Raw genomic sequence first — 57,671 nt, 5'->3', positions numbered from 1 at the left:
AGTTTGAGGGCGGTCGTCACGAGCGTCGCGTTAACCTCCTCAACGAGATCGATCACACGCGCGCCCTTAAGATCGTCGACGAAGCCTAAACTATTCAGTGCCACAAGCTAACAGCAGGGGCCCGCTCGGAACACATGTCCGAGCGGGCCCCTGCATAGATTTTGGAATAAAAGGGCGCCGCGGATGGAGTTCCGCGGCGCCCAAGCCACACGCTAACAGCTTTAAGGAGTCAAAGCTGGTTTAGCCAAAGAAGCGCTTGATCTCAATCTCGGCGTTCTCCAGGCAGTCGGAGCCGTGGATCACGTTGGCGTTGACATCGACGGCAAAGTCGCCGCGGATGGTACCAGGAGCAGCCTCAAGCGGGTTGGTAGCGCCCATGAGGGTGCGCATCTTAGCAACAGCGGAGAGACCGGAAACGACCATCTTGACGACCGGACCGCTCGTCATAAAGTCGCAGAGACCGCCAAAGAAGGGCTTGTCGGCCAGATGGGCGTAGTGCTCCTCGACGGTAGCGCGCTCGAGCGTGGTCATCTCCATGCGCTCGATGACAAGGCCGCTGCGCTCAATGCGAGCAACGATCTCGCCGATCTTGCGGTCGCGCACGGCGTCGGGCTTAATCATGATGAAGGTCTTCTCGATAGCCATAAAAGTAGCCTTTCAAGTAGGTTCGCGCGTGCCCAAGTCCCATTCCGGCACCCGCCTGGACTGCATCGTAACAGAGTTTTAGCTGCAGTTAAACAAAAAGCTGTTTATTGAAACGTTGCAATTTATTAAAGCGCTCCATATGTGTCACTTCTGTTTCGAAGCCCGATTAGAGTACCATCCGACCGCCCATCAACCGCGCCGAACAGAGCAGGCGGTCGGTTGCCGCCCGCGAACGTATCCCCTTCACAACCTGCCCAAAGGTCCTACAGAAGTTCTCGACAAGCCCCTCCCCCATAGCAACAAAATACGGGCTCCCACATCAGCAGGCGCCCGTAAAGCGAAAACGATTTATCAATACATGGCCAAAACGGCTTCAGCCAAACCTCTACTTTGCCCCGTGACCCATCTCGACGACCTTGGTCAGCGATCCAAACACGCCCTCGTCAGCCACGAGCTGTGCCTCGGCACGCTGCAACTGCACGGCAACGGCAGCAGGAGCGGTGCCGCCCTCGGTCGTGCGCGCGGCGACAATCGACGGGATATCGAGCGCCTCGGTAATGTCGCGCTCAAAGAGCGAGCTTGCCTCCTGGAACACCTCAAACGGCAGGTCCTCAAGATTGCAGCCGCGCTTCTCACACATCAGGACCAGATGGCCCACCACGGCATGTGCCTCGCGGAACGGCAGACCACGCTTAGCCAGGTAATCGGCAACATCGGTGGCGGCAAGGTGCCCCACGCCGCACTCGCGCGCCATGGCATCCTCGTTGACGGTCCAAGTCGAAATCATACCGGCCATAACCGACAAGCACTGCATGAGCGTATGGGCGGTATCGAGCGCGCCCTCCTTGTCCTCCTGCAAGTCCTTGTTATAAGCAAGCGGCAGGCCCTTCATGGTCACGAGCAGCTGCACCAGGTTGCCATACACACGGCCGCTCTTGCCGCGGATAAGCTCGGCAAAGTCGGGATTCTTCTTCTGCGGCATGATGGACGAGCCGGTGGAGTACGAGTCGGAAAGCGTGATAAAGCCAAATTCGGAGCTCGACCACAGCACGATCTCCTCGGAAAGACGCGACAGGTGCATGGTCATGACGGAGCCGGCGTAATGCAGATCGAGCAGGAAATCACGGTCGGAAACCGCATCGAGCGAGTTGGGAATCACACCCGCAAAGCCAAGTTCGGCAGCCGTCATCTGACGATCGAGCGGATAGCTCGTACCGGCAAGCGCGGCAGCACCCAGCGGGCAGTTGTCGGCGGCATCAAAGGCGGCCTTCAAACGCGTAAAGTCGCGCGCGAACATCCAGGAATACGCCAGCAGATGATGTGACAGCAGCACGGGCTGAGCATGCTGCATGTGCGTGTAGCCCGGCAGAATCACCTTGTCGTACTTCTTGGCCGCATCCACCAGCACATGACGCAGCTCAAGATTGGCCTCCATGAGCTCCTTGGCCAGCGCCTTGACGCCCAGGCGCGTATCGGTCGCCACCTGGTCGTTACGCGAACGCCCGGTATGCAGGCGTTTACCGGCCTCGCCGATGCGACGCGTCAGCTCGCTTTCGATGGACATATGAATGTCCTCGTCGTTGATGTCGAAGGTGAAGTTGCCGGCATCGATATCCTGTTCGATACCGGTCAGACCCTCGACAATCGCCTGCTCGTCCTCGGCGCTGATAATGCCCTGGGCCGCCAGCATCTTGGCATGCGCCTTAGAGCCGGCGATATCCTGCTTATAGAGATGTTTGTCGACCGGCAACGACGCGCCAAACTCCTGCGTGACCTCGGCCACGCCCGCCTCAAAACGACCGCCCCAAAGAGCCATGGAACCGTCCCCTTTCTCCAAATACCAAAACAAGCGCCCAAAGTAATGCGCCATGTCGCTAAAGCGATTTTTCAACCGCTAGTTTTGCATATTCCCCACCGTGCGCGGAGCTATGTAGCTAATTAGCAAAGAAGTGACGCACCAGGCACTTGGCGCCCAACGTCTCCCTCCGGATGTTGCCCTGCGAACCATCGATCCAGGCCTTCAGGCTCATAGGGACGTCCTCGACCCTTGCAGCATCGAACTCGGGCGCGAGGGCAAGTAAAGCATGCGCGATAGCATTGAACATAATGGATACTCCTCATATATATAGGCGCAGAGCCGACAAATTGATAGAAGGAGCCCCGCCGGACAACCCCGGCGGGGCTCGGACCCAGCCGCAGACGCGGCATCATATATGCGGGCGGAACGTAGGGGCCACCGATGTTAAGAAGTGTCAGCAAGCATAACGAAAGGTAGGGACCCCGTGCGCCCGTTATGTATCACGCGGATGGGCCGCGCGGATACCAAGGGAAGGAGGCGCTAGGCCTGGACGGCAGCAGAGCTGGGGCCCTGGACCTTTGCCCACGTCTTGAGCGACAGCGTATCGATCTCGATAAAGCCGGCGCTGGCCTTCTCGTCAAACGTGGTGTCGCGGTCGTAGGTAGCCAGACCGTAGTCGTAGAGGCTGAAGGGGCTCTTGCGGCCGACGACATGGCAGTTGCCCTTAAAGAACTTCAGACGGACAGTGCCGGTCACGAACTTCTGGGTATCGGCCATAAAGGCATCGAGCGCGTTTTTGAGCGGGCTGTACCACTGGCCGTTGTACACGGCGGTGGCCCAATCCTGCTCGAGCTTGATCTTGGTCTTGAGCAGGTCGCCCTCGACGCAGATGTCCTCGAGCGCCTTGTGGGCGGTGATGAGCGTCAGGGCGCCGGGAACCTCGTAGCACTCGCGGCTCTTAAGACCCACCAGGCGATCCTCGACCAGATCGAGACGGCCAAAGCCATTGTCGCCGGAGATCTTGTTGAGGGCGATGACGATCTCGGAGAGCTTCATCTTCTTGCCGTCTACGGCGACGGGCTTGCCGGCCTCAAACTCAATCTCGGTGTAAGTCGGGGTGTCAGGCGTGTCCTCGGGGTTCTTGGTCATAACCCAAGCGTCATCGAGCGGCTCATTCCAAGGGTCCTCCAGGTGACCGCACTCGATGGCGCGACCCCACAGGTTGTCGTCGATGGAATAGGGGTTATCGTTGGCACCCTCGGGAACCGGCACGTTGTGGGCGTGGGCATAGGCGACCTCGTCGGGACGGCACTTCAGGTCCCACTCGCGAACCGGGGCGATAACCTTGAGCTCGGGGTCGAGGGCCTTGACGGCGGCCTCAAAACGGACCTGGTCGTTACCCTTGCCGGTGCAGCCGTGGGCGACGTAGGTCGCGCCAAACTCGTGGGCGACCTCAACCAGCTTCTTGGCAAGCAGCGGGCGAGACAGGGCGGAGAGCAGCGGATACTTGTTCTCATACATGGAGTTTGCGGCGATGGCTTTGGTCAGGAACTCATCGGAGAACTCGTCGCGCAGGTCGAGCACCTGGCAATCGAGAACGCCCAGGTCGAGCGCCTTCTGCTTCTTGGCATCCAGTCCGGTCTCTTCCTGGCCCACATTGCCGCAGACACAAACGACATCGAGATTCTTCTCGTCCTGGAGCCACTTGACACATACGGATGTATCAAGACCACCGGAATATGCGAGAACGACTTTTTCCTTGCTCATGGCTGTTTCCTTTCGCCCTTGGTAGCTAGTTAGAACATCGGTCAGTTGCAAGTCACCTTGAGGTCAAAAACCGTGCAATATCAGGTTATTCAGCAGAATGCATCACAGGCATGCCCTAGAAACATGCGGCTATGTCGTGCTAAAACCCGACGACCTCAAAATGACTCTGTTGAGGCAATTCGCCCCATGCGGACAGAGACGATTGTTATCGTCGTCGGGAAATTGCGCGCTGGCGTCGGATGGCATTGTCTGCAGTGGTGATGATTTTTACGAACTGCATCTGCCTCTCCTTTCACCTATCGCCGGGCGCAATTCTAATATCGTAAACGGTACCTTTTCCTCGGTAAGCGGTTGTTTTTCCGTCTCCGTTTTCGATGGTCGCTATATTACGCTAAAGTGCCTGCTGTACAAGCGACAAATTCAAATTTCTGAAAAGTTTTTTCATTACTTTGTGAATGATGATGCAAATATGCGCCAATCCTGCGAAAATACGCCCGACTACCAAGTAGAGGGTCATTACGCCCGAAACATTCTGGAAACCGAAAGGCGCGTTTTATGCAGACTTACGAATCAGACGCCAATATCGGCAACATTAAGATTCTCGCCGTCGATATGGACAAGACGTTACTGACTGACGAGCGCGTACTGCCTCAGGGCCTCGACGAGCGCCTGGACAAGCTCGCCAAGGCTGGCATCGTGTTCTGCCCCGCCAGCGGACGCCCCGCCCCCAAACTCGAAGAAATGTTTGAGGACATCAAGAGCCGCATCGCTTTTTGCCCCGATAACGGAGCCTGCGTTATCTATCGCGGCAACTATATCTATAAGAGCACTATCGACGTGGCGCTGTATCAGCAGGTCTTGAGCCGCGCCTCGGAGGATCCGCGCGCCGTCCCCGTCCTGTGCTGCTTCGACGAGTTCTACGTACTTGCCCGCGACCATCAATACCACGACGAGATCAGCGTCTACTACAACACGATCAACTACGTCGATAGCTTTGAGGGCATTGACATCGAATCCAACAAGATTTCGATCTTCTTCCCCGCCTACGATGCCGAGCCAGCGTTTCGCGAGGACTACAGCCCGGCGTTCTCGGACCGACTCTATGTCACCAATGCTGGCCGCGAGTGGATCGACTTTATGAACCTGGGCGTCGACAAGGGGTCGGGCGTCGCGCACCTGTGCGATCACCTGGGCATCGATATCGCCGACGCGGCCGCCGTGGGCGACACCTACAACGATATCCCCATGCTGGAGCGCGTCGGGCACAGCTTTATCGTGGACAATGCCGAGGAGCACATGAACGCACATGCCAAGTGGCGCATTCCGAGCAACAACGACGGGGGCGTACTGACGCTCATCGACGCCATCTTGGCGGCTCGTTAACGTTGCTCGTCGGACCTGGCCGGGCGAGGCGGGTAAGTTTTTCGCTCGGTCAGGTCCTGGGCTCGCTCGGAAAGCACATTAAGTGCTTTCCGGCTCGTGCGGAATCTACGAAAAACTTACCCGCCTCGCCCGGCCAGGTCCTGCGGTGACTTGCTTGCCGTCTGGATGGCGTCTTGGCGCCTAGATACTTTGGCTGATGTTTATTGAACGAAGGACGCTCCTTGTTGATGAGGGGCGTCCTTCTGGTTTTGTATTACTTTGGAATTGTGGTCATGCCCTTACTTGGCGTCTGCCCAGGTCACTCCAGTCGAAGCTTCGGCGATTAGGGGGACGTGGAGGTCTACTACGTGTTCCATGACGTCGCGGACCATGGTGGTTAGGCGCTCGACTTCGTCGATGGGGCACTCAAAGTCCAGTTCGTCGTGCACTTGCAGAATCATGTGGGCGGCAAAGCCCTCTTCTTCCAGGCGGCGGCTTACGCGGGCCATGGCAATCTTGATGATGTCCGCCGCGGTACCCTGCATGGGATGGTTCATAGCCGTGCGCTCGCCAAAGCCGCGGAGCTGCGGGTTTTTGGCCTTGAGCTCCGGAATATGACGACGGCGTCCGTACATGGTCTCGGCATAGCCCGTCTGCTTGGCGCGCGCCACCACGTTGTCGAGGAACGTGCGCACGCCCGGGTAGGCCTCGTAGTAGCGGTCGATCATGTCGCGCGCCTCGGCCATCGAGATGTGCAGCGACTGCGACAGGCCGTACGCCTGCTGACCGTACACGATGCCAAAGTTCACGGCCTTGGCGCGGCTGCGCAGGTCGAGCGTTACCTCGGACACGGGAACGCCAAACACGCGTGCGGCCGTCTCGGCATGGAAGTCCTCACCCTCGTTAAAGGCACGTACCAGATGTTCATCACCCGAAAGATGCGCGAGTAGGCGCAACTCGATCTGCGAGTAGTCCACCGCCAAAAAGACGCTGCCCTCGCCCGCCGAAAACGCCGTCTTGACGGTACGACCAAGCTCAGAGCGCGTCGGGATGTTCTGTAGGTTCGGGTCGCTCGAGGACAGGCGGCCCGTCGCCGTGATGGTCTGGTTGTAGGTGGTGTGCACGCGGCCATCGCCACGACGCAGCGGGCCCAGCGTATCCAGGTAAGTGGACTTGATCTTGGACTTCTCACGCCAATCCAAGATCAGACGCACGATCTCGTGGTCACGGGCAAGGTCGCTCAGCACCTTGGCGTTGGTCGAATAGTAGCCGCGCTTGGTCTTCTTGAGGCCCTTGGTCGGAAGCCCCATAACGTCAAACAGCACATGCGAGAGCTGCATGGGGCTGCCGATGTTAAAGGTCTCGTCACCCGCCAGGTCTCGAATGTTTCGCTCGACCTCGGCAATCTGGGTAGCAAGCCCCTCGGACAGACTATGCAGACGGTCGGGGTCCACGAGCATGCCCGCGCGCTCCATCTTGGCAAGCACCGGCACGAGTGGCATCTCGATGCCATCGAACACGTTGGCGGCGTTCTCGCGGGCCATGCGGTCGCGCAACGGTGCGACCAGCGCCAGCGTCAGAGCCGCAGTACGGGCGGCAGGCGCCGGAGCGTCCTCGCCGGCATCCTCTGCACCGCGCGCCGCAGGCAGCGCCATCTGCAGATAGGTATCGGCCAGATACGCCTCATCGAACTCGGAGCGGTCGGAATCCAGCAGGTAGGCAGCAACCACGGTGTCGAAGATGCGCGTGGAATCGACTGTCAGCGGATCCATGAGCTCGGACTCGGAAGAATCGATGGGCGAAAGCTCGTGCAGCAGCGTCTTCATGTCCGGGCTCGCCACGCGGCCCTCCATAAACAGACGCGCAAGCACGCCGGCGATCACACCGTGAGCGAAGTTGAAGCCATCGACTACGGCAGTGGAGGCGCCGTCGCCCTCCTCGAGCGCAAAGAGCCCCTTGGACGTCGCCAGCCACAGCGTACGCGTCAAGCCAAAGAGCGCACCCTCCTCCTTGTCATCGTCCACCACGGCGGCGATCCACTCGCCCGCCGCGATCGCACGGACAACCTCGGCCGCCACGGCGGCAAGTGCCTCGGCGTCGCCAGCGGCGGCACGCGAAACCGTGGGTATCTCAAACGTGCTGGCAGTGGCCGCAGCCCCGCCCTCGCCGCCGATCAGCGCCAAGAAACGGTTCTGCATGGCGGTGATACCAAGCGTGCCCAGCGCCGCGGACACTTCATCGGCAGAAAACGCCGGGAAGGACGTCGCCTCAAAGTCGAGCTCGACGGGCGCATCGGTGCGAATTGTCGCAACCTTGCGGCTCAGTAGTGCGTCGTCGATGTGTGCACGCAGGTTCTCGCCCATCTTGCCCTTGACCTCGTCGGCATGCGCGATGACCTCGTCCAAGCTGCCGTACTGTGCGATGAGCGCGCTCGCCTTTTTGGGGCCGATGCCCGGCACGCCGGGGATGTTATCGGACGTGTCGCCCTTTAGACCGTAAAAATCGGGCACGAGCGCCGGCGTAATGCCGTGATACAGGTCGTCCACGCTCTCGGGCGTCATGATCGCCACGTCGGACAGGCCCTTGCGGGTCGAGACCACGTTGACGTGCTCGGTCACGAGCTGATACATATCGCGATCGCCGGTCACCAGCAGCATGTCACAGCCGGCCTGCTCGCCCAGGCGCGCCATAGTGCCCAGGATGTCATCGCCTTCCCAGCCCTCGGACTGCAAAATCGGCACGTTGAGCGCGGTAAGCAGCTCCTTAATCATGGGAAACTGTGCGTGCAGATCGGGGTCCATGGGCGGGCGCTGAGCCTTGTACTGCGGCAGCATCTCCATGCGCACGCGCGGCTTGCCCTTGTCAAACGCCACGACCACACCGTCGGGGTTAAAGGCGTCGATCATCTTGAGAAACATGTTCAGAAAGCCAAAGATCGCGTTGGTGGGGCGACCGTCCGGCGCGTTCATGGTCGGCGGCACGGCGTGGAAGGCGCGGTGCATGAGCGAGTTGCCGTCGATAACGGCAAAAGTGCGGCGCTTGTCAGACATATTGAATACCTCGCTTTGGGCTGGGCACGGTTTGCTCACTCCAGTTTACACGCTCCCCGCCCCGCGGCCACCGCACATCAAGCTTCCCTGCCGCCGCGGGCCCGCGCGTGATACGATTGCTCACGGTACATCAACCAGTACGATCGATTCGAAAGGAGCCTGCGTCATGGAGCGTCCCTGCGCATGGAAAAAGTACACGCCACAGCAGATCGAGGAGCTCGAGGAGCTTTGCCGCGGCTATAAGCAGTTTTTGAGTGAGAACAAGACCGAGCGTCTATGCGTCAAGACCGGTATCAAGATGGCCGAGGAGGCGGGCTACGTCGACCTGGAGACCGTGATCGCCGAGGGCCGCGAGCTCAAGGCAGGCGACAAGGTGTACGCCGCCAACCACGGCAAGGACCTTATGCTCGTCAACCTGGGCACCGCCCCGCTCGAGCAGGGCTTCAACATCCTGGGCGCCCACGTGGACTCGCCGCGCCTGGACCTCAAGCAAAACCCCACCTTCGAGGCCGGCGACATGGCCTACCTCGACACGCACTACTACGGCGGCGTCAAGAGCTACCACTGGGTGGCCTCCCCGCTTGCACTCGTGGGCGTCATCTGCAAAAAGGACGGCACCACCGTCGACATCAACATCGGCGACAAGGCAGACGATCCGGTCTTTACCATCTCCGACCTGCTGATCCATCTCTCGAGCGAGCAGATGGCCAAGCCCGCCAAGGACGCCGTCGACGCCGAGATCCTCGACGTGATCGTGGGCGGCCGCCCCGTCAAGTTCGATGAGGACGACAAGGACGCCCCCAAGGAGCCCGTCAAACAGATGTTCCTGGACATCCTCAAGGAGCAGTACGACGTCGAGGAGGAGGACTTCCTCTCCGCCGAGATCGAGGTCGTGCCCGCCGGCCCCGCCCGCGACATGGGTCTCGACCGCTCCATGATTTTGGGCTATGGCCACGACGACCGCGTCTGCGCTTACCCCTCCATGCTTGCCCAGATCGACGTCGCCAACGTGGAGCGCACGAGCATAACGCTCATCGTCGACAAGGAGGAGATCGGCTCCGTGGGCGCCACCGGCATGACGAGCCGCTTCTTCGAGAACACCGTCGCCGAGATCATGACGCTCGCCGGCGAGGATAGCCCGCTGGCCCTGCGCCGCGCGCTCGCCCGCAGCCGCATGCTTTCCTCCGACGTGTCTGCCGGCTTCGACCCGGGCTATGCCGGCAAGTTCGAGACCAAGAACGCTGCCTTTATGGGTCGTGGCCTGTGCTTTAACAAGTACACGGGCAGCCGCGGCAAGGGCGGCTCCAACGACGCCGACGCCGAGTACGTGGCCCTCGTCCGCGACATCATGGACGAGGCGGGCGTTGACTTCCAGACCTGCGAGCTCGGCCGCGTCAACGCAGGTGGCGGCGGCACCATCGCCTACATCATGGCCAAGTACGGCATGAACGTCATCGACTCTGGCGTTGCCGTCCTGTCCATGCACGCCCTGTGGGAGGTCGCTAACAAGGCCGATATCTACGAGGCCTATCGCGGCTACAAGGCCTTCCTCGAGCGCGCCTAACCAACCCTTCATCAGTTGCGGTGAAATACGGACTAAACTGGCCCATAAACGACCAAAACAGACCGTATTCCACCGCAACTTCCTTTTTGGCATAGGAGAGTTCATGCTCCAGGTCATCGTTTCACCCGCCAAGCAAATGCGCTCGGCCCAAGATGCTTTTGAAGTCCTGGGCATTCCACCTTTTGTGCACGAGACGGCTCGCATCCACCGCGCGCTGCAAGATATCGAGCGGAATGAAGGCAGCGGCGGTCTGCAGGCGCTATGGAACGTGAGTGACAAACTGCTGGGGCCTTGCCTCAACACCCTGCATGAGTTCGGGCCCATCTTGGGAAACGGCGATCTCGACAATCCCGCACTCGCCCGTCACCTCTCCCCTGCCGTCATGTCCTATCACGGAATTCAATACCAGAGCATGGCACCCGAGGTGATGGATTCCGCGCAGCTCGCCTGGCTGCAAGACCATCTGTGGATCCTCTCCGGCCTCTACGGGTGTGTTCGTCCCTTTCATGCCGTCGAACCGTATCGGCTGGAGATGGGCGCGAAGCTCGCCGTTGACGATGCCCGAGACCTCTATGCGTTTTGGAGCGACAAGCTCGCGCGGGCTATCGCCCCGGCAGGCTCAAACACCACGATCGTCAACCTCGCCAGCGTAGAGTACGCCAAAGCCGTTCTGCCCCATCTCGCGGGCGACGCCACGGTCGTCACGTGCCTCTTTGGCGAAGGCATCCGCAACGGCAAGCCCATCCAGCGCTCGACCGCCAGCAAAAAGGCACGTGGTTCCATGGTGCGCTGGATGGCAGAAAACAAGCTCGAGGATGTAAGCGGGCTCACCGCGTTTGACGTTGGTTATCGTCACTTTCCCGAGCTTTCAAATAAGAACACTTTGGTCTTCCTGAACGAACAGACCTTGTAGGACCACCGCTACTTTTGAATGTGCTGCCTAGGCACGGGGTCTATTCCGCCAAGCCGTCGGCTTTGCCAACTTCGTTTGTCGAGCCATCTTGGTAGGTAATCTTAACGTGCTCTACCTCGGACACCGCAACACCCGATGGGGGCTCCAAGCGCCATTCCGTCAGCGCGATATCCATAGTCGTAGGCACGTCGCCCTGATTCTTGAGCTTCACCGTCAGCGTTTTGAGCGCCGCATCATACGTCACGCGTTCGATTTCTTCGCCCGGAATAGACCCACCGCTCAACTGCAGCTGCACAAACTCGTCGCGCGGATACCAATAGTCGCCCGGCGCGGCAACGGTATTGCCGCCCGTAACCTTCACTGTCATGATCGGCAGGGCATCGTCGGCCTCGAACTCCCATGCAGCGCCGCCGTGACCGCCAAACGTCCAGATACAAAAGGCAATCACCAGCACGGCAAGCACCGCAAAACCAATCGCGACAAGGCCATGGTGCGCACGGCTTTCCTCGGCCGATACATCCCATTGCGTCTCTCGATATAGATGCTTGTCTTCCATGTTCGCCTCCCCACAGGCACGCTCGTTAGGCCAATCGTACCCATTCGAGCTATACTTGAGCCCATTACATAAACGGGGAGCTTGCAGGACAAGACGGCAGGCTGAGACTGGGCGCGCCCGCCCTGACCCGCAAACCTGATATGGGTAATGCCAACGAAGGGAGCCGTGCCAATGAGCACACAGACCGAGCCCAAGCTCGTCACGCAAATCGACTTCGCCCGCGCCGGGCAGATCACGCCGCAGATGAAGGAAGTCGCCGAGCGCGAGCATCGCGACCCCGAGTACATCCGCGAGCGCGTGGCCGACGGCCGCATCGCCATTCCCGCCAACATCGTGCACATCAAAAAAGGCATGCGCGCCTTTGGTGTCGGCGAGGGCCTGTCTACTAAGGTCAACGTCAACCTGGGCATCTCGGGCGATAAAGCCGATGCCGCCGAGGAATGGAAGAAGGTCAAGATCGCCGAGGACTTTGGCGCCGACGCCATCATGGACCTTTCCAACTCGGGCAAGACGCGCCAGTTCCGCCAGCAGCTCATCGACGAGACGCCGCTCATGGTGGGCACCGTCCCCATGTACGACGCCATCGGCTACATGGAAAAGCCGCTGGTCAAGCTGACCAAGGATGACCTGTTCGAGGTCGTGCGCGCGCACGCCGAGGACGGTGTGGACTTTATGACCATCCACTGCGGCATCAACAAGTCGGTCACCAAGACCTTTAAGGAGACCGGCCGCCTGATGAACATCGTCAGTCGCGGCGGCTCGCTGCTGTTTGGCTGGATGGAGGTCACCGGCAACGAAAACCCCTTCTACGAGTACTTTGACGAGCTGCTCGAGATCTGCCACGAGTACGACGTGACGATTTCGCTCGGCGACTCCTGCCGTCCGGGCTGCCTCTACGACTCCAACGATGCCACCGAGACCGCTGAGATGATCGAGCTGGGCAAGCTGTGCAAGCGCGCTTGGGCCGCCGGCGTCCAGGTCATGGTCGAGGGCCCGGGTCACATGGCGCTCGACGAGATCGCCGCCAACATGAAACTGCAGAAGCGCCTGTGCCACAATGCCCCGTTCTATGTGCTCGGGCCGCTGGTGACCGATATCGGCGTGGGTTACGACCACATCACCGCTGCCATCGGCGGCGCCATCTCCGCCAGCTCCGGTGCCGACTTCCTGTGCTACGTGACGCCGGCCGAGCACCTGTGCCTGCCCAACGCCCAGGACGTGCTCGATGGCCTCATGGCCACTAAGATTGCCGCGCACGCCGCCGATATCGCCAAGAAGGTGCCGCACGCCCGCGACATGGACGACAAGATGGGCCAGGCACGCCGCAAGCTCGACTGGGATGCCATGTGGAAGTGCGCGCTCGACCCGGTCACCGGCAAGAAGCGCTACGAGGAGTCCCCCGCCGCCACCGAGGGCACCTGCACCATGTGTGGCAAGATGTGCGCCGTCCGCACCGTCAACAAGGTGTTCGAGGGTACGACGATCGATCTCGGCATGGAGGACTAACTCGTCACCGGAGCCACAATCGGTAACATGGTGTTCGTCAATTGTTGACGTGTGAACATTTGCTTACATTTGCGTAAAGATTGCATCGCCCGCCCGGGTTCGACATAGAGTCGGCCCGGGCATCTTTATAATGCTGGCTTAAAGACCCATTTGATTCCGACCGAACAAGGGAGCAAACATGGATCGCAGTAAGGTACCTGCCGTCCTGTCCATCGCAGGATCCGATTCCAGCGGTGGCGCCGGCATTCAGGCCGACATCAAGACCATCACGGCGCACCGCCTGTATGCCGAGACGGCCATCACCGCCATCACCGCACAAAACACGCTCGGTGTCACCGCCGTGCAGAATATCTCCCCTGATATCGTCGCTGCGCAGATCGACGCCGTATTTGACGATATCCGCCCCAGCGCCGTCAAGATCGGCATGGTTTCCTCTGCCGAGATTATCGAGGTTATCGCCGACCGCCTGAGCGCCTGGAACGCGACAAACGTGGTCGTCGACCCCGTCATGGTAGCCACCTCGGGCGCACGGCTGATTGCCGAAGATGCCGCCGAGGCGCTCACCCGCCGCCTGTTCCCACTAGCAACCGTCATCACGCCCAATATTCCCGAGGCCATGGCCCTGCTTGACTACGAGGTCGACTCCGAGCGCACACAGCAAAATGCTGCCATGCTCCTCACCCGCCGCTTTGGTTGCGCATCCCTCGTTAAGGGTGGGCATCTTGTCAACGAGGCCAACGATGTATTGGCCGAACCCGCGCCGCTCGATGACGAGGGCAACCATCTGGGCGATCCGCTCACCACGTGGTTCCGCCACAAGCGCATCGAGACCGACAACACACACGGCACCGGCTGCACGCTTTCGTCCGCCATCGCCTGCGCGCTGGCCCAGGGCATGGATCTTGCCGATGCCGTCAATGCGGGCAAGGCATACCTGACAGGCGCTCTGGCCGCCGGCCTGAACATGGGCAAAGGCTCCGGCCCTGTCAACCACATGTGGCAATACTAAATAGCCAGTAACCTGCCAAAAAGAGACAGGCTACCTTGCACCAAAAACCGTCGCAACATTCGATGAAAATCGTGCAAACGCGAAAAATCATTAAATGTTGCGACGGTTTGATTTTAGATAGCGGTCGAGCAAAGGACCAGAGCGCCTATTCGTCGGCGAGTTGAATTCCCAACAAACCCGAGAGTGCCAGCGCCTGCTCGGCATTGACCGTCAAGCCACGCAACTCATGGTAATCGCCCGAAACAACGGGCGCTGCAAATGTACAGCGCGACACATCAACGCCGGAAAGCGACGTCTTGAACACATCAACACGCGTCAGGTCACAGCCATCCAGGCGTATCTGACCCAGCTTGGCACCCTGAAACGCAGCCTCTCTCAGACGTGTATCGCATGCTGTCATAGGGCCAATGCGTCCCTCCGAAAGGTTCGCATAGCTCAAATCGCACGATCCAAACGACACGCTCGACAGGCGCGCCTTGAGCAAGTTGAGTCCCGGTGCCGAGCAGTCAACGAAGTCGCAGCGGCTGAGCCAGCAGCCTTCCATGTTGCAGCGGATAAAGCGGCAACCGCGAAACACCACGTCGCGAAACGTCGAGCCGCTCCAGTCAACGCTATCGAACTCGCAAGATCGGAACACAACGCCATCGAAGGTCGCGCCGTTCGCCACGTCGTAGGCAAGATCCAAATCCTCAAAAGCGGTATTGGAGACGAGCTCATCGCCCTCGGCAAAGAGGTCGATGAGCTCGTCCATGCCCATATGGCAGCCAATCCGTTCGTTTACCCGGGCAAAACCACCGCAAAGGTGCCTGTCCCCTTTGCGGTGGCTTGGGGTCGCGCTACTCACCGAGCATCTCTTGGAGCTTGGCTGCCACGGCATGTCCCAAGCTCTCGTGGCTTTCGGGCATCATATGCAGATAATCGATATCGCCCGGCTCGGCAAAGTCGGCGGCATTCAAAAAGTCGCAGCCAAACTGCTCAGCCACATGCGCGTAGTACTCACCAAAATGCTCAGATGCCTCAACGGAATGCTCGTCAAAGTCGGTCATATACACATCGGCGATCTGCAGCTTAATCTTGATAGGCGCCATCAGCAAAATGCGCGGGCAGGGCGCGGCATCGGTCCAGGGAAACGCGCGGACGGCGCGAATCAGTGCCATGGCGCCACGGGCGATATCGGAAGCCGTCACGTTAAAGACTGTCTTACAGTCGTTGGTGCCCAGCATAATCACAATGGCGTCCAGCGGCTTATGAGCCTCGAGCAGCATCGGAAGCGCACGAATACCGTTGAGGTTGGTGTCCAGGTGGCACATATCGTCGCGCACCGTCGTGCGGCCGTTGAGCCCCTCCTCAATCACATGCCAGCCCTCGCCCAGATCACGCTGCGCCACGCCACACCAGCGCACATCCCGCGCATAGCGCACCGCGGTGCCGTCGCGCATACCAGCCGGATCGTAACCATAGGTGTTGCTGTCGCCAAAGCATAGAACGTTTTTCATCGTAAGCTCCCCACTCAATAAAAAGCCGACGGGAGCAGCCCCCGTCGGCTCGGCATGTCGCATCACGCGCACAGTTTACAAGTATTTGCGCCAGTCGTCGTCATCCTCATCGTCCTCGGCAGCGGCCTGAGCCTGCTCGGCGGCACGGGCGGCCGCAGCGCGGGCGGCAACCTGGGCATAGGACTCCTCGTTGCACTCGGGGAAGCTTGCCAACACGTGCTCGAACTTGGCGAAGTCCTCGTCCCAGCGCGTAGAGGGCACAGCAAAGAAGACCTGCTTGACCTTAAAGTCGCCCGATGCGAGCTCCTTTCGGAAGAGCTCGGCCACGGCCTCGGCATCAAAACCGTTGTTGTCGCAACCCCATGCGCCCAGCACGAGCTTCTCGCGACCTAGCTCGTCGCAGATGGCGAACACAAAGCGGATACGGTCGCGCAGAGCGTCCAGCAGCGCATCGTCGCTCACGCGGTACTCCTGGCGTGCGCGCTTGGCATTGGGCGCGGCGGCCACGATCACATCGGCATACGCGTGCACATGATTGCGGTCGAAACGCACCGCAGGCACCACCAGCGCACGGTTGCGGTAGAGCTCGCAGTTGATATTGCGGCGGCGGTTCTCGCCGTACCATTTGCGCTGCTTATCGAGCACGTTGTACAGATACGAATCGGCACAGAGCGTGGCCTCCTGGCCCAGATAGCCCTGGATATAGCCGCCACCCGGGTTGGTGAACGAGGCGAAGGCGAGCACCGCCATGTCGCAGAACTGCGCATAGCCACGGCCGTTGTCCAGAATGGCCTGCGTGGCGGAGGCATCAAGCACGGTGACCTCGGGCAGGGTCGGAGCGGGCTCCTCGGCAGGCGCGGACTCGGTCTCTGCGGGTTCCTCGGCAGGCGCAGACTCGTCCGTGACCTCGGTCTCGACGGACGCAACCTCAGCGGCCTCGACCTCGGCGGACTCAGACTCCTCGGCAACCGCCTCCTCGGCAGCCGCTGCCTTCTGGGCCTTGGCCTTCATCGCCGCGACAAAACCGGCAGGCATACCGTCGAATTCGCGAACGCCGGCAAGCGAGCGCTCGATATCCTTGGCACACGCCTCGGACACAGTTGCCACGTGACGCTCGGCGGCCTTGGCGCGAGCCTCGCGCTTGGGGTTGGGCTGCCCTGCGCGGCCGGTCCTGCGGTTACGGTTCCTGTTGTCGACGTCTGCCATAAGTGGTCACCTTTCCTATCGCTGCCGCTATCGGCTTTTTCCCATCCATGATACCCCGCCGCGTACAAAAAAGACGGCCCCGAAGGACCGCCTTTCGCATCGATTTACACGCACAGCAAGCATCGCGGCAATTCGCCGCTAGTCGCGACGACCAAGGATATTCAGGATACGCAGGAACACGTTGATGATGTCCACGAACAGGTTGGATGCCATGAGCACGGCGTTGGGCAGCGTGGGCGGCACCGTCGTGGCCACATAGGTGTCGTAGCCGATGAAGCCGGCGAACACCACGATCACGATCAGGTCGGTGATGGACTGCGAAACGCCCATGAACATCAGCACGATCTCGACCAGAATCGTGGCAAGCAGGATGCCAAAACCAATGCCATACACACGCTGGAAGAACTTGGGGAAGGTCACGCCCAGCGCACCAAAGACAAAGGTGATGGCGGCCGTGGCGATAAAGGCGGTGTTAATGGTAGGCAGGTCGTAGTTGGCAAGACCAAACGACGCCGTCAGGCCAAAGGTGCTCGCAAAGACCACGTAGCCCACGAGTGACAGGCCCACGGACTGTTTGCTGGCAGCAGCCGACATCATGACCATGCCGACGATGGTCAAAATAAATGAGCCAAAGACCAGCGGCAAAGCGGCGCCGCTCATCATCATGCGCGCAAACGACATGGTGCTCGTAAAGTAAGCACCGGCGCCCATGGCGCAAAAGCCCAAAAAGATCAGAGCAGACATGACAAGGTTGTACGCGCGCGGCGACATCTCCTTGGCACGGCTTGCGCCGGTCTCGATGGGGCCATTCTGATAGCCCTGGATATCGTTCATAATTTCGTCCTTTCAAAAAGCACCGCGACGGCGCCGTAGCTGACAAGTTTCCTGCCATTGTACCCGAACGCCACGCGTTCTTACCTGCGGCGCTCGCTCTCGAGTGTTCGGTCGAACGCCCACACCCACCAACGCATCAGATGAGTCTGCGAGCCATCCGGTCGCTCGCGTGCCTGTTCTTCCAGATACAGTTCGGTCGCATGTCCGCCAAAACGAACCTTATAAGTCGCCGTACGAATGCCGTGAACCGTCAGGCCAAAACCGGTGGACGAGACAATCTCGTCAATCGTAAAGCAGCGACCGTCAACCCAGCAGACGGTAACCGGCACAACCTGTCCGCCCGCGAGAATGCGAGCCACGACGTCCACATACTGCTTGTGCACGCGCCGAGTTTTGCCGTCTGTCTGTCGATATTCCATGCCTCCTATTATCGAACGCATGTTTGCATATTGTAAAGCGAACAGACTGTGGTTTTGGGGTGTTGGGGCGCGCACACGTGTCCTCATGGTGTGTTAGCAAAAAGAACACCCACGGTCAACAGGGCTAATATTCATTTTTAGTGCCAAAAAATTCACTGCTCCCATCAGAACTCGGTAAAGAAACCCGCAGGAGGTGATACGATTTATCATGTTTCTGTAACGTGCCTGCAAACTTCGAGAAAGCCCATATATGGACGTAACGTTCTCAACCTTCCTCGGCCAACTTGTGTCGAACCCAGTCCTTGCCGTCACCGTGATCCTCGCGCTCGGCGCCATCTTCGTCAATGGATGGACCGACGCACCCAACGCCATCGCGACCTGCGTCACTACGCGTTGCATGCCCGCCCGCGCCGCTATTCTCATGAGTGCCGCATTCAACTTCCTTGGCGTGCTCATCATGACGCACTTTAACGCGAGCGTCGCCAACACCATCTCCCATATTGTCGACTTTGGCGGAAACAGCACCATGGCGCTCGCCTGTCTGTGCGCGGCACTGTTCTCCATCGTCGTCTACGGCGCCACAGCGTCGCGTTTTGGCATCCCCACCTCGCAAAGCCACAGCCTTATCGCCGGCCTGACCGGTGCCGCCATCGCCCTCGGCGGTGCGAGCAGCGTCAACGTCCACGAGTGGATGAAGGTCATCTACGGCCTGGCGCTCTCCATCGGTCTGGGCTTTGTCATGGGCTGGGTCCTGTGCAAGCTCGTCTCGATTCTTTTCGCCGCCGCCAACAGGCGACGTGCCAATGTCTTCTTTAAATACGCTCAGATCGCGAGCGCTGCGGCCATGAGCTTTATGCACGGCGCGCAGGATGGACAGAAGTTCATCGGCGTGCTCTTTTTAGGCGTGGCCTTTGCCAGCGGCCAGACGAGCGTCGGCGATGCCGGAATCCCCATCTGGATTATGCTGCTATGCTCGGCCACCATGGGCATTGGCACCAGCGTGGGCGGCGAGCGCATCATCAAGTCCGTTGGCCAGAGCATGGTCAAGCTCGAAAAGTACCAGGGCTTCTCCGCCGACCTGGCGGGCGCCGCGAACCTGCTGCTTGCCACCCTTACCGGCATCCCCGTGTCCTCCACGCACATCAAGACCTGCGCCATCATGGGCGTCGGTGCCGTCAAACGCCTCTCGGCCATCAACTTCGGCGTCGTCAAGGACATGATGTTCACCTGGTTCTTCACCTTCCCCGCCTGCGGACTCATCAGCTTTGTCATGGCCAAGCTGTTCATGATGTTCCTCTAGGCACACCGAGCGTCCATCCGGACCGCAAAACTTCGCCCACCCGTCTTCGCCTCGAAAGGACCCACTCATGGCAAAGAAACCCGATTCGTTCTACTTTGACAACTACGTCGCCTGCGCCGACCTTGCCGTCCAGGCCGCCGAGCTGCTTACCAAGATTTTCGAGAACTTCGATCCCGCGAAGATTCACGATATGCTCGACAAGATGCACGCGATCGAGCATGCGGCCGACAAGAAGCACCATGAGCTTGAGGACGCCCTGCTCACGGCCTTTATCACCCCGCTTGAGCGCGAGGACCTGGATCTGATGAGCTGCTCGCTCGACACCGTGCTCGACCGTATCGAGGGTGTCGTGCAGCGCGTCTACTTCACCAACATCCAGAGCATCCATCCCGACGCCATCGTCATCGCCCACAAGGTGACCGACGCCTGCCGCGCCATGAAGGACCTGATGGTCGAGCTGCCTAACTACCGCAAGTCCAAGACGCTGCGCGAGCTCGTCATCCAGATCAACACCATCGAGTCCGAGGCCGACGAGCTCTATATCAACGCCATGCGCAACCTGCACGTCAATGGCAAGGACCCGCTCGAGGTCATCGCCTGGCGTGACGTATACGCCTTCCTGGAGTACTGCGCCGACTGTTGCGAGAATGTGGCCGATGTCGTGGATTCGATTGTCATGAAGAACAGTTAATTGGGGGTACGTGTCCCGGCGGCGAAGGGCCGGCCACGGTTTGCTTTCTCACTCCGGCTGCTTTGCAGAGTCGTTCGAAAGTAAACCGTGGCCGGCCCTTCGCCTTACGTACCACCATTGGGAACTTTGGCTGATAGATTTAGCGCGATGGGGGTTTGGCTGAAGGGACCTTTGGTATCCGTTCGGACACTTTGGCCCTTGATGAGCGTTTGGCTGATTGCTGCTTTGGGTACTCTTTGGGTTACTTTTGGTTTATTTGATTTTTAATTTTAGGAGGGCTTGTATGTCTTATTTGGATCTGGCTCGTGGTCGGTATTCTTGTCGTTCTTTTGAGGACCGTTCTGTTGAGCAGGCTGTGGTGGATGCCATTGTTGAGGCTGGGCGTATTGCTCCTTCTGCTTGTAATAATCATCCAGCCCGTGTGATGGTGCTGGATACGCCTGAGCTGTTGGAGAAGGCTGCTGCTTGTCAGCCTCGGTTTGCTCGTGATGGGTCCATCTTTGGGGCTCCGCTTGTCTTCCTTATTTGCAGCGTTACCGATGATGCTTGGGTGCGCCCGTATGACCAGATGAATTCCAGTGAAATCGATACGTCCATCGTGTGTGATCAGATGATGATGGAGGCCACCGAGCAGGGCCTGGGAACGTGCTGGGTATGCCATTTTAAGCCTGAGGTGGCACAGGAGCAGTTCAATCTGCCCAAGGGCGTCTATCCCTATCACATGCTCGTCTGTGGCTATCCTGCCGACCACATCGCAGACCCCGAGCATCGCGAGGCCCGCACTATTCCCCTCTCCAACTTCCTCCTCAAGTAGTTTTTAGACATACCTTAAAATCTACCTTTTACCACGCGCCCTTCGCCGAGTTCTGTCCTATCGCATGCAGAGCTCGGCGTTTTGTTTCCCAACCCGTATACAGCCACAAAAAAGGAGCCCGCAGGTGCGAGCTCCTCTTAAGGACACTAGATTGTAGCTCTGATGCTAGTCCAGGTCGTCGGCAGCAAAGTTGTCGATCGGGGCAAAGGGATCGGCCACGGGGACAACCGGGTCAGCGACGGGCAGCGGCTCGGCGGGAACAGTCACCGCAGGAGAAGCGGCAGAACCGACCGGCGTGGAGGCCATGAGGTCGCCCGGGAAGGAGTTCTGGGCATCGTCCATGAAGTGCTGGATGAGCTTGAGATACTCGGCCTTGAACTCCTCACGGGAAGCCTTGAGACGATCGATTTCCTCGAGCTCGGCCTGCTTCTCGGTCAGAGCCTGGCGGATAACCTCGCGGGCCTTAGCGTCAGCCTCGTTGCGGATACGCTCAGCGTTCTCGTTGGCATCGTTGACGATGGTCTCAGCGGTCTGCTGGGCAGCGATCAGGGCAGCGGAAATCTGGCGCTCCTGAGCGGAGAAGTCAGGGGCGGGAGCAGCCACGGGGGCGGCAGGAACGGCTTGGGCGGTGGCATCCTGAGCCTGGGCAAGCTGAGCCTGCGCATCGGCAAGCTGCTGCTCGGTAGCAGTCAGACGACCCTTAAGGTCGACGATCTTAGCGAGCATAGCGTCAACCTCGGAGGACAGTGTCTCCAAGAAGACGTCGACCTCGGCAGGATCGTAGCCACGCTTGGCCTCAGAGAAAGTCTGAGCCTGGATGTCTGCAGGGGTAATAGCCATAACAAGTCTCCTTTTTCATCGCCTCGGCGCTACACGCCCGACGTAAGTTACTAAGTCAGTTCTACACGAGTATACCTATAAGAAGCTGCAGAACCAGCCTCTGCACCAACTGTAACGCAATAATCGCAACGACCGGCGAAAAATCGATACCGCCCATCGGCGGGATGAAACGACGGAACAGGTTGAGCCACGGACCGCACACGCTATCAAGCACCGCGGCAATATCCTGAAGCAAACCACCCTGCTTCATGGGAATCCACGTCATAAAGCAGTAGACGACAATGAGCGTGGAATAGAAGTTGAACAGCGTGTTGACCAGCTGGACGATAGTGTAGATGTTGATGGGAATCTCCTCGTCTTGTCTTTACTTAAGGTAGCCGTCGGCACGAAGCTTCTTGAGATCGGAATCTTTGACCTCGCAACCGGCGGGCAGCACCATGAACACGCGGTCGCCTACCTCCTTGACCGTGGCGCCCAGACCGCAGGCAAAGCCGTAAGAGAAGTCCAAGACGCGCTTGGCAACTTCGGTGCGTACGCCCACAAAAATCAGTGCGACAGGCTGCTTGGTGCGAACGCGGCGTACCACGGTCTCCACGTCGTCATAGCTCTCGGGGCGCAGGACATAGGCCGGCAGCTGCGGCGTGGCGTTGATGATATTGCTCGCATAGGCCGAGGCATCGCTCGGTGCAGGCGCGGGTGCAGCGGCGGCACGGGCGCGGGTGTTCTCGGCGTAGCTCGACGGCGTGTCATAGGCACCAGGACGATAACCGCTCGCAACGCTGTCCTGCGAGCGCGAAGGCGGGTTATACGTCGTGGCATGGCGGGAGTCATCGCCGACCAGCTGACCGGAGCGCGTATACACGGCAACCGACTCAGCTTCACCGCGGCGCGTCTGACCAAGCAGGCCGTTGCTCGGCTCGTCTTGGGTGTAGAAGCCCTCGCCCGAAGCACCGCTGTAGCCGTTGCCCTGATAACTATCGTCATAGCCGTCATCGTAGCCGCAGTCGTCGTCCTGGCCATAACCCTGGTCGTAACCCTGCTGGCCGCCCAGGTGCATCTTATTTTTAATCTCGTCAAGGAAGCCCATGGTTGTGTCCTCTCGCGGTTTAGTGCAGGCGCCCCGATAATCAGTGCGCACTTCAGAGCCTTATTTTACTGCAAACTCCGGGCTAAATACTACCCTGCCCAGGCGAACGAGCGTAGAGCCCTCCTCAAGGGCAGGCTCAAAGTCCTCGCTCATGCCGCAGGAAAGCTCAGGCAGGTTCAAATCGGGATGCGCCGCCTCCAGCTCATCCCTCAGCTCACGAAGCCCCGCAAAGGTGCGGCGTGCCACATCCTTATTCCCCCGGGGCGCCATAGTCATAAGCCCCTGTACGCAAATTCCCTCAAGTTCCGCAAGCTCACCCGCGGCGGCGCGAATCTCATCGGGCGAAAAGCCTCCCTTCGACTCCTCACCACTCACATTGACCTCGATGAGCACACGCTGGGGGCCGGCGAGCTCGCCTGCCTCGATCTTGCGGACAGCACGGCTCGAGATCGCCTGTGCCAGATGCAGCGAACCCACCGAGTGAATCAGCTCGGCTGAGCCCAGCACCGCATTGATCTTATTGGTCTGCAGGTTGCCGATCATATCGAAGCGCACCTCGGGCAGCTCCGGATGCTCCGCCAGACCCGTGAGCTTGCGAACCAGCTCCTGCGGGCGGTTCTCGGCAAAATGGCGATACCCCGCCTGGATGGCGGCAACGGTCTCATCGACACCAACGGTCTTGGACACGGCAATGAGGCGTGCGGCGTCGTGGGGGCGGCCCGCGCGATCGAGCGCCGCATAAAAACGTTCCAGAATCTGCTCGCGGCGAGCGCGCATCAAGTCCAAATAGTTATCCATTGCTAATCGCCTCCGCTGACAGCCAAACAAGTAGTCCCATGCTAACGCAAGAGCGCGGTCCCGCATGTGCAAGGCCGCGCTCACTTAGGTATTTACAATCTTTCGACGAACGGGGTCACTTACTCCTCGTCGTCCTCGCCATCGTCCTCGTCCTCAAGATGATCGAGCAGGTAGCGAAGACCCTCGCTGACCTCGTTGGCGGGCACCTTGGCAACGTAACGCGCGTCGACGGCAGGCCTCATGATAACACCCTCGCCCGAAGGCACGCGCATGCTCTCGAGCTCATCCTCGTCCACACGGGCGATATCGCCGGCGTTCATACGCTGACCAGTCAACAGGAAGGTCAGACGGCAAGCGGCATCGATAGAAATGGAAGCGATACGATCGAGGTAGCGCGAAACCATGATGGCGCGGCGTAGGTCGTCATAGTTGCTGTCGTCGTCCATAAAGTCGCCCGTATCCATACGGTTAAAGGTGCGGAAGAACTTCTCGTAGGCAGCGTGCACTGGCTCGTCCTCGACGGCCAGGTTGCAGATGATAGACATATCATTGGTGACGAGCGCAGAAAGCGAAGAGCCCAGCACCTGGTAGACGGCCTCAGCCTCGGCCTCAACCGTGCCGACAAGCTCCTTGGGCAGCGAGATGTCGGCCTTGATCATATGACGCGTGGCACGGCAGATCTGACGGACCTTATCGGTCATGCGCTGCAGGTTAAAGTCGACGTAGATGATCGTCTGAAGCAGGCGGAAGTCGGAGGCGACCGGTGACTGCGTGGCGATCAGGTTGTAGCAGACGGCCTCCAGGTTGGCGCAGCGCGCGTCAATCGAAAGCGTGCGCTTCTTGGTCTTGGTGGCGAGCTTGCGGTCGTCGGTCACATAGGCCTTCACGGCATCGTGGAGGGCCAGATCGACGGCCTCATAGATGCTCAGCATCTCGTGACGGGCCTCGACGAGCTGACGGGAAAACAGTTTGCGCATGGTTCACTCCAATCAGTTGGGTGCGGTCATGCCGCCCGCACAGTGAATACGCACCGGACTAGGTCCGATCGGCTTGGGACTAGTCGCACCGATCAGCCAAAGCGGCCGGTGATATAGTCTTCCGTCCGCGAGTCCACCGGACTGGTGAAGATCGCGTCGGTTTGACCATACTCGATGAGCGTGGCGGGCTCGCCGGCAACTTCCTGCAAGAAGAATGCGGTGTAGTCGCTGATACGAGCTGCCTGCTGCATTGAATGCGTGACGATGATGATCGTCATCTCGGGCGCCAGCTCGGCCATCAGATCCTCGACCTTAGAGACGGACGTGGGGTCGATGGCGGAGCAGGGCTCGTCCATCAGAAGGACATCGGGTTGCACCGCAAGCACGCGCGCGATGCACAGACGCTGCTGCTGACCGCCCGAGAGCGCCAAACCATCCTTGTTGAGCTGATTGGATACCTCTTTCCAGAGGTTGGCGCGCTTGAGCGATTCTTCCACGATGTCATCGAGGTCGCTTTTGCTAGTCACGCCCTGTAGACGAGGGCCAAAGGCGACATTCTCGTAGATGGATTTGGGAAACGGGTTGGGCTGCTGAAAGATCATGCCCACGCGACGACGGAGGTCGACCGGGTCGACGCCCTCGGCATAGATATCATTGCCGTCGAGCGTCATGGTGCCCTCGACGCGCGTACCCTCGATCAGATCATTCATGCGGTTGATGCAGCGCAAAAACGTCGACTTGCCGCAGCCCGAAGGGCCAATGAAGGCGGTGATGGCGTTTTTGGCGATGTTGAGGTCAAGCCCCGTCAGCGCATGAAAGTCACCGTACCAAAAGTTGAAATCCTTGGCCGTAATGGCCGCTTGCTCCAGCGTGGGAGCGGACTGATAAACGGACATGGGACTCCTTAACTAGCGACGCTTGCGCGACAGGAAGCGCGCAAACAGGTTGAAGGCCAGAATGATCACCATCAGCAAGAGCGCGGTGCCGTAGGCTGCGTTCATGTTGATGCCGTCGTTGGCAAGCAGGTACAGGTGAACCGTCATGGGGCGGCCGGAATCGAGCGGCGAAATAGGTAGATTGATGGCTTGGCCCATGGTGTAGAGCACCACCGCGGTCTCGCCAATGGCGCGGCCGATGGCGAGGACGATGCCCGTGGCAACACGGCCAAAGGCAGAAGGAAGCACAATCTTGGAGACAACCTGCCACTTGGTGGCGCCCAGGCCGTACGCGCCCCAACGGATATAGCGCGGGACGGCGCGAATGGCCTCTTCGGTGGTGCGCATGACGATGGGAAGCATCAAGAGCGCGAGCGCCAGAGCGGCCGAGACCATCGAAAGGCCCAGGCCCATGGCCTCGACAAACAAGGCGTAGCCAAACAGGCCCATAACGATGGAGGGCACCGAGGCCAAAGCGTCAGCAGCGTAGCGAATGAGCTCGACGACCTTGCCCTGCTTGGCGTACTCGGCCAGATAGACGGCTGCCAGCACAGCGATCGGCGTGCAGATAAGCATGGCGAGCGCCGTCACATAGACGGTCGAGACGATCGTGGGCCAAATTCCGCCCTCGGCGTTGACGCCCTGGGGCCAACCGAAGATAAAGTCGAGCGAGATATGCGGCAGGCCGTTAATGACCACATAGGCAATGATAGCGACAAGCACCAGCGTGGTGATGTATGCCGCGGCACGGAACACGCCAAGCATGATCTTGTTGGACAGGTCCTTGTTGATGCGGCCCTTCTTGCCATGGGAAAGGGCACGCTTGATGCGCTCGCGCGACGAGGTCGTATCGACCGTCGTGTCAACGGAATCGGACATAGCCTACCCCCTCTTCTTCTTGGAAATCAGACGGACGATGCCCACCAGCGTGGCGGAGATGATAAACAGGACCACGCCCATGCCGAACAGCGCCGAGCGGTGCAGACCCGAGGAATAGCTCATGTCGAGCGCAATCTGGCTCGTGAGCGTCGAGATGGGGCTCGCAATGCTGTCGGGAATAACCGGGGCGTTACCCACGACCATGAGCACGGCCATGGTCTCGCCGATGGCACGGCCCATACCCAGCACGATGGCATCCACGATACCCAGCTTGGCGGCAGGTAACACGACCTTATAGATAGTCTGCCACTTGGTGGCGCCCATGGCATACGATGCCTCGCGAATGCCCATGGGAATGGAATTGAGAGCATCGATGGTAAGCGTCGTGATGGTGGGCACGATCATAATGGCGAGCACGAACCACGCCGTCAGCGCGCCAAAACCAAGACCGCCGGTCAGTTGTGCGATAAACGGGCGGATGATGATCATGCCAAAGAAGCCATAGATGATAGAAGGGATGCCGGCCAACAGGTCAACGGCAGGGCTGATGAGCTTGCGCACGCGCTTGCTGGCGATCTCGACCAGATACACGGCCGTGCCCACGCCTAGGGGCACACCCATGGCGAGTGCACCGACGGTCACCAGACCCGAGCCGGCAAGCAGCGACACGATGCCGTAGTGACCCTCAGAGGGCGCCCACGTAAAGCTAAAGAAGTCCGCCAGACCGATGTCGGTAAAGACGGGCAGCGCCGAGTACGTGGTAAAGACAAAAATCAGGATGACGGTAACAACCGCCAAGAACGCGCAGGCAAAGAAGATCCACTGCAGCGCCTTCTCCTTGATATAGGTGCTGCGCGATACGAGCGCCAGCTCGCGCTTCTTGGGCGCCTGACCATTCTGCTCAGTCTGGGAGTTTTCCTGTGCTTCCATGCTACTCACTCCCCTTCTCGTCGTTGGTGACGGGGATAAAGCCCGCCTCGCGAATCTGCTTGTCCATCTTTTCGGACGTCACATAGTCGATGTAATCCTGCGCCTGCTGCGAAGGCGCACCCTTCACAAAGAAGTAAAGGTCGCGTGAGATGGGATAGCCGCCGCTCGCGACCGTCTTCTCGGACGCCTCAACATGATTGACCGAGACGGCCTTGACCGAGGTCTTGGCGTTGAGGCTATCGACGAAGCCCAGCGAAATGTAGCCGATAGCCCCGCGCGAACGAGATACCACGTCGCGCACCTGGCCCGTGCCCGAAAGAACGGCGGAGCGGCGATCGAACGGGGTGCCGTCCATCACGATGGTGCGGAAGGCTTCACGCGTGCCAGACGCCTCATCTCGGTTGATAACCTGAATCCTCAGGTCCTCGCCACCGACTTCTTTCCAGTTGGTGATCTTGCCGGCATAGATATCGCGGAGCTGCTCGGTCGAGAGGTTATCGACGGGGTTGTCTTCGTTCACGATGACCGCGATACCGTCGTGGGCAATGACGATGGGAGTCAGGCCCAGATCCTGTTCGTCGGCATTGAGTCCACGGGAGGAGCTGGCGATATCGGCCGTGCCAGCGCTGACGGCTTCGATGCCAGCGGAAGAGCCCAAACCGGAAACGAGCACGTCGATGCCGGTCTCCTCCTTAAAGCCCTCTGCCGCAATCTCGGCGATAGGAAGGCAGGTCGTGGAGCCGGCCACGGTAATGGAAGAGGCAGAAGATCCCGAAGAACAGGCGCACAGCGTAAGCGTAAGCACAGCGGCGCTCAGGACCGATACGATCTTTCTCATAGCATCACGCCGATCGCAGCATGGCGCCCACAGGTGCCGTCCTCGTTACGGTAGGAATAAAAGCGGTCGTTCTGACGCACAGTCGAAAGCTGGGTATCCACGATATTATCCACGTCCACACCGGCATCTACCAGCGTCTCACAAATGGCAGCGGAAAGATCGAGCATGCGAGAGGCACTCGCATCGATACAAGAGAACTCGACGGCAAAGCGATCCATGAGTTCCTGGGATACCTCATATTCGTCAGCCAAGATATGGGGGCCGATATAGGCGGAAACGTCGCTCGCATCGCAGCCGGCAGCATCGCAAAGCGCCTGGCACGCCTTGGCAGAAATACGTGCAATCGTGCCCTTCCAACCGGAGTGCACCACGGCAAATCCGCCAGGGGCCACCTGCACCACGGGAACGCAGTCGGCAAAGCAGAGCAGCACGGGCACGTCATGGGCCGTACAGACGATGGCATCGCAGCCCTCGGCAATCTGCTCGCGAACAGCCTCAAGATCGTCGGCGCCGTTCGAAGTCACCGTAACGATATGGTCACCATGTACCTGATTGGGCACGAGCAGATTATGCTCGCACTCAGTGGCGCCCATAGCTTCGAGCGCTCGACGACGATTTTCTTGAACAGCAAAGGGGTCATCGCCTACATGCGAGCCCAGGTTGAGCGAGGAGTACGCATCTTCAGAAACGCCACCGGTGCGCTCGGTAAAGGCAAAGCGGACATCGGATGTCGCGCCCTCCACCAACGTAACTCCATCATGGTCGACACGCGAAACGTTGTCCGCACGTGCTGCCATACTAAAGCCTCCTAATAACACAAGTACCGCGGCGTCGCCGCGCAGTCCGCGTTTATACGGCTGTCATACTTCCTTAAAAGGATACCCGCAGCGGTAGGGACCAAACGTAAAGGGAACGTAAGGAGATTGGAGGCTTTCGTTTACAAACGAGAAAGAAAACGGGGTGCATCCAAATGGACACACCCCGTGCAGGTCGTTGAGAAAAACGAACTAGAAGCTACCGCGCTTCAGGAAGTCGGGAAGCTCGAACTGGTCGTTGCCAAAGTTGGGCAGCTCGGTACCACCGACGTTGCGGGTCGGAGCGGCCTGAGCCGGGCTGGCAGCCGGAGCGGTGCGCTGCGGCTCAGCGGAGGCAGCGGCCTTGCTCTGAGACTGCTGAGCAGCAAAGAGCTCATCCTGACGGTTGACATTGGAGTCGGAGAAGCCCGTAGCGATGACGGTGATACGCACCTGATCGCCCAGGGACTCGTCGACAACGGTACCGAAGATGATGTTGGCCTCGGGGTCGACGGCGTTGGCGACAACGTCGGCGGCGTCGCTGATCTCCTGGATGCCCAGGTCCTTGGAACCGGCGATGGAGAGCAGAACGCGCGTGGCACCATCGATGGAGCTCTCGAGCAGCGGGCTGGAGATGGCCTGCTGGGCAGCGTCGACGGCACGAGTATCCCCAGAAGAGGTACCGATACCCATCATGGCGGTACCGGCCTGCTTCATGATGGTCTTAACATCGGCGAAGTCCAGGTTGATGATACCGGGGACGGTGATGAGGTCGGTGATGCCCTGGGTGCCCTGGGAAAGGACGCCATCGGCAATCGCGAAGGCCTCGAGCATGGTGGTCTTCTTCTCGGCGATGTCGAGCAGCTTATCGTTAGGAATGACGATCATGGTGTCGACGCAATCGGAGAGGGTCTTGATGCCCTCCTCGGCGCTCTTCTTGCGCTTGCGGCCCTCGAAGGTGAAGGGCTTGGTCACGACGGCGACGGTCAGTGCGCCGACCTCGTTCATCGCGATATCGGCAACGATGGGAGCAGCGCCGGTACCGGTGCCACCGCCCTCACCGCAGGTGATAAACACCATGTCGGCGCCAGCGAGCGCCTCGGCAATGTCGTCGCGGGACTCATCGGCAGCCTTGCGGCCAACCTCGGGGTTGGCGCCGGCGCCCAGGCCGCGGGTAAGGTCGGTGCCGATGTGCACCTTGATATCGGCATCAGAGATCGCGAGTGCCTGAGCATCGGTGTTGATGGCAACAAACTCGACGCCGCGGATGCCCTCTTCGATCATTCGATTGACCGCGTTGGTACCGCCGCCGCCGACGCCGACCACCTTAATGACGGCAAGGTAGTTGTTGATCTCTGTCTCGTGCATGTCGGTCCTCCGAACAAAGGTTATAGCCATAGCATGGGTCGACCCCTGCGCACATTAACCTTCAGGTTGAAAGTAAATGCAAAGGTAAACCGTATTATGTTTGCACATTATGAACGTATCAGTCAAATAATTGACCGTGAAAACCAAACAAACCAGATAAACGGCTTGGTATGGCCCCTCAACAAAGCATCAACCAGCGCTACGAGGTCGGAGCATTCCTAAATGTGTAGTTGCCCGGAGAGCGCACATTGATATACGTTACGCCCTCTACCTGCGAAAGCAACTTGGTGACTACGCGTTCCTTCTTGGCGATATCGTCCGAATCGCCCAGCGACACCTCAATGCCGTTATTGAGGTTTGCCGAGATGGCTTCGACCGAAGGCGTGGAAATATCCTTGACTTGTCCCAAGAACTCGCTCGAAAAACCACGCACATAATCCAGGCCGGCCTTAACGGCCTTGGAGTTCACCGCCTGGCCGGAAACCGGAGCGACATCCGCCGAGACATCAGTCAACAACACCGCGCCATAATGCTTGGCGAGCGCCAGCGCGGCATCGATTCCGGTCAAGGTATTTGAGCCCTGCCCTGTCGTGATGACGTTGCCCTGGTCGTCCACTTCGACCGACGTCGACAGCGGGGCGATCCAGGTGTCATCGTCTCCGATAGCCCAGGCAAGGTCGTCGGAGCTGATATATGCAATGGCGATAACTTTACGCTCCGTCGGCGTGATGATAAGCGTATGGGGAAACTGGCGCTGGACATCCACGCCCGAGACCCACGGGTTCTGCTTGAGATCCTCGGTAATCTGGTCGGGATCGACGTTAAAAAGCGACGTTCCCTCGGGCAAGTCGATCAGCTGGATAGCATCGTGCTTCGTCACATGCTCGCTGCCTTGAATCTGAATATCAGTGGCAGTAAACAATCCAGAGTTAATCACCACGATGGCAACGACGACGAGCACGGCCAAGACGGCCAGAACGCCGCCCACGATTTTGCCTTTGCCTGTAACGACAGAAGCGTCGTCTGATGTTTTATTTGCCATCGCTCCAAGTGAAGATAACGGGTTGAAACCTTTTTTACTCGAAGGCTTCTTGGCGGTAGCCGGCACCGATGTCAGCGAGCGCGGTTTCGATGCGCCCAGCGTGCGACCTGGACGCGCCGCTTTAGTTCCCGTCGAGGGCTTGGGAGTTGCCATGGGACGGGCAGGCTTGGCGCCCATAACAGGCTTTGACGTCACCGAGGGACGCGAGGACTTTTTTGCGGCCGGACGATTACCGAGCTGCGAGCCGACGACCGGTCGACTGGTCTGTCGAGCATGCCCGACAGACTTAGAGTGCGCGACGGTATTGCGTTGAGGTTTGGCAGGCGCGCCGGAACGCCCTCCGGCGCGGCGGAAGGTAGGTTTCGATGCTCTAGAAGCCGAGGAATTTAACTTCCGGTCTGAGCTCGATGCCATACGCCTCCCTCACCTTTCCGTGCACATGTCTGATAACCGCGGCAACGTCATCGGCCGAGGCAGTTCCGTTATTAACGATAAAATTAGCGTGAACGGGCGAAACTTCCGCGCCGCCAATCGAAAAACCCTTTAATCCACAATCCTCGATAAGCTTGCCCACACTCGCATCGGGCGGGTTGCGAAAGACAGACCCGCAGGATGCGCGACCCATGGGCTGCGTACGCTTGCGCCTTGTAAGGTACCGCTCCATGCGCTCGCGAATGTCGGCCTTGGGCGCCGGTTTAAGCTTGAACACGCACTCGAGGATGATCTCATTGCGGGGAAGGCTACATTCGCGGTAGCCCCAAGTGATCTCGGACCCCGCATAATGCTTGATACCGGATGCCGGGTCAAACGTTACGACATCCTCAACCAGCGAGCCAATCCACTCGGTCCGCGTGCCGGCATTCATAGATATCGCACCGCCGACCGAACCAGGAATGCCAACGGCAAACTCAAGGCCCGAGAGGCTACGCGACAGGGCATCGTTGACCAGGCGCGCAAACATCACGCCCGCACCGACCGTCAGCGTACAACCGTCATCGGCAACAACCGTGCGCTGAAACTCACGTCCGAGCGAAATGACGGCACCGCGATAACCGCCATCGGCAACCAGCAGATTGGAGCCCTTGCCGATGATGACCCACGGCACCTGCTCGCGATCGAGCACCGCCACGGCGCGGCGGAGGGCATGATAGCTATGGCACGTCACAAAGAGGTCGGCCTTGCCGCCGATACGATAGCTCGTATGACGCGCAAGGCGCTCGTCCTCGATCACATCCGTGTCGATCATGCCCGAGAGCGCCATGACGGCGTTAAACAGACCCATTAGACTTAAGCGTCTTTCTTGGCAGTCAGATACTCAATGAACTCGGGACCGACGGTCGTAACGTCGCCGGCACCCATGGTGAGCAGCAGGTCGCCCTCGCCCACCATCTGCTCGAGCTCCTGATTGAGCTCAAGACGGCTGGAGCAGTACACGACCTCCTTGCCAGGATGCTTGGCGCGCACGGTATCGGCGAGCATCTTAGAGGTGACACCCGGAATGGGCATCTCGCCAGCCGAGAACACATCAATCAGCAGCAGTTTATCGGCATTGGCAAATGCATCGGCAAAGTCGTCGCACAGGGCCTGCAGGCGCGAATAGCGGTGCGGCTGGAACACGACGTCGACGTGCTTGTAGCCCAGCGACGAAGCGGCGGCAAGCGTCGCCTTGATCTCGGTGGGGTGATGGCCGTAATCATCGACCACGGTGATGCCATCGATATCGCCCACGTGGGTAAAGCGACGGCGGACGCCCTCAAAGCTCGAGAGCGCCTTGGCGGCGGCGTCGATGTCAAGGCCCAGGACATGGGCGACGGTGAGCACGGCCGTGGCGTTGAGCATGTTGTGGCGACCGGGATTGCTCTTGATCTCCACAGCGTGCTCAGTGCCGTCCTCAAAGCGAACGATAAAGTCACTCTGGATGCCCTTGACATCCGGGTGCACGCAGACGATGTCGTTGCTCTCGGCAAAGCCGTAGGAAAGCACGTGACGGCCCGTCGACTTGGCGAGCTCGACCAGATGCGGGTCCTCGCCGCAGACGATGACGGTGCCGTCCTCGCCCACCAGGCTCATGAATTTGGCGAAAGTTGCCTCGATCTCCTCGATACCCGAGTAGTGATCGAGGTGGTCGGCCTCGACGTTGGTCACAATGACCACGTTGGGGTTCAGGAACAGGAAGGAGCTGTCGGACTCGTCGGCCTCGGCGACAAAGTAGTCGCCCGAGCCGTTCTTGCCGTTCGTGTCATAGCCCTCGACGATGCCGCCGATCAAGAAACTCGGATCCAGACCCATGCGGTCGAGCATAGTGGCGCACATCGAAGACGTGGTGGTCTTGCCATGCGTGCCGGCAACAGCGACGGTGGTGTAGCCGTGGCCCAAAGCAGAGAGCATCTTGGCACGGGGCCACACGGGAATACCAAGCTCGCGAGCGCGAACGAGCTCAGGGTTGGACTCCGGAATAGCGGTGGAGACAACAACCACGTCGGGCTTGACCTCGTCGATCGTGGCTGCCTCATGGCCCACGTGCACCTTCACACCAGCGCGGGTAAGCTGGCGGATATAACGTGACGTCTTAAGGTCGGAGCCGGTAACGGCATAACCGCGCTCGTGCAGAACGAGGGCGATGCCGCTCATGCCGGCGCCGCCGATACCGATAAAGTGGGCGCTCTTAAACTCGGGCGCGGAGGTTGCAGTCTGGGAATCAGCCATGTGCTCGTGTACTCCTTGCGTAAACACTGCCTGTAACCCGTTAACTGTACCGCACCTACCGCATCAGCGCGAGGGCGACCGACGATATCCCGTCTAACTAACGCAAACCCTCTACCGCATCGGCCAGAAGAGCGGCGGCCCTATCCTGAGCCAGACCACGCGCCGCCTGACGCATGACGTCGCGCTCTGCCGCGTCATCGACCAGGTGCAGCAGCTCATCGGCAAAGGCAGAACCGTCGATATCGGCATCGGCACAGAGCACGCCGGCCCCGGCGTCGACCAGATAACGGGCATTGGTGGTTTGGTGGTCGGCCGTCGCATGCGGATACGGCACGAGTATCGAGGGCACGGCGAGCGCAGCGATCTCGGCCACGCTCGATGCACCCGAACGCGAGAGCACCAAATCGGCAGCAGCCAGCATATCGCCCATGTTGTCGATGTAAGGCTGGACGCGGTAACGCTTCGCCTCCTCGGGCGTCAGCGCCAAAGCGCGCTCGGTCTCCTCAAAGCCGTCGGCACCCGTCGAATGCAACACATAGAGGTTCTTGCGCGAAAGCAGCTCGTTTTTGAGCGAAACCGCGCGCTCGTTGAGGTGCTGGGCGCCAAGTGAACCGCCAAAGACGAGCAGCAGCGTAGCGTCCTCGGGAACGCCAAGTGCCTTGCGGCCGCGAGCGCGATCGCCCTCGATCACCGAGCGACGTACGGGGTTGCCGGTCATGAGCACGTGGTCAGGGTCACCTTCGCGCTCAAAGACCGAGCGCGCTGCCGGCACCGAGATGCACACGCGAGCGGCGTGGGAGTTCATCATCTTGTTGGCCAGGCCCGGAACAGAGTTCTGCTCATGTAGCAGATACGGAACGCCTGCGCCCTTGCACCACCCCAGCAGCGGAACCTCGACATAGGCACCAAAACCGATGGCAGCATCGGGCTTGCCGACCTTTGAGAAATGACTGGCGAGCGCACGCTTGGCCTTGTTGACACGCCACAGCGAGGTCAGCGCCGTCCAGGGACGGGAGCGGTCGAAGCCCGTGACCGTAATGGGCACAAAATCAAACCCAGCCTCGGGGACCAGACGACCCTCGAGCTTGCGCGACTGGCCCACGAACACAACGTGGTGGCCACGGTCATGCAGCTCCTCGGCCAAAGCGAGCGCGGGGTTAATGTGTCCTGCCGTGCCGCCGGCTGCAATAGCAACGGTCATCTTATCGGTCATGGTAGTCCCTTCGTACACGCGGTCCCTGGTCGTCGGTGCGCAAACGCGCCGACGGGTCCGAGTTCAAATCGATTCGATTATATCCGCCGCCCGCGCTGCGAGGGCTGGGGCGCTGCGGACGACCTTGCGGCGCCGTCCGCGGACGTGGACGAGCTGCCGGCTCGGTCGCAGAGCCATCCAGAACGGTAAAGCCGCTACGCGAAGGTCGTTCACCGCGCACATGGGCCACGCCGGCGGTGCTCTCGTCCATAACGGCAAAGCTCTCACGGCGGCGGTCATACTCATCGCGGCGGGCGCTCTCGTACGAAACGCGCAGAATCAACCCGGCAAGCATAAGCGACACGATAATCGACGAACCGCCGTAGCTAATAAACGGCAACGGTTTGCCCGTCATGGGAAACACGTTGAGGATGCCAAGCGCGTTAATCAAAAACTGCACCGCGAGAATGACCGCGGAGCCAGACGCCATAAGCGCGCCCCGACGATCGGTCGCCTGCTCGGCAATGCGAAACGCCGAGTAGATCAGCATCGCAAACACCAAGAAGAACAGCACGGTTCCGACAAAGCCGACTTCCTCGCCAATGATGGCCAGGATGTAGTCATTGTGCGCCTCGGGCAGATACGAGTACTTCATGGTTGAGTTGCCGATGCCACGGCCGAACAGACCGCCCGAGGCAAAGGCCATGATGGCAAGCGTGGCCTGATAGCCGTCACCATACTCATCAGCCCAAGGGTTCAAGGCAACCTGAATACGCACCATACGGTACGGCTCTGCGACAAGTGCAATCACGATCACGAGAATGCCGAAGATTAGCACGCCGATGATAAATCTCGGGTCGAGACCCGCAAACAACGCCATGCACATGAGGGTCAACAGGATGATCAGGACAGTACCGAAATCGGGCTGGATAAAGATCAGAAAGAGCGAAATACCCAGGTAGATGCCCATCTTGCGAAGGAATTCGTTGATGTTGCCACCGGGCGAAAAGAAGCGATCAAGCATGATGGCCGAATACGCAATGGCAAATGGCTTTAAAAACTCGGAAGGCTGGAACTGAATACCGGCGATGTTGAGCCAGCGCGTGGCGCCACGGCTGCCGCTGCCCACCAAGAACACCAGAAACAGTAGCCCTATCATGCCGATAAGGAAGATCCTAAGCACATCCTCCCCAAACCAGCTGTCCGGCAAAACGCGCACGATGGCAATCAGCGCCAGAACACCAACCACGGCAAACGCGGCCTGTCGACCCAGGAAAAACGTCGCCGAGCCATTCTCGTGCAGCGCCTCGACCGAAGACGCCGAGTACACCATCAGCAGACCAAAGCACACCAAAGTAAACAGGCAGGCCATAAATATCAGACGGGGGCGCATGATGCGGGCGGGAACGCCGGCAATATAGCGTTCGCTAAACGACTGCCCGCCGCGACCGGAACGCGGTGTGCTGCGCCGCGAGGAAGCACGGTCCGAGTCGGGCCTCCTCATACCTTGTCGGGGGCTCTCCTCTCTCACCGGCAACCCCTATTCCATTTGCGATTTCGCTGCAGCGGCAAGCTGAGCCACGTAGTCCTTAAACACGCGGCCGCGCTCCTCATAGCCCGAGAACTCATCGAACGAAGAGCAGGCAGGAGAAAGTAAGATCACGTCGCCACGGCTCGACAGCGAACGGGCAACGTCCACGGCATCGCGTAGGTCATCCGCTTGGGCGATATCCACATCGCCATCGACATCGGCCTCGTCCATAGCGGCGGTAAAGCGCTCGCGCGCATCGCCAAAGCAGACGACCGAGCGCACGTTATCCATAACGACGCGCGCGAAGTCCGTGAGCGGCGTGCCCTTATCGTGGCCGCCGAGCAGCAAGATCACGTTGTCATCGGGAAATGCCGTCAGTGCCTTCTCGACCGCGTCGGTGTTGGTCGCCTTGGAATCGTTGACGTAGCGCACTCCGTCAATCTCGCCGCACGGCTCCACGCGGTGCTCGAGCGGCTGGAACGAGGCCAGACCGCGGCAGACACCATCGACATCGGCACCGACTGCCAGGGCAGCCGTGGCAGCGCACAGGGCATTGATAACATTGTGATGGCCCGAGATCTTGAGTTCGGACGTGGCGACAAGCTGAGTCTCGACGCCCTTCAGGCGCACGACCATTTTGCCGTCGCGCACAAAGGCGGCGTCTGCACCCTCGGGCTCGTCAAAAGCGACCTTGCAGATGCGACGACCCGGCGTGTAGATGCACTCATCGAACTCGTGAATGCCGGCGTCTTCGACGTCGACGACCACCAGATCGTCATCGACCATATTGTCAAACAGTTTGATCTTGGCAAGCGCATAGTTCTTATGGCTCTTATGCCAGCCCAAGTGGTCGGGAGTGATGTTGAGCAGCACCGCCACGCGAGGGTGGAGCTCGGTGGTCGTAGCAATCTGATAGCTCGAGAGCTCAGCCACAAACCACTCGTTGTGGGCTCGGCCGTCAATCTCGTTGATAGGCGGCTCGCCGATGTTGCCGACAGCTACACTGGCCTCACCGGAAGCCTTGAGCAGATAATCGGTCAGCGACGTGGTGGTCGTCTTGCCGTTGGTGCCCGTGATGGCAATCCAGTTATCGGGCGACAGGCGATAGGCAAACTCGGGCTCACCCATAATCTGGGCGGCATGCTCGCGCCCGGCCTTAAAGAAGCCCGAGAACTCCGAGATGCCCGGGCACGTCACGCATACGTCATAGGCGCCCTCGACCTGTTCGGTCCCATAGACAAACGACGCACCGGCAGCCTCGAGCGCACGCGTGGCGTCATTGGGCTCAGAGGTGCCGCCGCCATACACGGTAACGGCGCTTACGCGCTCTGGATGTGCCAGCGCCCAGCAGGCGACATCGAGACCGGATTTGCCCTGACCCAAAACGAGCAGGCTAAAGACATCAGCAAGAGGCATGAAAGACCACTATCCCAACTGGAAGAACAGAGCAAGGCCAACGGCACCAAATGCCGCAGCGATAATCCAAAAACGGATGACGACCTTGGTCTCGGCCCAACCCTTCTTTTCGAAATGATGATGGATGGGCGCCATAAGGAAGACGCGCTTGTGCGTAAAATGGAAGTAGACAACCTGAATCATGACCGACAGGGTCTCAACGATAAACAGGCCGCCGATGATGAGGGAGACGACCTCGGTGTTGGTCATGATGGACGTGCAGGCGAACGCGGCGCCCAGAGCAAGCGAGCCGGTATCGCCCATAAAGATGCTCGCCGGATAGCAGTTGAACCACAGAAAGCCCAAGCAGGCACCGGCACACGCGGTACAGAAGATGGACAGGTTCACGTCTCCGTGCAAAAACGCCATGGCAGCCATGGCGAGCATGGCGATCATGGAGGTGCCGCCAGCAAGACCGTCAAGGCCATCGGTCAGGTTCACGGCATTAGAAAGACCGGCAATCATCAGCCAGCAAAAGACAATATAGAGCCACGGGAACGAATAGCCGCAGATGGTAGTCGAAAGCACGCCAAGGTCAATCGTCAACCCACCGGGAAAACGAATCTCGGGGGCGACGCCGCACCAGTTGACGGCAAGCACCGTAAAGGTGACACAGATAATGGTTAGGCCGATCATCTTGGCATGAGGCGTCAGACCGAGCGAGCGCCCATGCGTAACGGAGGTCAGGTCGTCGATCAGGCCCAGCACGCCGGTCGCCAGCGTGGCGAGCAGTACGAGTACGAGCTCGGTGGTGAGCTTGCCCATCAGCAGGCAGGTCAGCGAGATCGCGACGAGGATGACAACGCCACCCATGGTGGGCGTTCCCTGCTTAACCAAATGACGCTTGGGGCCGTCGGCACGAACCTGCTGGCCGATACCCTCGACCTTGAGCAGCTTGATCCACCACGGCATGAGCAGCAGCGCAATGGCTGCGGCGATGCCAAGCCCCAAAAAAGCCTGATACGTTGGATACGAGGGATTGCCGAACATGGGCTAGCACACACCTTCCACAAAGCGGTCGAGCTCAACAAAGCGGGAACCCTTGACCAGTACAACATCATGTTTTTCAAGCGCGCCGCCCATGCGGTCGAGCACCTGCTGATAATCGGAGAACACCTGGATGCGGTCCTCGTCCATGCCCATCATGCGCGCGGCATCGGCCATAAGCTGGGCCAGCTCACCACCCACGCACGCCAGCATGTCGAGCTTCTTGGCGGCGGCATAGGCGCCCACGAGCTCATGCATGCGAGGAGCCTCATCGCCCATCTCGCCCATCTCGCCCAGGATCGCCATGCGAGACCCCGTGCATGAAAGCGAGCACAGCAGATCGAGGCCGGCTGCCATCGATTCGGCGCTGGCGTTATAGGAATCGTCGATGATGCGTGCACCGCTCTTGGCGCGCTTGATCTCCTGGCGGTGCCCGGTGATCGTAAGACCCCTAAAGGCAGCATCGATCTGCTCGGGCGTCACGCCCAGGCGATAGGCAACCGCGGCGGCCTTAACGGCATTAGGAACGGACTGCACGCCGGGGATGGCAAGCATGGTATCGATTGTCTCGCCCTGACCAAAATCGAGCGTAAAGACCGGACGGCCCTCGTCATCAACTCGAACGTCGCGGGCACGGACCTCATCATCGTCAGAGACACCGGCCAGCATCACGTCGATACCAGCAGGCTGGGCGAACGTATCGCGAATGAACGGCGTAAAGTCGTCCTCGCCGCCCAAAACCAGCAGCGGCAAGAAGTCGCCGGCGGCGCACATACCCTGGACAATCTCGGCCTTAGCGCGGGCGATGTTCTCGCGGCTACCCAAAATGCCGATATGAGAGGTACCAATCTTGCTCACGATGGCAAGGTTGGGATTGGCGGACTGGGACAGGCGCTCGATCTCGTGGAAATGGTTCATGCCCATCTCGAGCACCAGGACCTCGGTATCGGCCGGAGCGGAAAGCACCGTGAGCGGCATGCCGATCAGGTTATTGAAATTGCCCTTGGTGGCCCAGACACGATAGCGCTTGGCGAGCACGGCGGCGAGCACGTCCTTGGTCGTCGTCTTGCCGATAGAACCGGTAATACCAACGACCAGGCAGCCAAGCTCCAGACGGTACGTGTGCGCCAAACGCAGCAGAAACTCCTCGGGATCATCGGTCAGCAAGATGGCACAGCCCTTGTCCTGCGCCAGCGAGACCAGCTCGGCCTCGGGCTCACGCGTCATCACGACGGCGCCGGCGCCCGACTGGACGGCACGGGAAGCAAAATCATTGCCGTCGACGTTTTCACCGGGAAAGGCGACGAAAATCGTCCCTTCCTCGACCTGGCGCGAGTCGATAACGCACCCGCGGCATACCCGATCGGCTTCTCCCGTCACGGTTCGGGCCCCTGTTGCGGCCGCGAGGTTGTTGACGGCGATCTCTATCATTGCAGCTCCCCTGTAAACCTAATAATGCTATCGGCGTATTGTATCCCAGCGCCGCGCATGCGTGGTGCAGGGCATGTGAACACCCCTCATATGGGACAACAAACCACGCCCCAAAGATTGTAACCCCCTACTTCGTGTGCGGGATACCCAGCACGTCGAGCGCGTTGGCCATAATGGACTGGAACGGCACCGCAGCGGCATCTGAGCCGCTCGGCGTTCCGTCGAGCGTGATATAGCACAGCACCTTGGGCGATTGTGCCGGCGCAAAGCCCATAAAGGACGACATGTAGTTCTCCTTGAGGTAGCCGCCGTTCTCGTCGGCTCGTTCGGCCGTACCGGTCTTACCCGCCACGTCATAGCCGTCAACCGCGCCGCCAACGCCCGTTCCCTCGGACACGACCGTCTGCATGCACGATGTCACCTGGGATGCGGCGTCCTCAGAAATCGCGCGCTCGCCTTCGCCCCAGTCCTTCTCGTCGCCTTTGCTGGACTTATAGAAGTGCGGGGTCATCATCACGCCGCCGTTGGCGATGCCGCCCACGGCACGTGCGATCTCAATCGGCGAGACGGACAGCGCCTGTCCAAAGCTCATCGATCCCAGCGTGGCGCCGTCATACTGGTCACGCTCCTTGACGATGCCCAGGCTCTCGCCCGGAAAATCGACACCGGAGCTGTGACCTATGCCCCACTTGTCCACATAGGCGGCAAAGTCGTCCGCACCGATCTTGCGCCCCACCAGGACAAAGCCCACGTTGGACGAACGGCGCATCATCTCGCGCACATCCATGGTCATGGCATAGTCGCGCTTGTCGGCATCGGTGACGGTATCGTCACCCACCTTGATGCTCGCCGGCACCTCAAACGACGTACTCGATCGCACGACGCCCAAGTCGAAGCCGGCGCCCGCCACGAGCGTCTTAAAGACCGAGCCGGGCTCGTAGGCGTCGGTGACCAGGCGCAAGTTCATATCCTCGGTCTTGGCGTTTTCCAGATCGGTCTGGTCGTAAGTCGGATACGAGCAGGCTGCCAAGATCTCGCCTGTCGTAGGATCGGTGACCAGCGCCGAGCCGTTCTTGGCCTTAGTCTTCTCAACTGCCTCTGCCAGGGCATCCTCGGCCGCACGCTGGATATTGACGTCGAGCGTCGTCACGATATCAACGCCGTCGACCGCAGCCACCTTTTTATAGGCACCGCCCGCGATATAGCTGCCGTCCCTCGCGCGCTCGCGCACAAGAGAACCGTTCGTACCGGTCAGAAGCTTGTTGTATTGCTTCTCGAGACCCGTCAAGCCGTCGTTGTCTACATTCACTACACCCAGCACCTGCGATGCCAGATTGCCGTATGGATATACGCGCTTCATGGCCTGCTCAAAAAGCACGCCGGGCAGGTTCTTCTTCTCCAGCGCCGCAGCATCGTCTTCGTCCACCTGGCGCTTGATATACACCCAGGTGCCATCGGACTCGACGAGCTTGCGGCAGGTCTTTTTATCGATCCCAGTTGCCTTGACCAGCGCCGACACCGTCTTGTCAACATCCTCGACAAGCTGCGGGTTCACGGCGATGTTGCGACATTCGACCGACGACGCTAGCACGTTACCGTTGCGGTCGTAGATGGTGCCGCGTTTGGCATAGAGGGTCTGCGCAAGCAGGCGGCGCGCATCGGCACGCTCGCGCAGTTTATCGGCTTCGACAATTTGATAGTCGGCAAGGCGAAAGACGCCCAAGCCCAAGCCAAACCCAATGAATCCCATGACGGCTTTGCGGCGAGGCAGAGGCGCGCCTGTGAGCCATTCGGTCGACGAACTCTTGCGCGACCTGTTGTTATGCACTTGAGGGCCGCCCGAGCCGCGAAGTCGCGACGCCGGGTCGTTGCCACGGGACTGCCCGGCGTTGTAAGATTGCCGACCCGTTCCTTGATAACCAGAACGTCCCCGCGACGAGGGACGTCCAGAACCGCGGCCCCCATCGGAACCGCGGCGATAGTCATTTGTCATACTCAGCTACCGTCTTGCTACTGAGCGGTCGCGGTCGCGTTGGCGCCCGCGGCTGCATCCTGCGAAAAGTCAAGTGTAACGCTCTCGCTGGGCTCCACCATGCCATAAGCGCCCGCAAGGTCGCGAATGCGCGTGTCGGCGCCATAGACCGAATGCATGACCTCCAGGTCGGAGCTCTCATCGGTCGCCTTTTCGAGCGTGTTGGTAAGCTCGGCGTTGCTGTTGAGCACCTGGGCCGTAACGCCGGCGAGCGCCACGCGGGCGACGCCGATCGTCATGAAGATAGCCGCAATGATGCAAAACGTTTTAAGAACGCTCATGAAAACCGGGCTTACCGCCTGGTTTGCCTGACGGCCCGCGCCCGTGTAGACATCAAAGCGCGGCGTGCGCTGCTCACGGGGAGCAACGGGGGCCTGCGGCGTCTCACGATAGGCGGGCATGGCGTTCATATCATAGGCGAGTGCTGCGCTTGAAGTGTTGTAGCCCATGATATGCCGCCTCCCATCCCGAGTACGTTGGTAGTGTGTTTAAGCTTCGTTTATGGTGCGAGCGGGAGGTCCAATATCGCGCGGTCGCGCCTACAGACGCTGCGCCACGCGGATTTTGGCTGATCTCGCCCGAGGGTTGCGCTCAACCTCATCAGGCTGGGCAACCAAGGGTTTGCGGGTGATGACCTTGAGTATCGGCACGTTGCCGCACACGCACACCGGAATCTCCGGCGGACACGTGCACCCCTGGCTCATCTCCTTAAAGTGGTTCTTTACGATACGGTCCTCGAGCGAGTGATACGAGATGACGCAGATACGTCCGCCCGGGTTGAGCCACCTGGTGGCGGCATCAAGCCCTCGTTCGAGCACATCGAGCTCGTGATTGACCTCGATGCGAATGGCCTGGAAACTTTTCTTGGCCGGGTGTCCGCCATGCCGACGAGCGGCAGCCGGGATACCCGCCTTGATGATCTCGACAAATTGGCCGGTGGTTTCGATCGGTTCTTGCTCGCGGCGGCGCACGATCTCGCGCGCGATCTGCGAGGCGAACTTCTCTTCGCCGTAGACGCGTAGAATCCGGGCGAGGTCGTGTTCGTTATAGGTGTTGATGACCTCAGCTGCGTTTAAGGTGTTATTACCCGGATCCATCCGCATGTCCAATGGGGCGTCCTCGTTATACGAAAAGCCCCTGCCAGGGATATCGAGTTGCGGTGACGAAACGCCCAAATCGAACAGGAAGCCATCGACCCCGGGCACCTCGGCCGAGCAAAGCAGCTCGTCCAAGTCGCCGAAGTTGCCCTTCAGCAGCTGGTGCGGAACGCCGGGAACCTCGCGGTCCAGACGGGCGCCAGCGGCCTCGAGGGCCATGTCGTCCTGATCGACGCCGAGCAAAAGGCCCGTCTCCCCCACCTGCGCGGCCATCTTTACCGAATGGCCGGCACCGCCAAGGGTGCAATCGCAGACAACGGAGCCGCTCTTTAGCCGCAGCGACTCAAGCACTTCGCCGAGCATGACAGGTTCATGCCGATATTCTTGTGTCAAGATCCCACGCTCCATCCGTTACCCGTGCCTTGCCCTTACGAGAAGAAGAGGTCCAGCAGGGCCTCATCGTCATCGTCCTCATCGGCCGCGGCGCGATCCCAAACCTCAAGGTGGTCGTAGTTGCCCACAACCGTGACCTCGCGGTCGAGGTTCGCCTGCTTGCGGAGAGACTCGGAAAGACCGATACGACCGGCGCTGTCCACGTCCATCGACGTGGTGCGCTTGTTGATCGCCCTCATGAGCTTCTGGTCGTTAATGTCACGCGGGTTAAAACCCTCGTGGCCCTCACGACCCGCGAAGAGTCCTTCGACCCACTTATCGAAGGCCTCGGCAGAGAACACGTACAGAGCATCGACATCCAGGGCTTTAAACACGCGAACGTGCTCTCCAAGCTCCTCGCGAAGGGGTGCAGGCAGGGATAGACGACCTTTTGCATCGAGATTGCGCTCGTATGCACCAGTCATTCCCATGTGCGCCCTCCCCTCGGTTACTCAGATGGCACGTACGCGGGGAACCACCCCGCCTGTCGACGTCATCAATAATATGGGGAACCGCCCCATTTTTCAACACCTTTCCCCACCCCTTCCCCCACCCCGCCCCACCATTCCACCCCCAATATGTTGTAAAACACCCCCGAGCATATGTTCGAAAACACAATATGTTGTGTTTACAGCAAAGGCGGGATGCCACCTGTGGCACCCCGCCTTTCAACCTCAACCTTCAAGTTGACCTTGAGGCGATTTTTGCGTCCCTTTACATGGCGTTCACATCGCCCCCAAACTCCCCCACCCAAGGCACGTGCGGCCCACCACCGCGACGACAAGTGGCGAAAAATGGGACGGGCCCCAGATTGCCCATGCGCGCGCAAAAGCACGCCGCAGCAATCTGGGGCCCGTCCCCAAATACCTATAAATATGCAGGCCAGCGATGTGTTAACGATGCGCCAGCGGATGCGCCGCCAGATAGACCTCGGTCAGTTGCGTGCGGTCGACATGCGTGTAGACCTGCGTGGTCGAAATATCGGCATGGCCCAAAATCTCCTGCAGCACACGCAGGTCGGCACCGCCCGCGAGCATGTGGGTGGCAAAGGAGTGGCGCAAGGTATGGGGATGGAGCCCCACCAGCCCCACCTGACGCCCATACCGCTCGCATATCGCATGCACGGCCTGGCGCGACAGGCGACGTCCGTTCTTATTTAAAAAGACCGCCGAGGTCTCGGTTCCGCGGGCATGGGCCGCCAAGCGAGAACGTCCCTCAGTTACATAGAGCATCAGAGCTCGCGCCGCGCTTCCCACCAGCGGGGACAGGCGTTCCTTTGAGCCCTTACCGCGAACGAGTACAAAGCCATCGTCAATATGGATATCGCCCACATCGAGCCCCACCAACTCGCTCACACGCAAACCGCATCCGTAGAGCACTTCCAAGATGGCATGGTCGCGCAAGCCCATCTCGCCCTCGGGGAAGTCTTGATCGAGCAGAGCCGAGACATCCTCCACCGATAGATACTCCGGCAAACGCTCAGCCTTTTTAGGCAGGCGCAACGCCGCCGTTGGATTTTGGGCTACAGCCCCATCGCGCACCAAAAAGGCATGCAGGCCCTTCACGGCTGCAAGCGCACGCTCCACCGAGGCATCGGAATAGCCCCCATCGCGACGGTCGGCGACAAAGCCCTCCACGACCTGACGAGTCACCTCTTCAAAAGACACAATACCCGCCCGCTCCAGATAGGCGCAGTACGTCGTCAGGTCACGACGATAGGCCGCAATCGTGTTGCGCGCCAAACCCCGCTCGACCGCGAGGTAATCGAGATACTCCCCCGCCGCCACGGCGAGCGACGAGGGAGTAGCTTCGGTATGTTCCTTATTCGCCGGCACCCTTAGTCCGTAGCGAGGTTCATGGGCGTCACCTGCAGACGGTCGACACCCTCGTGCTGGCCGATCGAAGCGCGTACGAACTCGCGGAACAGCGGCTGCGGGTTGGTCGGGCGGCTCTTGAACTCGGGATGAGCCTGGGTTGCCACATACCACGGATGCACGTCGCGCGGCAGCTCGACCATCTCGACCAGGCGCTCGTCAGGCGACAGACCCGAGATAACCAAACCGGCGTCCTCGAGCTGGTCGCGGAAGGCGTTGTTGAACTCAAAGCGGTGACGGTGACGCTCGTAGACGAGTTCCTCGCCATATGCCTCGCGAGCAAGGGTATCGGCGGCGAGCTTGCACGGATAGGCGCCCAGGCGCATGGTGCCGCCCTTCTCGGTCACGTCCTCCTGCGAGCTCATCAGATCGATGACACTATACGGGCCATCCGGATCGAACTCAGAGGAGCTGGCGCCGGCAAGGCCGACGACATTGCGCGCAAATTCGCACACGGCCACCTGCATACCCAGGCAAATGCCCAGATACGGAATCTTGTGCTCACGGGCAAACTCGGCCGCGAGGATCTTGCCCTCCAGGGCGCGCTTGCCAAAGCCGCCGGGGACCAGGATGCCCGAGGCGTCGCCCAGAACCTCGGAGACATTCTGCTCGTCGAGGCTCTCGCCGTCGACCAGCTGGACGTCCACATGGCGATCGTAGAAGACGCCCGCATGGTGCAGGGCCTCGATAACCGACAGGTACGCATCGGGCAGCTGCGTGTACTTGCCCACGACGGCGATCTTCACCTTGTCGGCGTGATGGTTGGCGTGATTCTGTTTGCGCAGGAACTCGTTCCACTCGCTCATGTCGCGCTCACGCGGGTCCAGACCCAGGCGCTCGCAAATGCGCAGGTCAAAGTCCTGCTCGGCAAGCAGCTGCGGAACATCGTAAATGCTCGCGCAGTCCTCGTTGGTAAAGACGCAATCGGTGTCGACGTCGCAGAAGCTTGCGATCTTTCCGCGGATAGCGTCATCGATATGGTGGTCGGAGCGCAGCACGATAATATCGGGCTGGATGCCAAAGCTGCGGAGCTCCTTGACGGAATGCTGTGTGGGCTTGGTCTTGACCTCGTGGGCGGCGGCGATATAGGGAACGAGCGACACGTGGATGTAGCAGACGTTCTCGGGGCCGGCCTCCTTGCGGTACTGACGGATGGCCTCGACAAACGGCTGGGACTCGATGTCGCCAATCGTGCCGCCCAGCTCGGTGATGACTACATCGGAGCCGGTCTGCTCCTCGATGCGGCGGAACTTGTCCTTAATGGCATTGGTGACGTGGGGAATCACCTGCACGGTACCGCCCAAAAAGTCGCCGCGACGCTCGCGGGCGATTAGGCTTTTGTAGATGGCACCGGTCGTAAAGTTGGAATCGCGGGTCAGGTTCTCATCAATAAAGCGCTCGTAATGACCCAGGTCCAGGTCGGACTCGTAACCATCCTCGGTAACGAAGACCTCACCATGCTGGAACGGGCTCATGGTACCGGGGTCGACGTTCAGATACGGGTCGGCCTTCTGCATCGTTACTTTGTAGCCACGCGACTTGAGCAGACGGCCCAGCGAGGCCGCGGTGATACCCTTGCCCAGGGACGAAACCACGCCACCGGTTACGAACACATGCTTGGTCATATTGAGTTACCTGCGCTTCCCGTAGAAGTTGTTTATCCACATCTTACGGGTCTTCATTGTAATACTCGCGCCGCGGACCGTTCGCAATTTTTCTCGCGTGCGATTGCATTTCTCAATCTTGAAACAAAACGCCGCCCGGTTTCCCAGGCGGCGTCGCTATGGCAAGGGTTACATGCTGCTATCGATCAGCAACCTCGTCCTCAAGCATTTCTTGAACGAGCATGCCAGTACGGACGCCCTCAAGATACCACTCGCCACGTTCGGTGAGGCAAATGCCATTTGCAAGCTGACCGCCGTCGTCGCTATAACGCGAGACGACATCAATCATACCTTCGGAATCCAAGCGATCGATTGCGGCGCGGGCACGATACGGCGAAACCCCCACGCGCTCGGCAAGCGTTTTGCGCGAGAAACCATACGGCCCGCCATTGTCTTCGGTTTGCTGGTCGATCTCCATCAACACCAGCACCTCGACACGCTTCATATCGTTAACACTCGCACGACCCTTGCCCGCCATAGCAGCCTCCTCAAACCGAGCACGAGCATCTAACGCGCCGTGCGCGACCGACACACCTCACGATGGCAGGTAATATCCATCATGCGGCATCCCGCTAAGGATGAAACAGTTACGGTTATTGTATACCGCTCAAATTGTTTCTAGGCAGGTAAACAGCTATTTTTCGCCGAAATAGACGCTTTATTGATCAAAAAGCCGTACCGGGCGCTAACCCGATACGGCCAAAATGCAATGCAATTACCGCGGTGCTTCAAACTTAGCGATGGAAGAAACCGCGGCGCTCAAACTTGGGCTCGCAGCACACGTTGATACCCAACTTGCGCAGTACCGTCTCGTCCGTCGGCGAGATAATCACGCTAAAGAAGGCATCGCAACCGCGCAGCTGCTCCAGGCCCGAAAGGACGCGAGCGGCCGTCTCACTCGTGGCCGAGGTGATCGACAGCGCCATAAGCGTCTCGTCGGTGTGGAGGCGCGGGTTTTTGCTGCCCAGGAAATGCGTCTTGAGCTTGCTGATGGGCTCGATCGCCTCATCGCTAATGACCTCGAGCTCAAGGTCGACGCCCGAGACATGCTTGAGGGCGTTCATAATGAGCGAACTTGCGGCGCCCAGGCGCGTGGAGGTCTTACCGGTCACCACGGAGCCATCGGGCATGACCATGGCACCCACGGGACCACCCGTCAGCTGCTCCCTGGTGAGGGCCGCCGAGCGCGCCGGTGAGTAGTTCTTATCGATGCCGGCTTTCTTCATAATAATCTTGAGACGGTCGACTTGCTCATCGCCCACGCCGGTACGGCGCACATTTTCGACCGCGGTAAAGTAGCGGCGGACGATCTCCATCTTGGAAGCGTCGCGGCAGGCATCGTCATCGGTGATGGCAAAGCCGACCATATTGACGCCCATGTCCGTAGGACTCTGGTAGGGGCTCTTGCCCAGGATCTTTTCCATCAGGGCACGGACCACCGGGAAGGCCTCGACGTCGCGGTTGTAGTTGACCGTGGTCTTGTTGTAGGCCTCAAGGTGGAACGAATCGATGATATTGGCGTCGTCGAGGTCGGCCGTGGCGGCCTCGTAGGCAATATTGACCGGATGCGTCAGAGGAAGATTCCAGACTGGGAAGGTCTCAAACTTGGCATAGCCGGCGGCGGTACCGTGCTTATGCTCATGATACAGCTGCGACAGACAGGTGGCGAGCTTGCCCGAGCCAGGGCCGGGCGCCGTCACGACGACGAGCGGACGGGTGGTCTCGACAAACTCGTTCTTGCCATAGCCGTCGTCGGACACGATCAGGTCGACGTCGTGCGGATAGCCCTCGATGGGATAGTGCAGCTTGGCAGGAATGCCGAGCGCGTTCAGGCGATTGCGGAACACATCGGCGGCGGGCTGGCCGGCGTACTGGGTGATGACCACGGCCGCGACAGCAAAGCCGTTGCCGCGGAACAGGTCAACCAGGCGCAGCACATCCTCGTCATAGGTAATGCCAAGGTCACCACGAGCCTTGTTCTTCTCGATGTGGTTCGCGTTAATGGCGATGATGACCTCGACGTCGTCGGCTATGCTCTTGAGCATGCGAAACTTGCTGTCCGGCTCAAAACCCGGCAGCACGCGGCTCGCGTGATAGTCGTCAAACAGCTTGCCGCCAAACTCCAAATACAGCTTGCCGCCAAACTGCGAGATGCGCTCCTTAATATGAGCGGCCTGCAGCTCGATATACTTCGCGTTGTCGAAACCCTGACGCATGTATGGCTCCCGTCCCGTTTCCATTTAATGTTCTAGGCGATTATAACGGAGCCCGCCCTCCCCGATGCCCAGGCCATCAACAGGCACCAACCAAACACGCCCACCGCAACCCACGGGGAACCGGGGTAGCTAATTTGAAGCAGGAACCAAGTCACTCCGCACCAACAATGGAAACGTCACAGGCAGAGCCAAAGTCAACGAACGGGCACCAGAGCGGGCAAGCTGTTCCCCTGCACCAACAATAACAGCGTCGCAGGTTGAGCATAAGTCAGCGAGCGCCGTCCAGAACGTACAAGTTGGCATGAAAAAGGCAAGGCATAGACCTTTTGGTCATGCCTTGCCTTTTGAATGACAAATTGTAGTTCTGGGCGGCGCGCAGCGTCGAGTGGTTCCGCGGTTTGGTAAAACCGCGGAACATAAGTGCGCCCCCTCCCGCGCACGGAACGGGAGGAGGCTAAAGGTAGGAGTCTACCGGTGGGGTTACCCCACCGGACAGACGATGACCAGGTGATCCTTTACAGGATCGTCATGGTTTCCGTGGGGTACCCAAGGGGTACTTAGAGCATCACGCAAGCGACGGTCAGGATGATGGCGCAGACGACGGAGAGAGCGACGATGAGCTTAAGAGCAAACTTGAGCCAGGTCGTCCACTCGATCTTAGCCAGAGCGAGACCGCCCATGATGGCACCAGAGGTCGGGGTGAACAGGTTCACGACGCCGATGGCGGCGGAGAAGATCATGACCATGACCTCGGGCGAGAAGCCGAGCTTAACAGCCAGCGGTCCCATGATGGGCATGGAGACAGTAGCCATACCGGAGGTCGAGGGGATCAGGAAGGACAGGCCGAAGTAGACCAGGAAGCTCATGGGAGCGAAGATCACGCCGGACAGGCCAGCCAGAGCATTGGCGGCAGCGTCGAGGACGTAGACGTCGAGGCCGGTGCTAGCCATGAGGACGGAGATACCACGGGCAAGAGCGATGACGAGGACAACGGACATCATGTCGGCAGCGCCGGTGATGAAGGTGTTGACGATCTGCTTCTCGGAGAGGCCACCGATGATACCGATCAGGACAGCCATGAGGAAGAACCAGGTGGAAGCCTCGTCGAAGTACCACTGGCCAATGGGCAGGCCGGTGATCAGGGCAGACCAGCCCTGAACGATGGCGTTACCGTCGGCGTCATAGACAGCGCCAGCATCGAAGAAGTTGGCGACGCCCTCGTTGAGGTCGGCCAGCGGGATGAAGCCGACGATCATGACGACGAAGGTGAAGGCAAAGGCGATCAGAACACCCTTCTGACGACCGGTGAGCTTGACCTCCTTGTGAACCTCGGAAGCAGCCTTGCCGTGAGCCTCTTCGGCGTCCTTGAGCTCCTGCATCGAAAGGATGGTGGAACCCTTGTCAGCCTTGACCTTCTTGGCATAGCTCATGACGAAGAGGATGGACATAACAGTGGTAACAATCCACAGGACGGCACCGAGACCGATGATGATGGACTGGTTGACCTCAATGCCAACGCCGGTCAGAGCGTCGACGGCAGCACCGACGGCGAACGGGTTAACCGTGGAGCCGAGGCAGCCGCAGCCAGCGCCGAGCAGGACGGTGGCAGCGCCGACCATAGGGTCGAAGCCAGCAGCCATCATGGTGGCGGCGAGCAGGGCGTAGAAGGGAACGGTCTCCTCGCACATACCATAGGTGGTACCACCGAGGGAGAAGATGAACATTAGCACGGGAATGAGCATGATCTCATTGCCCTTAAGCTTCTGCACCAGAACGGCAATGCCGTTGTCCAGGGCGCCGGTCTCGGTCATCATGCCGAGGAAGCCACCGAGGATCATAACGAAGAGGCAGACGGGCAGAGCGTCAGCGAAGCCCTTGACCGGGGCGGTGCAGAAATCGCTCAGGCGGGCAGCGGTAACCGCGCCACCGGACGTACCGGAGACGATAACGGTAACAACCGCGACGATTGCCAGCAGAGCAAGAAGAATGGTGAACGATGAAGGCATACCGCGCTTTTTCTTAGCGGTCTCAGTCATAGTTCTCATCCCCCCTTCATAAATCATTTACTGATCTCGCCCGAAGCGGCTCTTCCGTGCCGTGCATGTCGCTCGGTGCGAGATTTTTACCAGACAAAAGCGCTCGGGGTGCGCAGGAATGCACCCCGAGCGAGATGCTAGATGCTCTTACTTGAGCGTGGCGTACATGACAGCCTTGATGGTGTGCATGCGGTTCTCGGCCTCGTCGAAGACCTTGGAAGCGGGGCTCTCGAAGACCTCGTCGGTGACCTCCTGCTCGGTGATGCCGAACTGCTCGCACTTCTCGGCGCCAATGGTGGTGTTGGTGTCGTGGAAGCTGGGCAGGCAGTGCAGGAAGATGGCACCCGGGTTGGCCATAGCCATGACCTCGGAGGTGACACGATACGGGGTGAGCTGAGCGATGCGCTCGGCCCAGACCTCGTCAGGCTCGCCCATGGAGACCCACACGTCGGTGTAGATAACGTCGGCACCGGTGACGCCGTCCTTGACGTCGGTGGTCAGCTTGATGGTGCAGCCGTTGGCCTCGGCGATGGGCTTGCAGGCCTCGATGACGTCGTCAGCGGGCATGCACTCCTCGGGGCCGCAGGCCACGAAGTTCATGCCGAGCTTGGAGCAAACGACCATGAGAGAGCGAGCAACGTTGTTCTTGCAGTCACCCATGAAGACGAGGGTCTTGCCCTTGATGTCGTAGTTGAAGTTCTCCTGGACGGTCAGGATGTCGGCGAGCATCTGGGTGGGATGCCACTCAGTGGTCAGGCCGTTCCACACGGGCACGCCGGACTTAGCAGCGAGCTCCTCGACGTCGTCCTGGGCAAAGCCACGGAACTCGATGCCATCATACATGCGGCCGAGAACACGGGCGGTATCCTCGATGGACTCCTTCTTGCCCATCTGCGACGAACCCGGATCGAGGTAGGTGACGCCCATGCCCAGATCCATGCCGCCGACCTCGAAGGCGCAGCGGGTACGAGTGGAGGTCTTCTGGAAGAGCAGAACGATGTTCTTACCCTCGAGATAGCGGTGCGGAACGCCAGCGCGCTTCATATCCTTGAAGTTCTTGGAGAGCTTGAGCAGGTACTCGATCTCCTCGGTGGTGAGGTCGAGGAGCTTGAGGAAGCTACGGCCGGAGAGGTTAACACCCATGGTTCGTTTCCTTTCGAAGAAATGAATTACGTAAGTATTAGTGTCGCCCGTTTGACGGGCGAAACCGGTGCGGTTGTAGGGAGACCGCACCGGAAACGGAAAGACTTAGAGGTCCTCGCGCCAGAAGGGCATGCTCATGCAGCGCGGGCCGCCGCGGCCGCGGGAGAGCTCGGCGGAGGGCACGACGAGAAGGTCCAGGCCCTCCTTGTACAGCACGTCGTTGGTGACGGTGTTGCGCGCGTAGACGCAGATCTTGCCGGGCTCGACGCACAGGGTGTTGGAGCCGTCGTTCCACTGCTCGCGGGAGGCCGCGATCGGGTCGCCGCCGCCGCAGGGGATCAGCTTGACCTGGTCGACGCCGGTGGCGTCCTCCAGGACGTGCTCGAGGGTGTCCTCGATCAGGCGGATGTTCACGTCGCCCGGGTTCTTGCCGGCGGTCAGCTCGTAGACGCGCAGGGTGCCCATGATGGCGGGGTGGATCGTGAACTTATCGACGTCGATCTGGGTGAAGACCGTGTCGAGGTGCATGAAGGCGCGCGAGACCGGGATGGCGAAGGCCAGGATGCGCTCGGCCTTGGAGTCGGAGTTCCAGAAGATGTTCTGGGCCATGACGTCGATAGCGGCGGCCTGGGTGCGCTGGGAGATGCCGACGGCGAGGGTCTTCTCGTTGATGTTCAGCACGTCGCCGCCCTCGGTGTGGAACTGGCAGTCGCGGCGGAAGTACAGGGAGACGTCCTTGTAGTCGGGGTGGTACTTGAAGACGTACTTGCCGTACAGGGTCTCGCGGTTGCGGGTGACCGAGTACATGCGGTTGAGGTTGACGCCCTCGCCGACGACCGCGAACGGGTCGCGGGTGAAGTAGAGGTTGGGCATCGGGTCGATGATCAGGTCGGACTCGGACTCGGAGTTGACCAGGGAGTCGAGGGTCGTGGACGCCGTGAGGGGCATGTCGATCTCGGCCTTGGTCATGCCGGCCATGGTCTTCTTGACGAACTCGAGGTTGTCCTCGATGGAGTCCAGCTTCTCGCGGACGATCTGCGGCATCTGCTGGCCGCGGATGCCTGCCTCGGCGATGTACTGGTCGGTGAACTCGGCGCGGGCGCCGGGGACCTGGTCGAACACCTCTGCGACGAGGTTCTCGAGGTAGAGCACCTCCACGCCCTGGTCCTTAAGGATCTGGGCGAAGGTGTCGTGCTCCTGCTGCGCGACCTCCAGGAACGGGACGTCGTCGAACAGGAGTCGCTCGAGCTCGTCGGGCGGCAGGTTGAGGAGCTCGTCGCCGGGACGGTGCAGGCAGACCTTCCTGAGCTTGCCGATCTCGGAAGGCACGTGCAGACCTTTCGTCATGGCCTCCTACCTTTCTTTCGGGCCCTTGTCAGGGCCGATTCGTTAGCGCCCCTCCGTGTGAGGCGTTATTGCTGACGACATATTTATATCCAAAATCAGCCCATACTTCCACCTTGCCCCCGAACGGTTTTTTATGAGGGGTGAACGGCATACACATATACTTCACGCATGGTACACTTTGACTTAATAAAGTGTATCTACGTGCTTAAACGCTTTTTTAACCGGAAAATCAATTGGAACTAATCTTTCTTAAACCACCCTCGATTTGCATATTTCACGCAAAGGTATGAATAGAATTCGCAATTCTTGCTACGTCTCAACCATTTTGATTTTTATTCAGAAAAAAGTTCGTCCTATTCATTTTTAGCAACCAGGCTACCGTTTACCAGACGTTGGATACCGTTCACCGGAAGCTCAGTATAAGGCCCATCGAATACACCGCCTGCTTTTCGCCTCCATTTGTAACAAGTTGACATTTTTGGCGGTAAAGATAAACAGACCCGCTCCCCCAAAGGGAGCGGGTCTGCATTCGGTACATCTAGGGCCCAGAAAGGTTTAGGCCCTCGAAAACCTCAAGGGGCTAACGATCGAACTCGGCCAGTGCCTCGCCCAGAAGCCTCAGGCCCTCGCGGAGAACGTCTTCGCTCGCGCAGTAGCCCAGGCGTGCGCCCCAGGGAAGCTCAAAGCGGCTACCAGGAACCAGCAGCACTCCCCTCTCGGACAGCAGGCGCCTGCAGAACTCCTCGTCATCCTCGGGAATATCCAGCTGGATAAACGAGGTGGATACGCCCTGCGGGGCCGTCCAGGAGACGCGGTCCTGCGTATCAATCCAAGCCTGTGCGATATCGCGGTTGCCAAACACGATCTTACGGTTGCGCTCGAGAATCTTGTCCTTGTGCTCGAGCACGTAGGTCGCCAGGGCGTCGTTGAACACGCCGCCGCAGATCATGGTGTAGTCGCGATATGTGCGGATGCGGTTGGACACCTCTTCGTTGGCCACGACCCAGCCCACGCGGGCCGCAGGCGTCGAATAGGTCTTGGACACCGAGTTGGTGACAATAGCCTTCTCGTACACGTCGGCCATCGACATAAAGGACTCGGTGTTCCCGAGCGGCAGATACACCTCGTCGCACAGCACGTAGGCGCCCACCGAACGGGCAATCTCGGCAATCTGCCCGAGCATATCGGCATCGAGCACCGTACCGATGGGGTTCGATGCGTTATTGATGCAGACGAGCTTGGTGTTGGGGCGCACCAAGCGCTTGAGCTCATCGATATCGGGCTTCCAGCCGAGCTCCTCGCGGAGCTCCCAATACTCGACCTCGGCACCCAGCGTACGCGGAATCTCGTAGAGCGGCGCATAGGTAGGCCACTCGGCAATCACGTGATCGCCGGGCTCCACAACGGCCATGATGGCGTTGAGGTTGGCGCCCGTGCAGCCATTGGTCTGCAGAATGTGATCGGGATTGACATCGCGACGATACAGCTTGGCGACCTCGGCCTTAAATTCCGGCGATCCCTCGATCCAGCCGTAGTTCATCTTCTCGCGATCCAGGCGCTCGTAGAACGTGGCGCCGTCCTGCTCGTCCAGTGCGCGAAGCTCGCCCATGGTCAGCGACGAGATCGTCGACTGGGCGATGTCCCACGTGGCGCTCTTCTCCCAAACGTTGAGCCATTCCTCAACACCGATTGTCTTGATATCCATGGCCACCTTATCTGATCTTCATTTAGCGTCATTAAACATGAATGGGGCGGTGCGAAAGATCCGCACCGCCCCAATGGGAGACATCTAATGGCAGCTAGATGTTTGTAGTAAGACCTGTACGGGTCTTTGAAAACCTTAGAGGTCCTCGCGCCAGAAGGGCATGCTCATGCAGCGCGGGCCGCCGCGGCCGCGGGAGAGCTCGGCGGAGGGCACGACGAGAAGGTCCAGGCCCTCCTTGTACAGCACGTCGTTGGTGACGGTGTTGCGCGCGTAGACGCAGATCTTGCCGGGCTCGACGCACAGGGTGTTGGAGCCGTCGTTCCACTGCTCGCGGGAGGCCGCGATCGGGTCGCCGCCGCCGCAGGGGATCAGCTTGACCTGGTCGACGCCGGTGGCGTCCTCCAGGACGTGCTCGAGGGTGTCCTCGATCAGGCGGATGTTCACGTCGCCCGGGTTCTTGCCGGCGGTCAGCTCGTAGACGCGCAGGGTGCCCATGATGGCGGGGTGGATCGTGAACTTATCGACGTCGATCTGGGTGAAGACCGTGTCGAGGTGCATGAAGGCGCGCGAGACCGGGATGTCGAAGGCCAGGATGCGCTCGACCTTGGAGTCGGAGTTCCAGAAGATGTTCTGGGCCATGACGTCGATAGCGGCGGCCTGGGTGCGCTGGGAGATGCCGACGGCGAGGGTCTTCTCGTTGATGTTCAGCACGTCGCCGCCCTCGGTGTGGAACTGGCAGTCGCGGCGGAAGTACAGGGAGACGTCCTTGTAGTCGGGGTGGTACTTGAAGACGTACTTGCCGTACAGGGTCTCGCGGTTGCGGGTGACCGAGTACATGCGGTTGAGGTTGACGCCCTCGCCGACGACCGCGAACGGGTCGCGGGTGAAGTAGAGGTTGGGCATCGGGTCGATGATCAGGTCGGACTCGGACTCGGAGTTGACCAGGGAGTCGAGGGTCGTGGACGCCGTGAGGGGCATGTCGATCTCGGCCTTGGTCATGCCGGCCATGGTCTTCTTGACGAACTCGAGGTTGTCCTCGATGGAGTCCAGCTTCTCGCGGACGATCTGCGGCATGTGCTGGCCGCGGATGCCGGCCTCGGCGATGTACTGGTCGGTGAACTCGGCGCGGGCGCCGGGGACCTGGTCGAACACCTCAGCGACGAGGTTCTCGAGATAGAGGACCTCCACGCCCTGGTCCCTCAGGATCTGGGCGAAGGTGTCGTGCTCCTGCTGCGCGACCTCCAGGAACGGGACGTCGTCGAACAGGAGTCGCTCGAGCTCGTCGGGCGGCAGGTTGAGGAGCTCGTCGCCGGGACGGTGCAGGCAGACCTTCCTGAGCTTGCCGATCTCGGAAGGCACGTGCAGACCTTTCGTCATGGCCTCCTACCTTTCTTTCGGGCCTTTC

52 protein-coding genes (1 of these 52 cut by a window edge) are annotated in these 57,671 nt (G+C 59.8%); 9 read left to right on the top strand and 43 right to left on the bottom strand.

Going from position 1 to position 57,671, the window contains the following annotated elements; genetic code table 11:
• Window positions 1–89 carry the 3' portion of a ribose 5-phosphate isomerase B gene (gene rpiB, locus PMX70_RS03825; RefSeq protein ID WP_117762860.1) on the top strand. 379 nt of this gene lie to the left of the window's left edge, so the window shows 89 of its 468 coding nt (coding positions 380–468); the start codon falls outside the window, past its left edge; the stop codon is at window positions 87–89.
• Between the two features lie 151 nt (window positions 90–240).
• On the opposite strand, the gene ndk is transcribed toward rpiB, so the two are convergent.
• The 4 genes from ndk to PMX70_RS03805 all read right to left on the bottom strand — a co-directional run bounded on the left by ndk (window position 241) and on the right by PMX70_RS03805 (window position 4,210).
• Window positions 241–645: a nucleoside-diphosphate kinase gene (ndk, locus tag PMX70_RS03820; RefSeq protein WP_035138006.1), complete on the bottom strand. Its 405-nt coding sequence runs from the start codon at window positions 643–645 to the stop codon at window positions 241–243.
• Window positions 646–1,030: 385 nt separating this feature from the next.
• Window positions 1,031–2,461, bottom strand: a complete 1,431-nt coding sequence (gene argH, locus PMX70_RS03815) for an argininosuccinate lyase (RefSeq protein WP_271742928.1) — start codon at window positions 2,459–2,461, stop codon at window positions 1,031–1,033.
• 118 nt (window positions 2,462–2,579) lie between these two features.
• A complete protein-coding gene (locus tag PMX70_RS03810) occupies window positions 2,580–2,750 on the bottom strand; it encodes a hypothetical protein (protein WP_271742927.1) in 171 nt (56 codons plus the stop codon).
• A gap of 233 nt (window positions 2,751–2,983) precedes the next feature.
• Window positions 2,984–4,210: an argininosuccinate synthase gene (locus PMX70_RS03805; RefSeq protein ID WP_117746768.1), complete on the bottom strand. Its 1,227-nt coding sequence runs from the start codon at window positions 4,208–4,210 to the stop codon at window positions 2,984–2,986.
• A 555-nt stretch (window positions 4,211–4,765) separates the two neighbouring features.
• On the opposite strand from PMX70_RS03805, the gene PMX70_RS03800 reads away from it, so the two are divergent.
• Window positions 4,766–5,593 (top strand): Cof-type HAD-IIB family hydrolase, encoded by an 828-nt coding sequence (locus PMX70_RS03800; RefSeq protein ID WP_271742926.1) that lies wholly within the window; start codon window positions 4,766–4,768, stop codon window positions 5,591–5,593.
• A gap of 278 nt (window positions 5,594–5,871) precedes the next feature.
• Here the strand turns inward: PMX70_RS03800 and polA are convergent, their stop codons facing one another.
• Window positions 5,872–8,622: a DNA polymerase I gene (polA, locus tag PMX70_RS03795; RefSeq protein WP_271742925.1), complete on the bottom strand. Its 2,751-nt coding sequence runs from the start codon at window positions 8,620–8,622 to the stop codon at window positions 5,872–5,874.
• Between the two features lie 166 nt (window positions 8,623–8,788).
• On the opposite strand from polA, the gene PMX70_RS03790 reads away from it, so the two are divergent.
• Window positions 8,789–10,186 (top strand): aminopeptidase, encoded by a 1,398-nt coding sequence (locus PMX70_RS03790; RefSeq protein ID WP_271742924.1) that lies wholly within the window; start codon window positions 8,789–8,791, stop codon window positions 10,184–10,186.
• 103 nt (window positions 10,187–10,289) lie between these two features.
• On the top strand, window positions 10,290–11,099 hold the full coding sequence (locus PMX70_RS03785; protein ID WP_271742923.1) for a YaaA family protein: 810 nt from the start codon (window positions 10,290–10,292) through the stop codon (window positions 11,097–11,099).
• 40 nt (window positions 11,100–11,139) lie between these two features.
• On the opposite strand, the gene PMX70_RS03780 is transcribed toward PMX70_RS03785, so the two are convergent.
• Complete coding sequence (locus tag PMX70_RS03780) at window positions 11,140–11,655, bottom strand: hypothetical protein (protein WP_271742922.1); 516 nt, start codon at window positions 11,653–11,655, stop codon at window positions 11,140–11,142.
• A 171-nt stretch (window positions 11,656–11,826) separates the two neighbouring features.
• Between PMX70_RS03780 and thiC the strand changes: the two genes are divergently transcribed.
• Both thiC and thiD read left to right on the top strand, forming a co-directional pair.
• A complete protein-coding gene (gene thiC, locus PMX70_RS03775) occupies window positions 11,827–13,161 on the top strand; it encodes a phosphomethylpyrimidine synthase ThiC (protein ID WP_099431544.1) in 1,335 nt (444 codons plus the stop codon).
• Between the two features lie 178 nt (window positions 13,162–13,339).
• Window positions 13,340–14,170, top strand: coding sequence for a bifunctional hydroxymethylpyrimidine kinase/phosphomethylpyrimidine kinase (gene thiD, locus PMX70_RS03770; RefSeq protein ID WP_117800350.1), 831 nt, complete (start codon window positions 13,340–13,342; stop codon window positions 14,168–14,170).
• A 145-nt stretch (window positions 14,171–14,315) separates the two neighbouring features.
• Here the strand turns inward: thiD and PMX70_RS03765 are convergent, their stop codons facing one another.
• The 5 genes from PMX70_RS03765 to PMX70_RS03745 form a co-directional block, all read right to left on the bottom strand.
• Window positions 14,316–14,927, bottom strand: coding sequence for a pentapeptide repeat-containing protein (locus PMX70_RS03765; protein WP_082435543.1), 612 nt, complete (start codon window positions 14,925–14,927; stop codon window positions 14,316–14,318).
• A 79-nt stretch (window positions 14,928–15,006) separates the two neighbouring features.
• Entirely contained in the window at window positions 15,007–15,666 is a 660-nt protein-coding gene (locus tag PMX70_RS03760) for an SGNH/GDSL hydrolase family protein (RefSeq protein ID WP_253056296.1), read from the bottom strand.
• A 75-nt stretch (window positions 15,667–15,741) separates the two neighbouring features.
• A complete protein-coding gene (locus tag PMX70_RS03755) occupies window positions 15,742–16,872 on the bottom strand; it encodes a TIGR02452 family protein (RefSeq protein WP_271742921.1) in 1,131 nt (376 codons plus the stop codon).
• 138 nt (window positions 16,873–17,010) lie between these two features.
• Window positions 17,011–17,706: a Bax inhibitor-1 family protein gene (locus tag PMX70_RS03750; protein WP_117757011.1), complete on the bottom strand. Its 696-nt coding sequence runs from the start codon at window positions 17,704–17,706 to the stop codon at window positions 17,011–17,013.
• A gap of 80 nt (window positions 17,707–17,786) precedes the next feature.
• Window positions 17,787–18,125 carry a hypothetical protein gene (locus tag PMX70_RS03745; protein WP_118377353.1) on the bottom strand — a complete coding sequence of 113 codons (339 nt, stop codon included), beginning with the start codon at window positions 18,123–18,125 and terminating at the stop codon, window positions 17,787–17,789.
• 250 nt (window positions 18,126–18,375) lie between these two features.
• Between PMX70_RS03745 and PMX70_RS03740 the strand changes: the two genes are divergently transcribed.
• From PMX70_RS03740 to PMX70_RS03730, 3 genes are all read left to right on the top strand, one after another.
• Window positions 18,376–19,425 carry an inorganic phosphate transporter gene (locus PMX70_RS03740; RefSeq protein ID WP_117584218.1) on the top strand — a complete coding sequence of 350 codons (1,050 nt, stop codon included), beginning with the start codon at window positions 18,376–18,378 and terminating at the stop codon, window positions 19,423–19,425.
• A 67-nt stretch (window positions 19,426–19,492) separates the two neighbouring features.
• The gene (locus PMX70_RS03735) at window positions 19,493–20,116 is read left to right on the top strand and encodes a DUF47 domain-containing protein (protein WP_055251695.1); all 624 of its coding nucleotides are present in this window, start codon (window positions 19,493–19,495) and stop codon (window positions 20,114–20,116) included.
• A 283-nt stretch (window positions 20,117–20,399) separates the two neighbouring features.
• Window positions 20,400–20,930, top strand: coding sequence for a nitroreductase family protein (locus PMX70_RS03730; RefSeq protein WP_117564643.1), 531 nt, complete (start codon window positions 20,400–20,402; stop codon window positions 20,928–20,930).
• A 165-nt stretch (window positions 20,931–21,095) separates the two neighbouring features.
• On the opposite strand, the gene PMX70_RS03725 is transcribed toward PMX70_RS03730, so the two are convergent.
• The 32 genes from PMX70_RS03725 to arcA (PMX70_RS03570) all read right to left on the bottom strand — a co-directional run bounded on the left by PMX70_RS03725 (window position 21,096) and on the right by arcA (PMX70_RS03570) (window position 57,643).
• Window positions 21,096–21,770: a DivIVA domain-containing protein gene (locus PMX70_RS03725; RefSeq protein WP_117854958.1), complete on the bottom strand. Its 675-nt coding sequence runs from the start codon at window positions 21,768–21,770 to the stop codon at window positions 21,096–21,098.
• A 61-nt stretch (window positions 21,771–21,831) separates the two neighbouring features.
• Entirely contained in the window at window positions 21,832–22,077 is a 246-nt protein-coding gene (locus tag PMX70_RS03720; protein WP_227790178.1) for a YggT family protein, read from the bottom strand.
• A gap of 57 nt (window positions 22,078–22,134) precedes the next feature.
• The gene (locus tag PMX70_RS03715) at window positions 22,135–22,857 is read right to left on the bottom strand and encodes a cell division protein SepF (protein ID WP_271742920.1); all 723 of its coding nucleotides are present in this window, start codon (window positions 22,855–22,857) and stop codon (window positions 22,135–22,137) included.
• Between the two features lie 60 nt (window positions 22,858–22,917).
• A complete protein-coding gene (locus PMX70_RS03710) occupies window positions 22,918–23,655 on the bottom strand; it encodes a YggS family pyridoxal phosphate-dependent enzyme (protein WP_089571590.1) in 738 nt (245 codons plus the stop codon).
• Window positions 23,656–23,774: 119 nt separating this feature from the next.
• Entirely contained in the window at window positions 23,775–24,632 is an 858-nt protein-coding gene (locus tag PMX70_RS03705; protein WP_117800724.1) for a phosphate signaling complex PhoU family protein, read from the bottom strand.
• A gap of 92 nt (window positions 24,633–24,724) precedes the next feature.
• On the bottom strand, window positions 24,725–25,528 hold the full coding sequence (gene pstB, locus PMX70_RS03700; RefSeq protein WP_117776691.1) for a phosphate ABC transporter ATP-binding protein PstB: 804 nt from the start codon (window positions 25,526–25,528) through the stop codon (window positions 24,725–24,727).
• Window positions 25,529–25,540: 12 nt separating this feature from the next.
• The gene (gene pstA, locus PMX70_RS03695) at window positions 25,541–26,446 is read right to left on the bottom strand and encodes a phosphate ABC transporter permease PstA (RefSeq protein WP_271742919.1); all 906 of its coding nucleotides are present in this window, start codon (window positions 26,444–26,446) and stop codon (window positions 25,541–25,543) included.
• A 3-nt stretch (window positions 26,447–26,449) separates the two neighbouring features.
• Window positions 26,450–27,376: a phosphate ABC transporter permease subunit PstC gene (gene pstC / locus PMX70_RS03690; protein ID WP_271742918.1), complete on the bottom strand. Its 927-nt coding sequence runs from the start codon at window positions 27,374–27,376 to the stop codon at window positions 26,450–26,452.
• Window position 27,377: 1 nt separating this feature from the next.
• Window positions 27,378–28,214 carry a phosphate ABC transporter substrate-binding protein gene (locus PMX70_RS03685; protein WP_271742917.1) on the bottom strand — a complete coding sequence of 279 codons (837 nt, stop codon included), beginning with the start codon at window positions 28,212–28,214 and terminating at the stop codon, window positions 27,378–27,380.
• On the bottom strand, window positions 28,211–29,011 hold the full coding sequence (locus tag PMX70_RS03680) for a purine nucleoside phosphorylase YfiH/LACC1 family protein (protein WP_271742916.1): 801 nt from the start codon (window positions 29,009–29,011) through the stop codon (window positions 28,211–28,213). The genes PMX70_RS03685 and PMX70_RS03680 overlap by 4 nt, the downstream gene beginning before the upstream one ends.
• 210 nt (window positions 29,012–29,221) lie before the next feature.
• The gene (gene ftsZ / locus PMX70_RS03675; RefSeq protein WP_055251674.1) at window positions 29,222–30,376 is read right to left on the bottom strand and encodes a cell division protein FtsZ; all 1,155 of its coding nucleotides are present in this window, start codon (window positions 30,374–30,376) and stop codon (window positions 29,222–29,224) included.
• A gap of 199 nt (window positions 30,377–30,575) precedes the next feature.
• Window positions 30,576–31,364, bottom strand: coding sequence for a cell division protein FtsQ/DivIB (locus tag PMX70_RS03670; protein ID WP_231501570.1), 789 nt, complete (start codon window positions 31,362–31,364; stop codon window positions 30,576–30,578).
• 424 nt (window positions 31,365–31,788) lie between these two features.
• Window positions 31,789–32,700 (bottom strand): UDP-N-acetylmuramate dehydrogenase, encoded by a 912-nt coding sequence (murB, locus tag PMX70_RS03665; RefSeq protein WP_117564655.1) that lies wholly within the window; start codon window positions 32,698–32,700, stop codon window positions 31,789–31,791.
• Window positions 32,701–32,705: 5 nt separating this feature from the next.
• Window positions 32,706–34,124: a UDP-N-acetylmuramate--L-alanine ligase gene (murC, locus tag PMX70_RS03660; RefSeq protein WP_099431529.1), complete on the bottom strand. Its 1,419-nt coding sequence runs from the start codon at window positions 34,122–34,124 to the stop codon at window positions 32,706–32,708.
• Window positions 34,125–34,221: 97 nt separating this feature from the next.
• Window positions 34,222–35,337, bottom strand: coding sequence for an undecaprenyldiphospho-muramoylpentapeptide beta-N-acetylglucosaminyltransferase (gene murG, locus PMX70_RS03655; protein ID WP_117637519.1), 1,116 nt, complete (start codon window positions 35,335–35,337; stop codon window positions 34,222–34,224).
• A complete protein-coding gene (gene ftsW, locus PMX70_RS03650) occupies window positions 35,327–36,820 on the bottom strand; it encodes a putative lipid II flippase FtsW (protein ID WP_271742915.1) in 1,494 nt (497 codons plus the stop codon). Before ftsW ends, murG begins: the two co-directional genes overlap by 11 nt.
• Window positions 36,821–36,856: 36 nt before the next feature.
• Complete coding sequence (murD, locus tag PMX70_RS03645; RefSeq protein ID WP_271742914.1) at window positions 36,857–38,263, bottom strand: UDP-N-acetylmuramoyl-L-alanine--D-glutamate ligase; 1,407 nt, start codon at window positions 38,261–38,263, stop codon at window positions 36,857–36,859.
• Window positions 38,264–38,272: 9 nt separating this feature from the next.
• A complete protein-coding gene (gene mraY / locus PMX70_RS03640) occupies window positions 38,273–39,292 on the bottom strand; it encodes a phospho-N-acetylmuramoyl-pentapeptide-transferase (protein ID WP_089571579.1) in 1,020 nt (339 codons plus the stop codon).
• A 3-nt stretch (window positions 39,293–39,295) separates the two neighbouring features.
• Complete coding sequence (locus PMX70_RS03635; protein ID WP_271742913.1) at window positions 39,296–40,720, bottom strand: UDP-N-acetylmuramoyl-tripeptide--D-alanyl-D-alanine ligase; 1,425 nt, start codon at window positions 40,718–40,720, stop codon at window positions 39,296–39,298.
• A gap of 127 nt (window positions 40,721–40,847) precedes the next feature.
• Window positions 40,848–42,470, bottom strand: a complete 1,623-nt coding sequence (locus PMX70_RS03630; RefSeq protein ID WP_195568167.1) for a peptidoglycan D,D-transpeptidase FtsI family protein — start codon at window positions 42,468–42,470, stop codon at window positions 40,848–40,850.
• A gap of 260 nt (window positions 42,471–42,730) precedes the next feature.
• The gene (locus tag PMX70_RS03625) at window positions 42,731–43,201 is read right to left on the bottom strand and encodes a hypothetical protein (RefSeq protein ID WP_022094483.1); all 471 of its coding nucleotides are present in this window, start codon (window positions 43,199–43,201) and stop codon (window positions 42,731–42,733) included.
• A 90-nt stretch (window positions 43,202–43,291) separates the two neighbouring features.
• On the bottom strand, window positions 43,292–44,257 hold the full coding sequence (rsmH, locus tag PMX70_RS03620; RefSeq protein ID WP_006234266.1) for a 16S rRNA (cytosine(1402)-N(4))-methyltransferase RsmH: 966 nt from the start codon (window positions 44,255–44,257) through the stop codon (window positions 43,292–43,294).
• Window positions 44,258–44,277: 20 nt separating this feature from the next.
• Window positions 44,278–44,712 (bottom strand): division/cell wall cluster transcriptional repressor MraZ, encoded by a 435-nt coding sequence (locus PMX70_RS03615; RefSeq protein WP_006234269.1) that lies wholly within the window; start codon window positions 44,710–44,712, stop codon window positions 44,278–44,280.
• Between the two features lie 462 nt (window positions 44,713–45,174).
• Window positions 45,175–46,116, bottom strand: a complete 942-nt coding sequence (xerD, locus tag PMX70_RS03610) for a site-specific tyrosine recombinase XerD (RefSeq protein WP_172544915.1) — start codon at window positions 46,114–46,116, stop codon at window positions 45,175–45,177.
• A 2-nt stretch (window positions 46,117–46,118) separates the two neighbouring features.
• Complete coding sequence (locus PMX70_RS03605) at window positions 46,119–47,780, bottom strand: CTP synthase (RefSeq protein ID WP_006234274.1); 1,662 nt, start codon at window positions 47,778–47,780, stop codon at window positions 46,119–46,121.
• A 178-nt stretch (window positions 47,781–47,958) separates the two neighbouring features.
• Complete coding sequence (locus PMX70_RS03600) at window positions 47,959–48,297, bottom strand: helix-turn-helix domain-containing protein (RefSeq protein WP_040358312.1); 339 nt, start codon at window positions 48,295–48,297, stop codon at window positions 47,959–47,961.
• A gap of 256 nt (window positions 48,298–48,553) precedes the next feature.
• Complete coding sequence (locus PMX70_RS03595; protein WP_006234276.1) at window positions 48,554–50,035, bottom strand: DUF1846 domain-containing protein; 1,482 nt, start codon at window positions 50,033–50,035, stop codon at window positions 48,554–48,556.
• Between the two features lie 557 nt (window positions 50,036–50,592).
• A complete protein-coding gene (locus PMX70_RS03590) occupies window positions 50,593–52,080 on the bottom strand; it encodes a YfcC family protein (RefSeq protein ID WP_369831459.1) in 1,488 nt (495 codons plus the stop codon).
• A gap of 138 nt (window positions 52,081–52,218) precedes the next feature.
• The gene (gene argF, locus PMX70_RS03585; protein WP_006234279.1) at window positions 52,219–53,214 is read right to left on the bottom strand and encodes an ornithine carbamoyltransferase; all 996 of its coding nucleotides are present in this window, start codon (window positions 53,212–53,214) and stop codon (window positions 52,219–52,221) included.
• Between the two features lie 105 nt (window positions 53,215–53,319).
• On the bottom strand, window positions 53,320–54,561 hold the full coding sequence (gene arcA, locus PMX70_RS03580) for an arginine deiminase (protein WP_271742912.1): 1,242 nt from the start codon (window positions 54,559–54,561) through the stop codon (window positions 53,320–53,322).
• A 580-nt stretch (window positions 54,562–55,141) separates the two neighbouring features.
• Window positions 55,142–56,266 carry an aminotransferase gene (locus tag PMX70_RS03575; RefSeq protein ID WP_271742911.1) on the bottom strand — a complete coding sequence of 375 codons (1,125 nt, stop codon included), beginning with the start codon at window positions 56,264–56,266 and terminating at the stop codon, window positions 55,142–55,144.
• A gap of 135 nt (window positions 56,267–56,401) precedes the next feature.
• Window positions 56,402–57,643, bottom strand: coding sequence for an arginine deiminase (gene arcA, locus PMX70_RS03570; RefSeq protein WP_099431519.1), 1,242 nt, complete (start codon window positions 57,641–57,643; stop codon window positions 56,402–56,404).
• Window positions 57,644–57,671 lie beyond the last annotated feature (28 nt).

Source organism: Collinsella aerofaciens (assembly GCF_028206795.1).
GTDB lineage: Bacteria > Actinomycetota > Coriobacteriia > Coriobacteriales > Coriobacteriaceae > Collinsella > Collinsella aerofaciens_AX.
The sequence above is the reverse complement of the archived record's forward strand: the minus strand, read 5'-3'. Positions and strand labels throughout refer to the sequence as shown.

Bases quoted from the DNA above. Each gene is read 5' to 3' on its own strand.
- ndk (WP_035138006.1), bottom strand. From the start codon at position 645: ATGGCTATCGAGAAGACCTTCATCATGATTAAGCCCGACGCCGTGCGC.
- argH (WP_271742928.1), bottom strand. From the start codon at position 2,461: ATGGCTCTTTGGGGCGGTCGTTTTGAGGCGGGCGTGGCCGAGGTCACG.
- PMX70_RS03810 (WP_271742927.1), bottom strand. From the start codon at position 2,750: ATGTTCAATGCTATCGCGCATGCTTTACTTGCCCTCGCGCCCGAGTTC.
- PMX70_RS03805 (WP_117746768.1), bottom strand. From the start codon at position 4,210: ATGAGCAAGGAAAAAGTCGTTCTCGCATATTCCGGTGGTCTTGATACA.
- PMX70_RS03800 (WP_271742926.1), top strand. From the start codon at position 4,766: ATGCAGACTTACGAATCAGACGCCAATATCGGCAACATTAAGATTCTC.
- polA (WP_271742925.1), bottom strand. From the start codon at position 8,622: ATGTCTGACAAGCGCCGCACTTTTGCCGTTATCGACGGCAACTCGCTC.
- PMX70_RS03790 (WP_271742924.1), top strand. From the start codon at position 8,789: ATGGAGCGTCCCTGCGCATGGAAAAAGTACACGCCACAGCAGATCGAG.
- PMX70_RS03785 (WP_271742923.1), top strand. From the start codon at position 10,290: ATGCTCCAGGTCATCGTTTCACCCGCCAAGCAAATGCGCTCGGCCCAA.
- PMX70_RS03780 (WP_271742922.1), bottom strand. From the start codon at position 11,655: ATGGAAGACAAGCATCTATATCGAGAGACGCAATGGGATGTATCGGCC.
- thiC (WP_099431544.1), top strand. From the start codon at position 11,827: ATGAGCACACAGACCGAGCCCAAGCTCGTCACGCAAATCGACTTCGCC.
- thiD (WP_117800350.1), top strand. From the start codon at position 13,340: ATGGATCGCAGTAAGGTACCTGCCGTCCTGTCCATCGCAGGATCCGAT.
- PMX70_RS03765 (WP_082435543.1), bottom strand. From the start codon at position 14,927: ATGGGCATGGACGAGCTCATCGACCTCTTTGCCGAGGGCGATGAGCTC.
- PMX70_RS03760 (WP_253056296.1), bottom strand. From the start codon at position 15,666: ATGAAAAACGTTCTATGCTTTGGCGACAGCAACACCTATGGTTACGAT.
- PMX70_RS03755 (WP_271742921.1), bottom strand. From the start codon at position 16,872: ATGGCAGACGTCGACAACAGGAACCGTAACCGCAGGACCGGCCGCGCA.
- PMX70_RS03750 (WP_117757011.1), bottom strand. From the start codon at position 17,706: ATGAACGATATCCAGGGCTATCAGAATGGCCCCATCGAGACCGGCGCA.
- PMX70_RS03745 (WP_118377353.1), bottom strand. From the start codon at position 18,125: ATGGAATATCGACAGACAGACGGCAAAACTCGGCGCGTGCACAAGCAG.
- PMX70_RS03740 (WP_117584218.1), top strand. From the start codon at position 18,376: ATGGACGTAACGTTCTCAACCTTCCTCGGCCAACTTGTGTCGAACCCA.
- PMX70_RS03735 (WP_055251695.1), top strand. From the start codon at position 19,493: ATGGCAAAGAAACCCGATTCGTTCTACTTTGACAACTACGTCGCCTGC.
- PMX70_RS03730 (WP_117564643.1), top strand. From the start codon at position 20,400: ATGTCTTATTTGGATCTGGCTCGTGGTCGGTATTCTTGTCGTTCTTTT.
- PMX70_RS03725 (WP_117854958.1), bottom strand. From the start codon at position 21,770: ATGGCTATTACCCCTGCAGACATCCAGGCTCAGACTTTCTCTGAGGCC.
- PMX70_RS03715 (WP_271742920.1), bottom strand. From the start codon at position 22,857: ATGGGCTTCCTTGACGAGATTAAAAATAAGATGCACCTGGGCGGCCAG.
- PMX70_RS03710 (WP_089571590.1), bottom strand. From the start codon at position 23,655: ATGGATAACTATTTGGACTTGATGCGCGCTCGCCGCGAGCAGATTCTG.
- PMX70_RS03705 (WP_117800724.1), bottom strand. From the start codon at position 24,632: ATGCGCAAACTGTTTTCCCGTCAGCTCGTCGAGGCCCGTCACGAGATG.
- pstB (WP_117776691.1), bottom strand. From the start codon at position 25,528: ATGTCCGTTTATCAGTCCGCTCCCACGCTGGAGCAAGCGGCCATTACG.
- pstA (WP_271742919.1), bottom strand. From the start codon at position 26,446: ATGTCCGATTCCGTTGACACGACGGTCGATACGACCTCGTCGCGCGAG.
- pstC (WP_271742918.1), bottom strand. From the start codon at position 27,376: ATGGAAGCACAGGAAAACTCCCAGACTGAGCAGAATGGTCAGGCGCCC.
- PMX70_RS03685 (WP_271742917.1), bottom strand. From the start codon at position 28,214: ATGAGAAAGATCGTATCGGTCCTGAGCGCCGCTGTGCTTACGCTTACG.
- PMX70_RS03680 (WP_271742916.1), bottom strand. From the start codon at position 29,011: ATGGCAGCACGTGCGGACAACGTTTCGCGTGTCGACCATGATGGAGTT.
- ftsZ (WP_055251674.1), bottom strand. From the start codon at position 30,376: ATGCACGAGACAGAGATCAACAACTACCTTGCCGTCATTAAGGTGGTC.
- murB (WP_117564655.1), bottom strand. From the start codon at position 32,700: ATGGGTCTGTTTAACGCCGTCATGGCGCTCTCGGGCATGATCGACACG.
- murC (WP_099431529.1), bottom strand. From the start codon at position 34,124: ATGGCTGATTCCCAGACTGCAACCTCCGCGCCCGAGTTTAAGAGCGCC.
- murG (WP_117637519.1), bottom strand. From the start codon at position 35,337: ATGACCGATAAGATGACCGTTGCTATTGCAGCCGGCGGCACGGCAGGA.
- ftsW (WP_271742915.1), bottom strand. From the start codon at position 36,820: ATGAGGAGGCCCGACTCGGACCGTGCTTCCTCGCGGCGCAGCACACCG.
- murD (WP_271742914.1), bottom strand. From the start codon at position 38,263: ATGCCTCTTGCTGATGTCTTTAGCCTGCTCGTTTTGGGTCAGGGCAAA.
- mraY (WP_089571579.1), bottom strand. From the start codon at position 39,292: ATGTTCGGCAATCCCTCGTATCCAACGTATCAGGCTTTTTTGGGGCTT.
- PMX70_RS03635 (WP_271742913.1), bottom strand. From the start codon at position 40,720: ATGATAGAGATCGCCGTCAACAACCTCGCGGCCGCAACAGGGGCCCGA.
- PMX70_RS03630 (WP_195568167.1), bottom strand. From the start codon at position 42,470: ATGGGATTCATTGGGTTTGGCTTGGGCTTGGGCGTCTTTCGCCTTGCC.
- PMX70_RS03625 (WP_022094483.1), bottom strand. From the start codon at position 43,201: ATGGGCTACAACACTTCAAGCGCAGCACTCGCCTATGATATGAACGCC.
- rsmH (WP_006234266.1), bottom strand. From the start codon at position 44,257: ATGGAGCGTGGGATCTTGACACAAGAATATCGGCATGAACCTGTCATG.
- PMX70_RS03615 (WP_006234269.1), bottom strand. From the start codon at position 44,712: ATGGGAATGACTGGTGCATACGAGCGCAATCTCGATGCAAAAGGTCGT.
- PMX70_RS03605 (WP_006234274.1), bottom strand. From the start codon at position 47,780: ATGACCAAGCATGTGTTCGTAACCGGTGGCGTGGTTTCGTCCCTGGGC.
- PMX70_RS03600 (WP_040358312.1), bottom strand. From the start codon at position 48,297: ATGGCGGGCAAGGGTCGTGCGAGTGTTAACGATATGAAGCGTGTCGAG.
- PMX70_RS03595 (WP_006234276.1), bottom strand. From the start codon at position 50,035: ATGCGTCAGGGTTTCGACAACGCGAAGTATATCGAGCTGCAGGCCGCT.
- PMX70_RS03590 (WP_369831459.1), bottom strand. From the start codon at position 52,080: ATGAGAACTATGACTGAGACCGCTAAGAAAAAGCGCGGTATGCCTTCA.
- argF (WP_006234279.1), bottom strand. From the start codon at position 53,214: ATGGGTGTTAACCTCTCCGGCCGTAGCTTCCTCAAGCTCCTCGACCTC.
- arcA (WP_271742912.1), bottom strand. From the start codon at position 54,561: ATGACGAAAGGTCTGCACGTGCCTTCCGAGATCGGCAAGCTCAGGAAG.
- PMX70_RS03575 (WP_271742911.1), bottom strand. From the start codon at position 56,266: ATGGATATCAAGACAATCGGTGTTGAGGAATGGCTCAACGTTTGGGAG.
- arcA (WP_099431519.1), bottom strand. From the start codon at position 57,643: ATGACGAAAGGTCTGCACGTGCCTTCCGAGATCGGCAAGCTCAGGAAG.